The organism is Streptomyces sp. OfavH-34-F (assembly GCF_022347745.1).
Taxonomy (GTDB): domain Bacteria; phylum Actinomycetota; class Actinomycetes; order Streptomycetales; family Streptomycetaceae; genus Streptomyces.
Genome location: NZ_JAKRGC010000018.1, coordinates 1 through 47,167 on the forward strand (window position 1 = coordinate 1; position 47,167 = coordinate 47,167).

The 47,167-nt window shown below is 70.4% G+C and carries 44 protein-coding genes, 2 pseudogenes and 1 CRISPR repeat array; of the genes and pseudogenes, 33 read left to right on the forward strand and 13 right to left on the reverse strand.

Annotation, left to right across the window (positions count from 1 at the left end; translation table 11 throughout):
- Positions 1–219: 219 nt before the first annotated feature.
- Positions 220–917: a CRISPR direct-repeat array (repeat unit 37 nt; unit sequence CCAACACTCCGGATCCCGTCCGGAGCACCACTGCGGC).
- 2,486 nt (positions 918–3,403) lie between these two features.
- Both MHW47_RS05815 and MHW47_RS05820 read left to right on the forward strand, forming a co-directional pair.
- Positions 3,404–3,511, forward strand: coding sequence for a DUF6233 domain-containing protein (locus MHW47_RS05815; protein ID WP_239221540.1), 108 nt, complete (start codon positions 3,404–3,406; stop codon positions 3,509–3,511).
- Between the two features lie 523 nt (positions 3,512–4,034).
- Positions 4,035–4,247: a cold-shock protein gene (locus tag MHW47_RS05820; protein WP_239221541.1), complete on the forward strand. Its 213-nt coding sequence runs from the start codon at positions 4,035–4,037 to the stop codon at positions 4,245–4,247.
- A gap of 132 nt (positions 4,248–4,379) precedes the next feature.
- Here MHW47_RS05820 and MHW47_RS05825 read toward each other — a convergent pair whose 3' ends face one another.
- Together MHW47_RS05825 and MHW47_RS05830 are read right to left on the reverse strand one after the other, a co-directional pair.
- The gene (locus tag MHW47_RS05825) at positions 4,380–5,507 is read right to left on the reverse strand and encodes a hypothetical protein (RefSeq protein WP_239221542.1); all 1,128 of its coding nucleotides are present in this window, start codon (positions 5,505–5,507) and stop codon (positions 4,380–4,382) included.
- Positions 5,504–5,953, reverse strand: coding sequence for a hypothetical protein (locus MHW47_RS05830; RefSeq protein WP_239221543.1), 450 nt, complete (start codon positions 5,951–5,953; stop codon positions 5,504–5,506). Before MHW47_RS05830 ends, MHW47_RS05825 begins: the two co-directional genes overlap by 4 nt.
- A gap of 533 nt (positions 5,954–6,486) precedes the next feature.
- Here MHW47_RS05830 and MHW47_RS05835 point away from each other — a divergent pair.
- From MHW47_RS05835 to MHW47_RS05860, 6 genes and pseudogenes are all read left to right on the forward strand, one after another.
- Complete coding sequence (locus MHW47_RS05835) at positions 6,487–6,918, forward strand: DUF4262 domain-containing protein (RefSeq protein ID WP_239221544.1); 432 nt, start codon at positions 6,487–6,489, stop codon at positions 6,916–6,918.
- A gap of 197 nt (positions 6,919–7,115) precedes the next feature.
- The gene (locus MHW47_RS05840; RefSeq protein WP_239221545.1) at positions 7,116–7,439 is read left to right on the forward strand and encodes a hypothetical protein; all 324 of its coding nucleotides are present in this window, start codon (positions 7,116–7,118) and stop codon (positions 7,437–7,439) included.
- 611 nt (positions 7,440–8,050) lie between these two features.
- On the forward strand, positions 8,051–8,623 hold the full coding sequence (locus tag MHW47_RS05845; protein WP_239221546.1) for a hypothetical protein: 573 nt from the start codon (positions 8,051–8,053) through the stop codon (positions 8,621–8,623).
- A gap of 105 nt (positions 8,624–8,728) precedes the next feature.
- Positions 8,729–8,968 (forward strand): annotated as a pseudogene (locus MHW47_RS05850) (hypothetical protein); the annotation flags it as partial.
- Positions 8,969–9,108: 140 nt separating this feature from the next.
- Complete coding sequence (locus MHW47_RS05855; protein ID WP_239221547.1) at positions 9,109–9,996, forward strand: hypothetical protein; 888 nt, start codon at positions 9,109–9,111, stop codon at positions 9,994–9,996.
- A gap of 105 nt (positions 9,997–10,101) precedes the next feature.
- The gene (locus MHW47_RS05860) at positions 10,102–10,602 is read left to right on the forward strand and encodes a hypothetical protein (protein ID WP_239221548.1); all 501 of its coding nucleotides are present in this window, start codon (positions 10,102–10,104) and stop codon (positions 10,600–10,602) included.
- A 12-nt stretch (positions 10,603–10,614) separates the two neighbouring features.
- Here the strand turns inward: MHW47_RS05860 and MHW47_RS05865 are convergent, their stop codons facing one another.
- Complete coding sequence (locus MHW47_RS05865; RefSeq protein ID WP_239221549.1) at positions 10,615–11,073, reverse strand: hypothetical protein; 459 nt, start codon at positions 11,071–11,073, stop codon at positions 10,615–10,617.
- Positions 11,074–11,661: 588 nt separating this feature from the next.
- Between MHW47_RS05865 and MHW47_RS05870 the strand changes: the two genes are divergently transcribed.
- The 13 genes and pseudogenes from MHW47_RS05870 (at position 11,662) to MHW47_RS05925 (ending at position 22,197) form a co-directional block, all read left to right on the forward strand.
- Complete coding sequence (locus MHW47_RS05870; RefSeq protein WP_239221550.1) at positions 11,662–12,000, forward strand: hypothetical protein; 339 nt, start codon at positions 11,662–11,664, stop codon at positions 11,998–12,000.
- A 200-nt stretch (positions 12,001–12,200) separates the two neighbouring features.
- The gene (locus tag MHW47_RS05875; protein WP_239221551.1) at positions 12,201–12,794 is read left to right on the forward strand and encodes a hypothetical protein; all 594 of its coding nucleotides are present in this window, start codon (positions 12,201–12,203) and stop codon (positions 12,792–12,794) included.
- A 90-nt stretch (positions 12,795–12,884) separates the two neighbouring features.
- Positions 12,885–13,091, forward strand: a complete 207-nt coding sequence (locus tag MHW47_RS05880; protein WP_239221552.1) for a hypothetical protein — start codon at positions 12,885–12,887, stop codon at positions 13,089–13,091.
- Positions 13,092–13,509: 418 nt separating this feature from the next.
- The gene (locus MHW47_RS05885) at positions 13,510–14,730 is read left to right on the forward strand and encodes a recombinase family protein (protein ID WP_239221553.1); all 1,221 of its coding nucleotides are present in this window, start codon (positions 13,510–13,512) and stop codon (positions 14,728–14,730) included.
- Positions 14,731–14,852: 122 nt separating this feature from the next.
- Positions 14,853–15,596, forward strand: a complete 744-nt coding sequence (locus MHW47_RS05890) for a hypothetical protein (RefSeq protein ID WP_239221554.1) — start codon at positions 14,853–14,855, stop codon at positions 15,594–15,596.
- Positions 15,597–15,738: 142 nt separating this feature from the next.
- Positions 15,739–17,565 (forward strand): hypothetical protein, encoded by a 1,827-nt coding sequence (locus MHW47_RS05895; RefSeq protein ID WP_239221555.1) that lies wholly within the window; start codon positions 15,739–15,741, stop codon positions 17,563–17,565.
- Between the two features lies 1 nt (position 17,566).
- Positions 17,567–17,749: pseudogene (locus tag MHW47_RS36065) on the forward strand (DUF6354 family protein); the annotation flags it as partial.
- Positions 17,750–17,810: 61 nt separating this feature from the next.
- The gene (locus tag MHW47_RS36070) at positions 17,811–17,945 is read left to right on the forward strand and encodes a DUF6354 family protein (RefSeq protein ID WP_374230056.1); all 135 of its coding nucleotides are present in this window, start codon (positions 17,811–17,813) and stop codon (positions 17,943–17,945) included.
- A 185-nt stretch (positions 17,946–18,130) separates the two neighbouring features.
- The gene (locus tag MHW47_RS05905) at positions 18,131–18,673 is read left to right on the forward strand and encodes a hypothetical protein (RefSeq protein ID WP_239221557.1); all 543 of its coding nucleotides are present in this window, start codon (positions 18,131–18,133) and stop codon (positions 18,671–18,673) included.
- Positions 18,674–18,939: 266 nt separating this feature from the next.
- A complete protein-coding gene (dndC, locus tag MHW47_RS05910; protein ID WP_239221558.1) occupies positions 18,940–20,487 on the forward strand; it encodes a DNA phosphorothioation system sulfurtransferase DndC in 1,548 nt (515 codons plus the stop codon).
- On the forward strand, positions 20,484–20,876 hold the full coding sequence (locus MHW47_RS05915; protein WP_239221559.1) for a hypothetical protein: 393 nt from the start codon (positions 20,484–20,486) through the stop codon (positions 20,874–20,876). Before dndC ends, MHW47_RS05915 begins: the two co-directional genes overlap by 4 nt.
- Before the next feature lie 44 nt (positions 20,877–20,920).
- Positions 20,921–21,532: a hypothetical protein gene (locus tag MHW47_RS05920; protein ID WP_239221560.1), complete on the forward strand. Its 612-nt coding sequence runs from the start codon at positions 20,921–20,923 to the stop codon at positions 21,530–21,532.
- A 38-nt stretch (positions 21,533–21,570) separates the two neighbouring features.
- Positions 21,571–22,197, forward strand: a complete 627-nt coding sequence (locus MHW47_RS05925; protein ID WP_239221561.1) for a hypothetical protein — start codon at positions 21,571–21,573, stop codon at positions 22,195–22,197.
- Positions 22,198–22,287: 90 nt separating this feature from the next.
- On the opposite strand, the gene MHW47_RS05930 is transcribed toward MHW47_RS05925, so the two are convergent.
- The 8 genes from MHW47_RS05930 to MHW47_RS05965 form a co-directional block, all read right to left on the reverse strand.
- A complete protein-coding gene (locus MHW47_RS05930; RefSeq protein WP_239221562.1) occupies positions 22,288–23,607 on the reverse strand; it encodes a hypothetical protein in 1,320 nt (439 codons plus the stop codon).
- 109 nt (positions 23,608–23,716) lie between these two features.
- Complete coding sequence (locus MHW47_RS05935; protein ID WP_239221563.1) at positions 23,717–24,070, reverse strand: hypothetical protein; 354 nt, start codon at positions 24,068–24,070, stop codon at positions 23,717–23,719.
- A 443-nt stretch (positions 24,071–24,513) separates the two neighbouring features.
- The gene (locus MHW47_RS05940; protein ID WP_239221564.1) at positions 24,514–24,897 is read right to left on the reverse strand and encodes a hypothetical protein; all 384 of its coding nucleotides are present in this window, start codon (positions 24,895–24,897) and stop codon (positions 24,514–24,516) included.
- Between the two features lie 69 nt (positions 24,898–24,966).
- Positions 24,967–26,325: a hypothetical protein gene (locus MHW47_RS05945; protein WP_239221583.1), complete on the reverse strand. Its 1,359-nt coding sequence runs from the start codon at positions 26,323–26,325 to the stop codon at positions 24,967–24,969.
- A gap of 35 nt (positions 26,326–26,360) precedes the next feature.
- Positions 26,361–26,864: a hypothetical protein gene (locus tag MHW47_RS05950; protein ID WP_239221565.1), complete on the reverse strand. Its 504-nt coding sequence runs from the start codon at positions 26,862–26,864 to the stop codon at positions 26,361–26,363.
- Positions 26,865–26,974: 110 nt separating this feature from the next.
- Positions 26,975–27,781, reverse strand: a complete 807-nt coding sequence (locus MHW47_RS05955) for a GNAT family N-acetyltransferase (protein ID WP_239221566.1) — start codon at positions 27,779–27,781, stop codon at positions 26,975–26,977.
- A 257-nt stretch (positions 27,782–28,038) separates the two neighbouring features.
- Entirely contained in the window at positions 28,039–28,509 is a 471-nt protein-coding gene (locus MHW47_RS05960) for a hypothetical protein (RefSeq protein ID WP_239221567.1), read from the reverse strand.
- A gap of 243 nt (positions 28,510–28,752) precedes the next feature.
- On the reverse strand, positions 28,753–30,063 hold the full coding sequence (locus MHW47_RS05965; RefSeq protein WP_239221568.1) for a helix-turn-helix transcriptional regulator: 1,311 nt from the start codon (positions 30,061–30,063) through the stop codon (positions 28,753–28,755).
- A 173-nt stretch (positions 30,064–30,236) separates the two neighbouring features.
- Between MHW47_RS05965 and MHW47_RS05970 the strand changes: the two genes are divergently transcribed.
- The 9 genes from MHW47_RS05970 to MHW47_RS06010 all read left to right on the forward strand — a co-directional run bounded on the left by MHW47_RS05970 (position 30,237) and on the right by MHW47_RS06010 (position 41,233).
- Positions 30,237–31,361 (forward strand): hypothetical protein, encoded by a 1,125-nt coding sequence (locus tag MHW47_RS05970; RefSeq protein ID WP_239221569.1) that lies wholly within the window; start codon positions 30,237–30,239, stop codon positions 31,359–31,361.
- Entirely contained in the window at positions 31,358–32,257 is a 900-nt protein-coding gene (locus MHW47_RS05975; RefSeq protein WP_239221570.1) for a hypothetical protein, read from the forward strand. The genes MHW47_RS05970 and MHW47_RS05975 overlap by 4 nt, the downstream gene beginning before the upstream one ends.
- On the forward strand, positions 32,257–33,150 hold the full coding sequence (locus tag MHW47_RS05980) for a hypothetical protein (RefSeq protein WP_239221571.1): 894 nt from the start codon (positions 32,257–32,259) through the stop codon (positions 33,148–33,150). Before MHW47_RS05975 ends, MHW47_RS05980 begins: the two co-directional genes overlap by 1 nt.
- Entirely contained in the window at positions 33,147–33,950 is an 804-nt protein-coding gene (locus MHW47_RS05985; RefSeq protein WP_239221572.1) for an AP endonuclease, read from the forward strand. The genes MHW47_RS05980 and MHW47_RS05985 overlap by 4 nt, the downstream gene beginning before the upstream one ends.
- A gap of 37 nt (positions 33,951–33,987) precedes the next feature.
- Positions 33,988–35,028: a phosphotransferase gene (locus tag MHW47_RS05990; RefSeq protein WP_239221573.1), complete on the forward strand. Its 1,041-nt coding sequence runs from the start codon at positions 33,988–33,990 to the stop codon at positions 35,026–35,028.
- Between the two features lie 43 nt (positions 35,029–35,071).
- A complete protein-coding gene (locus MHW47_RS05995) occupies positions 35,072–37,783 on the forward strand; it encodes a Gfo/Idh/MocA family oxidoreductase (protein ID WP_239221574.1) in 2,712 nt (903 codons plus the stop codon).
- Between the two features lie 54 nt (positions 37,784–37,837).
- Positions 37,838–39,049 carry a hypothetical protein gene (locus tag MHW47_RS06000; protein ID WP_239221575.1) on the forward strand — a complete coding sequence of 404 codons (1,212 nt, stop codon included), beginning with the start codon at positions 37,838–37,840 and terminating at the stop codon, positions 39,047–39,049.
- A 303-nt stretch (positions 39,050–39,352) separates the two neighbouring features.
- Positions 39,353–40,648, forward strand: coding sequence for a M14 family zinc carboxypeptidase (locus tag MHW47_RS06005; RefSeq protein WP_239221576.1), 1,296 nt, complete (start codon positions 39,353–39,355; stop codon positions 40,646–40,648).
- Positions 40,649–40,933: 285 nt separating this feature from the next.
- The gene (locus MHW47_RS06010) at positions 40,934–41,233 is read left to right on the forward strand and encodes a hypothetical protein (protein WP_239221577.1); all 300 of its coding nucleotides are present in this window, start codon (positions 40,934–40,936) and stop codon (positions 41,231–41,233) included.
- A gap of 306 nt (positions 41,234–41,539) precedes the next feature.
- Here the strand turns inward: MHW47_RS06010 and MHW47_RS06015 are convergent, their stop codons facing one another.
- The gene (locus MHW47_RS06015) at positions 41,540–42,046 is read right to left on the reverse strand and encodes a DUF6233 domain-containing protein (protein ID WP_239221578.1); all 507 of its coding nucleotides are present in this window, start codon (positions 42,044–42,046) and stop codon (positions 41,540–41,542) included.
- Positions 42,047–42,382: 336 nt separating this feature from the next.
- Here MHW47_RS06015 and MHW47_RS06020 point away from each other — a divergent pair, with 336 nt between their 5' ends.
- Positions 42,383–43,816: a 3'-5' exonuclease gene (locus MHW47_RS06020; protein WP_239221582.1), complete on the forward strand. Its 1,434-nt coding sequence runs from the start codon at positions 42,383–42,385 to the stop codon at positions 43,814–43,816.
- A gap of 277 nt (positions 43,817–44,093) precedes the next feature.
- On the opposite strand, the gene MHW47_RS06025 is transcribed toward MHW47_RS06020, so the two are convergent.
- Positions 44,094–45,119 carry a hypothetical protein gene (locus MHW47_RS06025; protein WP_239221579.1) on the reverse strand — a complete coding sequence of 342 codons (1,026 nt, stop codon included), beginning with the start codon at positions 45,117–45,119 and terminating at the stop codon, positions 44,094–44,096.
- Between the two features lie 303 nt (positions 45,120–45,422).
- Between MHW47_RS06025 and MHW47_RS06030 the strand changes: the two genes are divergently transcribed.
- Both MHW47_RS06030 and MHW47_RS06035 read left to right on the forward strand, forming a co-directional pair.
- Positions 45,423–46,121, forward strand: a complete 699-nt coding sequence (locus tag MHW47_RS06030) for a hypothetical protein (RefSeq protein WP_239221580.1) — start codon at positions 45,423–45,425, stop codon at positions 46,119–46,121.
- A gap of 199 nt (positions 46,122–46,320) precedes the next feature.
- Positions 46,321–47,167, forward strand: an 847-nt coding sequence (locus tag MHW47_RS06035; RefSeq protein WP_239221581.1) for a serine/threonine-protein kinase, incomplete at its 3' end; no start/stop codon positions are given.

The following is a 47,167-nucleotide window of genomic DNA, read 5'->3' on the forward strand; positions in this document are numbered from 1 at the left end:
GAGCACTCCCGATGCTGGCCTGGCAAGTACCCCGGTGGCGTCGAAACTCGTGAACATCACCCGTCCGTGGTTCGGGGTGACTCCCAAACTCGTGAACAACTGACGTCAGGACTCGTGATTAAAGCCACACCGAAGAAAAATGACCAAAATGCCCGTACTACGCCAGCGTGAACACCGGTCAACCAGGTCACGCTCCGGAAACGTCGCAGGCTACGCGGGCCAACACTCCGGATCCCGTCCGGAGCACCACTGCGGCCTGTCGGGACAGCCCCGACACTGCGCCCCACCCCGTCCAACACTCCGGATCCCGTCCGGAGCACCACTGCGGCCGCTGGACGTACCGGCCGGCGACGTCGCGCAGATGCCAACACTCCGGATCCCGTCCGGAGCACCACTGCGGCCTGATCGGAAAGGGAGGTGTCGGCAGCGCGGGTCACCCAACACTCCGGATCCCGTCCGGAGCACCACTGCGGCGCCTTCGCTGGTCTCGCTCTGTGCGGCCGGTGAGTCTGGGCCAACACTCCGGATCCCGTCCGGAGCACCACTACGGCGCCATGGCCGACTGCATGAGGCAGTCGTACTCCACCCCAACACTCCGGATCCCGTCCGGAGCACCACTGCGGCGTCGCCGTTATCCTCGCGATGTACGGAAGCACGCTCCCAACACTCCGGATCCCGTCCGGAGCACCACTGCGGCGCTGGCGTGTGCCTGACCTACACGCCGGGATTCGGCACCAACACTCCGGATCCCGTCCGGAGCACCACTGCGGCCGTACGTCCGGGATGCCGCCGGGCGCAAGTTCGGTCCCAACACTCCGGATCCCGGCCGAAACACCACTGCGGCCCCTTCGCGGCAGCGATCTGGGACGCGGCCCCCGTCCCAGCACTCCGGATCTCGTCCGGAGCACCACTACGGCGGCGCGATCGTCGGAGTCCTCGGAACGAAATCCGCAGCCGACAGACCCGGGGGCCATCCGGATCGCCAGTGCGGCCAGCCCGCATACACCGCACCGGCCGCCGAGTACCTGTCAACATTCCCGATTTCGCCGGGGCCACCACTGTGGCGGGTTCAAAGCCGCCGGCGGGGGCACGGACGGCCCCCTACACTCCGGTATTCTGTCCGGAGCACCACTACGGCGACGGAAAGATCGGCGGCGAACTCCGGGATCAGTACCAGCACTCCGGATCCCGTCCGGAGCACCACTGCGGCGCCCTCTCATACGGAGCACTGCGGGCTGCGGCGGCTCTGCACTCCGGATCCCGTCCGGAACACCACTGCGGCGAGGTGGCGCCTTCGCGCGTTGTCGGCACGATCCGGGCCAGACACTCCGGATCCCGGCCGGAGCACCACTGCGGCAACTTCAGGGAGTCCTCGGTGGTCAGACCGACGGACCAACACTCCGGATTCTGTCCGGAGCACCACTACGGATTGAGGCCGACGACCGTTCCGAGCGCCTCGGTGGTCCAGCACTCCGGATCCCATCCGAAGCACCACCGCGGCTTACCGGAAGCGACGGACCGCTCTCCCCCGGTCAACGGGGCACCCACAGACCTCGGAACCACAAGCACGCCCCTAACCACCCCATCACACCGAAGAAAAATGACCAAAATGCCCGTACTACGCCAGCGTGAACACCGGTCAACCAGGTCACGCTCCGGAAACGTCGCAGGCTACGCGGGCCAACACTCCGGATCCCGTCCGGAGCACCACTGCGGCCTGAACCCTGCGCAGCTCCTGAGCCAACTCGGTCAGGACCAACACTCCGGATCCCGTCCGGAGCACCACTGCGGCGCCGCTGCCGACACGGCCACCAGGACGCAGGCCGTGCCAACACTCCGGATCCCGTCCGGAGCACCACTGCGGCTGTGTGCTGGGGTGCACCAGCGACCTGGTGAACGCCCAACACTCCGGATCCCGTCCGGAGCACCACTGCGGCACCTCACGCTCTACGACGCTTTGTGCCTCTTCCGCCAACGAGCATCCGGATCCCGGCCGGAACACCACTGCGGCGAGGTGGCGCCTTCGCGCGTTGTCGGCACGATCCGGGCCAGCCACTCCGGATCCCGTCCGGAGCACCACTGCGGCCACACCACCGCCGTCAGCCCCGTACCGCCCACGGCCCAACACTCCGGATCCCGTCCGGAGCACCACTGCGGCGCCCTGGAGTCCCTCGCCCAGGCGGCCGACCCGGGCCCAACACTCCGGATCCCCTCCGGAGCACCACTGCGGCTCGATGTCCACCGCGGATACGGGCTCGATCCACCCGCCAACACTCCGGATCTCGTCCGGAGCACCACTACGGCTTCGACCAGCCGCCCGGTGCGCGCAGCTTCTCCGGCCAACACTCCGGATCCCGGCCGGAGCACCACTGCGGCAACTTCAGGGAGTCCTCGGTGGTCAGACCGACGGACCAACACTCCGGATTCTGTCCGGAGCACCACTGCGGCTCCCAGATGGTCTGGTAGGCGAACTTGCCCTACCGCCAGCACTCCGGATCCCGCCCGGAGCACCACTGCGGCCGCATGACGGCGAACTGCCGCCGTGCGGGCGGGATGCCAACACTCCGGATCCCGTCCGGAGCACCACTGCGGGCAGCGCGTCCTGATCTCGGAGAAGACCCGCGAGGACCTAACACTCCGGACTGTTCCGGAGCACTGCTGCGGCAAGCGGCTTGACGCGGTCGAGGAACGGCTGCGGCGGGCCAACACTCCGGATCCGGCCGGAGCACGACTGCGGCTATCGCATGGATGCGCTCAGAAACACGGGCGACAACCCGCCACTCCGGATCCCGTCCGGAGCACCACCACGGCGGAACAATCGTCGGATCCCTGGCAACGGAATCTGCGGCCACCACTCCGGCCAGAGTCCGGAGCACCACTGTGGTGGGCTTCTGACGCTGGTCAATGTGCGAACGGGGTACCCCGATACTCCCGATCCCGTCCGGAGCGCCACCGCAGCATCCCACGCAGAACCTCGGTGATCCTCTCGTCCCTTGCACTCGGGATTCTGTCCGACGCATCACTGCAGCGGTTCAGGTGCGCGGGCGCCTTCACGCGTTCGATGTGGCCGCGTTCGTGTCCCGATGGTGCCAACACCACAAACCCCCACAGCCCGAAGGGCTGCAGGGGCAGCCGATGAAGTTGACTACCGCCCGGATCGGGAGCGCAGCTCGAACACTGCTCGGTTGAAAAGCGAGCAGGCCCCGCCGCCTCGGCCTCCCCGCCGTCGCCTACTTCGCCTACTTCCTCATCTGCAGCGACCCCAGGCCGCCCCTGCCGCCCACTGGGCGGTGCACATCGCTTCAACGCACATGGCATCCCGGCGAAATCGTGCCCTAGAGCGGCATATACGAGTGCGACTGCGGGGCCGGCCACCACTGGAGCACCGACGTCAACCGCGGGAATGCGGCAGCGGGTCATCAACCGGGACCAGGCCCGTGCGTTGCTGGCCGGTGGTGTCCGGGCGTGCACGCACTGCCGCCCGGACACCCGCCTCCGGATGATGGAGTAGCGGGCGGACCGCGGGACCGCCCGTGAAGTAACCCTCGGTCTCAGTCAGCCTGTCCGGGTGGGCGTCCGTGTTCAGTGCCCGCGTAGCAGTCACCGGTGTGGACCTCCGACGGAGGCTGACCGACACCGATCCCGAGCTCGACAATCCAGTCCGGCACCAGCGGCCGCCGATCCTCGCCCTGCCGCCGCTCGGCTTCCCGCTGCTCGGCTCGGCTGCGGCGATGGCGGAGCGGATATGGCCAAGCCAGATGCTGACCTGCTGCTCTAGCGTGCGGAGCCGGGGCAAATCGGACGGGAGATCATACATCCGTTCTAATATATGCCGGTACCGGCCCCTCCAGCGTCGAGGCAGGTGGTGGTGACCTCTGACAGTTGAGCTTGACCGTTTGCCGAGCGAGTCTGACCGGTTGGCTCCGGTCGCTGCCAGTGGCGGTGCCTGTCCCGGGTTCTCGCCCTCCTGTCGGTGATGATCGGTCCAGCGGGGCGCCTTGCGCGTCCGGCTACAGGCGATTCAAGGAGTGGACATGGCGGAGCGGCTGAACGGCGTCGTGAAGTGGTTCAACGAGGAAAAGGGGTACGGCTTCATCAGTCCGGAATCCGGTCCGGACCTGTTCGTGCACTTCAGGGCGATCCAGGGGAACGGTTTCAAGAGCCTCAAGGAAGGCCAGAAGGTGACCTTCGTTGCCGTGCAGGGCCAGAAGGGCATGCAGGCGGACGAGGTCCAGGCGGAGGGCTGAGTACCGGCCGGACGTCCACTTACGTCGATGCGAATCCAGCGGGCCCGAACCCTGCCCCGGAAGAACCGGTGCCTGAAACGCCTGCGGCCCGAGTACCACAGACCTCGGACTGCGGCGCCTCGACGGTCTTGGTCATTCGGTGTCGTTCCCGGGCTGGGGCCGAGCTCCGACAGCCCGAACCCGCTGTGAGCGGTCGTACAGCGGCGCGCCCTCGGGGCCGCGGGTGTAGCCCTTCACCTCGCGGTGCTGGCAACCGGGGCCGTGCTCGGCTCGGTTGGGGCAGCGGGTGTACTTCTTCACCGGGACGCGCACCTCGAGTGGTCCGCGCGCCACCACCTCGCGGTCCGGACGCCGCTGGACCGGGCCGGGCAGCGGGGCGTCCTCGTGGATCACTGACACCCGGCGTGGCCCGGTGATGCCAGCCCGCCGCTCCGCCCGCTGCCGGGCAGCGCTCTCCTCAACGTGCTCGACGCGCTGGGAGACCTCGCCGACGGTCCGTTCGCGGGGCAATTCGCGCAGCAGGCGCAGGGCAGCCAGCACCGGCCGGGCGTAGTGCCACGGGGTGGCGTCCCCTTCAAGCCGGTCCCTGGCTGGCAGTTCCCAGCCGTCCGGCAGGACGAGTTCGGCCAGCGGCAGCAGCGGGCCGATGTTGCCGCGCGGGCGCCCGTCCGGCCGGGCGGACAGCGCGTAGAAGGTGAGCCACCAGCCGCCGTCCCACGTGCCGCCGTCCCGTGTGGCATCGCGCAGCAGTTCGGTCTGAGCGGTGTCCCGGCCGTGCTGATCCCAGGACAGCCACCTGGATTCCCAGTCCCGGTCGCCGGGGGTCCAGCGCGACCACGAGGCAGCAACCAGTTTCCCGCCGTCGCCGGTCACCGCGTACGCCTCGGCGAACAGCGCGAAGCCGGCCTGGTTCTGCGGGGCGTCCTTCTCGTCGCCGGGCGGGACGGGGAAGCCATGGTCGATGCACACGTGGCTGAGGTCGGCCAGCGCGTACTCGCGGGCGGTGGCAGTCAGCCCTGGTCCGATCCAGCGCAGTTCGGCGGACGACAGCCGGGTGGTCTCTTCGGCGACCATGACCTCGGCGGCCTGCCGGCGTTCAGCGAGGGACTCCCAGGACGGCTCGATCCCGACCATCCGCTGCTCCAGCTTGCCCATCTCGATCAGCGCCCGGGCAGTGTCGGTGCGGTAAAAGCGCAGCGTCTTGCGCTGCCAGTCCGGAAGCCGGATCGGAGACGGCGCGGGGTAGGCATACCGGTTCACGCCGTCAGCACCCCCAACGCCTCGGCGTAGCTGCGGCCGCGCGCGGACCAGGCCATGGCGTGCAGCACTCTGCGGGTGTCGTGCTCGTTCAGGCCGGGCAGCCGGTGCGCCAGAACTGCCGGGCAGCCGTCAAAGTCGAGCGCCCCGGCGATCCGGAGGACCATCAGCTGCGAGGTGGTGGTGCCCGCACGCAGCGGGTCCGGCTCGTCGGCGTCCGGCATCTCGTCCAGAACCTCCCAGACCGCTGGCCAGTCCACGGATGCCATGGCGTGGTCGTCTCCGATCCACTTCACGAAGTCGCCGGCTTCCAGGCGTGGCAGCCACATCCCGTCGTCGCCGGTCAGCAGCCACACCGCGGCCTCCTGCGACCACGCTCCTCGCGCCCTGGCCGCCAGCGCGGCCTCCAGGCCCGTCGGCAGCTGGCCCGGGTCGCTCGCCTCGATCACTGTCCAGCACTCCTTTCCGGCTTGGTTCGGCCGCCATTGTCCCGGCGTGCACTGACAGTCACAGAGCGTCTTTGCCCGCCTCGTCTCGCGGCACCTGGCAGCGCGCCAGCCGGATGCCGACGGGGGCCGGAACAGGTTCCTGGCTGGGCGACGATGTTCATGGAGCGTCCTTTCGGCTCGGCTTCAACGTGGCGCGTCATCGGGTTGGCGAGGTGGGCGGGCGGTGCGGTCGCCATTCCCACGTGGGGGCTCGCGGCCCGGAGATATGCGGGCGTGCCGCAGCCCACCCGCCTCGTCGCCGAGTGGCCTTCGCCCCTGCCGCCCGATAGGAGGTCAGGCGGAGTGAACACCACAGGGCATGTTGCTTAATTCTACGAGTTCGCATATTGTTGTGGCAACTCGGCGCCCCTCCCTCAGCCGGAGAGGCCCCGAATCCAACCCATCCGCCGGCCCAGGGCGCGACCCCGGAGGACCCGGCACTCCCGAACGGATGATCAGTGCACCTCCCGATCCCCGCGGACACCCGCGCACGGATGGACGCCTACGTCAAGCGACTGCTGGCCCGCATCGACGAGGAGGGGTTCGCCATCCCCTTCATCCTGGCCGACCCCCACACCGGCGAGCCCTCGCTCGCATACACGGTCGGACTGCATGTCAGCCAGGGCTACGAACTGGCAATCAGCGGGCTCCCCTACGAGGCAGCCTGCTCCGTACTGAACTCGCTGGCGGCACGGCTGCTTGAGCAGCAAGCTCCTCCGACCCAGGCCATGGAGGTCAAGGGCGCAGCCGGGGGCGGCTATTCACTGCTATTGAGGCGGGCGGAGAGCGCGGCGCCGTTCATCCTGGTGCGCACCGTCTATCGCCTCAACCCGCCCGTCTGGCAGGCGGTATGGCCGGATCGGGAGGGCCGATTCCCCGGCGATGCGGCGTGCACACTCTCAGGCGGGGCACAGCTGCTCCTCTGATTTCTTAATTCTATGATTCCACGTATGGTCTAGACATTGGTTGCGGCACAACGCGCCGGTCCTCACGACGTCGGTCCCCTCGCGGCACAGCGATGCGAGTGTCGGAACTTCTCAACCGTCTTGAGGAGCACCAGCGGGGGGCGATGCCGAGGTCGGTTCGTTCCTGTCCGGCGAGTGGGAAGGCGCCGAAGGACCCGTTGTGGGAGCCAAGTCCGACCGGGGCCACCAGCGGCACCGGCCCCGTCAGGGTGCTGCTCGAAGGGCACGACGAGGACCAGGACGCCCCGCAGTCGCCCTCCCAGCCCTCGCTGACGGTCCGCGACCTCATCGCGCGGCTCACCAACGTACAGACGAACACCGGAGATGTGCACGTCCAGCTCCTGATCACCGGGGAGGACCCCGACGGCGGCGAGCTCGGACCGATCACCGAGGTCAGCGCGATGCGCTGGGCCAGCACGACCCTCGACGGGGCCACGACGGCTTCGACCGCCATCACCATCTCGGGGCCGATCGGGAGGTGACCGGCCCGCGACGGACCTCCACCGCCCCGGGGCCGCCCCACCTCCGGTCCCACATCACCTACAGGAGTAGCCATGTCCTTGCCCCAGCCCAGCATCAGCGGAACGCAGCGTCGACCGTTCCTGCCCCAAGAACTCGACGAGCCGTGCGAGGGCTGCTTCGCTCCGGCCGGCTCGTACTGCCATCCAGGATGCGACTGCGGCTACACCGCTGAAGACGCCCGGGCCGACGCCGCTCACGGGTGATCAGCCACGCCCGACCCGGCCATGCACCGGTCCCCAGCGCTTCGCCGCCCGCGCTACCACCACCCCCATCCCGCACGGAGGCCCAGTGCGCATGCTGCTCCCCGCCACCCGCCCGGGAAACCGGGGCGGGTGTGTCCGGGCCCGCCAAGGATGCACCTGCTTCTACTACACCTTCGCCCGGGGACGGGCGAAGGCGGCAGAGCGACGGATCGCCCGCCGGATCGAGTCACGCCGCTGGCGGCGGGACGAAGCCGAGCAGGACACCTGACCGCTGCGCCGACCAGCCAGCCCTGCCCCGGGGCTCTCCTCCTCGTGCCGGGACTGCCCTGGCACGCACCGAGATCGGACTTCTCATGACGCATGCCCCAATGCCCGCAAGCCCCCTCCTCCAGTCCCCCGTCACGGGCTCCGCCGCACTGCGTGACGCGGCCGCCGAGATGGCACGCCGCCTGGAACTGACCGCCGACGACCCGAGGGTGACCAAGTCCTCTGTCCTGAACTTCCTCGACCGTCGCGCCGATGACCTGGACAAGGGCCTGCCCTCGGGGTGGGCAACGGTTGACCTGGGCGTTCTCGATGCAGTGCTGGTCGAGTTCCTGGGCCCCCACGGACGCGACGAGATCTTCGGCGCCTGGGCCAGGGCAGCCGAGCCTCCGACGCCGACGCGGCCCCAGACCGACGGGCCGCCCGTCGGCCGCCGGATCGACGTGGTGGTGGACCGCGACCCCGACGACGGCACCGCGGTTCACGTCTACATGGACGGCGCCCCCACCCGGGCCGTCGTGCACACGATCGACCCGGGCCGCAGCGGGGCCGACCACGAGTGGTGGAGCTCGGTGGCGGCGCTCGGGCCCGAGGTGCCGCAGGCGGTACGCGACAAGGTCGCCGAGTACGCGGACAGCTACCACACCCCCGAGAAGTGCGGGCGGTCATGCGGGTGAGGTTCCGCCGTTCCGGCGGGTGCGGGGCGTACCCCGCACCCGCCGGGACTGTCCCGATGTTCCCCTCGTTCCTACCGGCCGCGCCGGGCGCAGCCCGGCCGGGCCGTCCCTGCTGGAGAGGTGTCCGTTGAACAGCAGTCAGCACGCCGAGTTGTCGTCCACCTGCGGCGTGACGTGCTGCCGTTCGTCCCCGACGCGTGGATCGACCACACCAAGACGAAGGTCGGATACGAGATCCCGTTCACTCGCCACTCTTACGTCTACAAGCCGCCGCAGCCGCTGGAAGTGATCGACGCGGAGCTAAAGGCGGTGCAGGCCAAGATTCACGCACTGATGGACTGGTGACGCAGACACCCCGAAGGCGCGTCTTACTTAATTCTATGAGTTCGCGTATTGCCCTCCATTGCTTCCGCGTCGTCCCGTCCCGCCCCGACGGAACTGTGCGGGCCTCCTCTCCTGTTCCTGAACCTCTCCTGGAGAACGACATGACTCTGTACGGCATCCCGCCGGCCGGCCTGCGCCGCTTCATGGCCCCGGAGTCCGGGCGGGAGCACGGCCACGCCATCGTCGACGCGGCACACACCTGGTGGCTGGAGAACCGGGGTGGCACGGGCGATCTGGCCATCGCCGTCGGCGCGCTCGCCGGGCTGGCACTGTGCTCCCCCAGCAGGGCGGACGGGCCGGACTACGGGCCCTTGCTGATCCCCCTGGACGACGAGGAGTTGACCGATGCCCTCCGGGCCAGCTGGAACAGCATGTGGGCCTACAACCCCGCTCTGGCCGCTGCCGCCGGCCCGCTGCACCACTGGCTCGCCGATCCCGGGGAGAGCGAGATCCGCGGCCTGGGCGACTACGCCCGCATCCTCGTGCGGGCAGGTCTGCTGGAGTACTGCAGCGACGTCACCCGGTGCGAATCGGAAGACCTGCTCGGGCTGCTGGTCCAGCGGATGCGCGGATACCGCCAGAAGCAGGCGACGGGAGAATTCTTCACCCCCTCGATGGCCTCCGACCACGTCGGCGGGATCACGCTGACCGGGCGCCTGGAGCCCGGTGCGCTCCTGCTCGAACCGTGCGCAGGGACGGGCACCATGGTCCGGGCCGCCGCCGCGACACTGCGGTTCCAGGGCCTCGACCCGGGCCACTACCGCTGGTGGCTGAACGATCTCGATCCGCTGAACTCGGCCTGCTGCGCAGCCAATGCGCAGCTGTGGCAGCTGGGCCGAGGCGTGACGGTGTCCTGCGGCAACTCCTTGCTCGACCCGCGCGACCTCGAAGAGCCCACGCGGCAGCGCGCCGAGCGGGCGATCGTCGAGCAGCAGCACCGGCCGTTGCTGTATCCCACCCGAACCCGGTCACCGCGCTGGCCGTTCTGACCGAGCCACCGTCCATGGGCGCCCCGCCGCCGCCCTCGGGCTCCCGCCGGCTCGGCTCGCAGGGAGCGTCCGCTTCCCCATCCGCATCTCCTGGAAAGACCTGCCATGCCCAACCGACTCGCCGTGATCAAGACCCTCCAGCAGGACGTGCTGGGGAACCACCGCTGGGACGACCGCACCCGCAGCTACACCACCGTCCCCGCCGAAGCCGTCTGGGCGGTCGAGGACGCCATGGCGGCGATCCTGGAGCGGGTGGCGCGCGCCGTCGATTGGCCGCGCCTGCTCCTGGAGGCGACCCAGCGCCACGAGGTGCTGCACCCCGAAACGCCCGACTCGCCCCGGGACTGGACGCCCGAGCTCGGCCTGTGCCGGGAGTGCCTGGTCGAGGCACTGCTGAGCGACCAGATCGGCGCGACGAACTGGATCACGCACCCGGCCACCCCGAAGGAGCACGACCGGACGGACTGGCCGAGCATCGTCGCAGCCCACCTCCCCCACCGCGCCTCGGCTGCCTGGCATCCGTACAAGGAGGCCCCCGAAGACCGGCACGACGGCCGGCAGGGCGGCAAGAGCACCGACGGGGGCGAGAACGCCCAGCCCTGGTGACGGACGGTGCGCTCAGCCCTCGGAGCCGCCGCCACCGCTCCGCTGGAGCGCGTACGTGCGCTGCGCGGCCAGGTGGGTCACGACGTACCGATCCTGGGCGCAGCGGAGGGCAGCGGCCTGGACGGCGGGCAGCAGCTGGGGCTCCGCCTGCACGGCGACTCCGTCCTCCGCATACCAGCGGACGTTCCGGCCGACGAGACGGGCGGACACGAGCCGGGCCGTGCGACAGCGCCATCCAGTCGCGCTGAAGGCACGGAAGGGGGCGGCGACTTCTGCGGGCGAGTGCTGCGCTGCCCTGGCGTCGTACCCTTCGCGCAGGCCGAGACCGACGAGTACGCCGCCCGGCGCCGGGCCGGCGACCACCGCCCATCCCGTCACCGAGACCAGCGTGCCGACGGCCGTGTCGCACGCCGAGGGGTCCGGCGTGCCGTACGTGCGGCTCGGGTCACGGTAGAGCAGCGCTTCCTTCACCGGATCGTCGGCCTCGCCCGGCAGGAAGGCCGCGACCGGGCTCTATCGCGCCGCTTCGGTGAGCGCGTGGCGGACCTGCTCGAACGAGGCCGCGGTCGGCAGGCGAAGCGCCTGCGTCCAGGCCCCGTCTGCGGCCGCGACCTCGTCGTAGGACGGCGTCATAGGGACGACTGTGCCGCACCAGGTCGCTCGTCGACAGCAGTCCGGGACAACGCTCCCTCTGCGGAAGGCCCGGCATCTCCGACCGAGCATCGCGTGTTGTCTAACTCTATGAGTTTGTGTAATGTTGTTGCTGCGGGGAGGGCGCAGCCCGATCCTGCTCCTGTAGCTCAGAGGGAGAGCGGCCGTAAAACGGAACGGCGTCATGACGAGACGGTTGCGGATGCACCGGGACCGGGCCCTGGCCAGCCAAAAGCCCCAGGGTTGGGGAACCTCAACGAGGGGCTGACACCCCCGAACCCCCGGCAGGGAAGCGCGTTTTCCAAGCTCGTCTACCCGGCGCGGGTTCGAATCCCGCCAGGAGCACGACCATCCGGCCGTCGGCGCAGCGCGCCACGACCGCACCACCCACACGGACAAGGAGCGCTCATGCGCGCAGAGGTCGGATTCAACCTGGGCATCAACGACGGCGAGATCGAGTACGAGGCGGGCTTCACCTGGGAGACCGGCAGCCTGCCGCTGCCCCGCAAGGGTGACCGGATCGCCCTCGGCGAACTGATCACGATCGTCGAGTCGGTGACGTTCTCGTGCCTGGACACGGACTACGTCGCCACCGGCGACCGTGAACTTGACGACGTGGAAGTGCACCTGTGGCTTCGACTCGGCAAGAGGGAGCGCCGGGGCGGGTACCGGCCGGCGGAGTTCCACACGATCCTCTCGCAGCTGCCCAGCGTCTCCGGTCTGCACGTGACCGGCGCCGACGAGTAGCCCCCGCTGGGCCAGCTCCGTGTCCGCGTGGCACCGGCCCTGCCTTCTACAACCCCGACCGGCCTCATGATCGATCCCCACGAACGCGGCGAGATCGTCCTGGACCCCTACGGCCGCTTCCCCGGCGTACCCGCCACCTGACCGACCGCCCTCCGCCATCCCCGCGCCGCCACGGCGCGCTCGCCCACGTGAGGAATCCCATGACCAGCGCAGCCTTGACCAGTTTCCCCGGCGACGCCGACTCGACCACTGTCGCCGCGGCCCTCGCTGAACTCACTGCGGCATCCGCCCTGCCCTTCGACCAGTGGGACCGGCCCCTCAGCGACCGGGTCCAGGACCTGGCCGGCTGGCTGCAGTGCGCGGCGATGCTGCGCGGCCACGAGCTGGCGGAGGCGCCGGGCCCGGCCGGGAGCTCGTCCCACGGCGTAGTGCACAGCCTCATCAGCACTCACGCCTCCATGCTCGCCCGCCACCGGGCCGAGCTCGCCCCGTTCAAGGGGCCCGACGGCGCGCTGCTGGGCAACGACTACGACGACCACGACGAGGCCGCCGACCGGCACACCGACGAGTGCGTCCAGATGCTCGGCACGGTCATGGCCGTCCTCGCCGGGGAGTTCGGCCGGCCGGCCGACACCACGGCGCCGGGGCCCGATGTCACGGCGGGCATGACCGCCGTCCTGGCCGCGATGACCGACCCCGACCTTGAGGGCGGTGACATCGTGGAGGCCATCAAGTGGCGCCTCCGCACCCTCGGGTTCGACCTCACCATCCCCGAGGACCCCGACGACGCCTGAAGGGCGCCCTCCCGTACGCCGGCGGCCCCGGCACCGCGCCCGGGGCCGCGTCACCTCCCCTGTCCCAACGACTCGACGAAGGTTCTACCGATGTCCGATCCCCATGTGTGGCAGGCCCACCGCGCCGCCGACAACCTGAGCAACACCCTGGCCAGTTCCTACGAGGAGGCCATGGCCACTGGCCAGCCCGTCTCCGCTGACGACCAACAGCTGCTCGTCCAGCAGCTCACCGAGCAGTTCGCCACACTGCGGGCCATGCTCGCCAAGCTGGGCGTGGTGACGACCCCTCCGGCCTAGCCGCCTCAGCAGTCGGCTGCCGCAGGGCTGGACGCCAGCGCGCCGCCGGACGGGCGCGCGGTGCCGGCCCCGTACGCCGACGCGGCACTCGCCCCGGTCGTCGCTGGCGGCCGGCTGGCGGGCCGGTTCCGCGACGGGTGCACCGAGGAGGGGGTGAACACCGTCTTCGCCGTCCTGGGCGCGTCCACCGGACTGCGCCTGGGAGTACCACGACCGCCTCGGGCGCGGCGGGAACTCACAGTGGTTTCGCCGAGGACCCGTCCGGCAGGCTCTGGGACCTTGCCGGGGACCTGTACGCCTGGCTCACCGGCGAGGAATCCCGGCCCGAACCGGCGTGCACCCCGCGACGGCGCGCCCACGGCCGCCGATGCCCCGATGTTCGGCGCAACTCCACGTTCACGAGCGTCAAGGAAATTTGATGATCTCTTCTTTCGGACCTCCCATCGACCTCTCCGACCTGCCCGGCTATAAGCTGACGGACCTGCGCCCGCGCATTCCGGTATTCGTCGGGCGCGTTTCCACCAAGGACGGAACACAGAATCCCGCTTCCTCCATTCCACGACAGGTGGCCCATGCTTCCGCCCGGCTAAAAGAGGGCGAGGAATTCGCTGCGTATTTTTGGGACGTCGAGTCCGGGATGCTACCCCCGGAATTGCGGGGTCTGGGGCCTCATGCCATGTACGATGCGTTGGCCGTGCCGACGCCTCGCGACGGTGGGCTCCAAGACCTCGTGGAGCGAGCCGAACTGCTCGGCTACACCCATGTTCTGGCTGAGCGCTCCGACCGGCTCGCGCGCGCCATGCTCACGAGCCTCACCGTGGAACACGAACTCGAAAAGATCGGGGTCGAGGTCGTCTACGCCAATGAGCCGGTGGGCGGCACCGAATCGGGTCGACTGCGCATGCGCCGCCAGAGCCAGGTCGATGCCGAGGTCTACCGGTCGGTCATGATCGAGATGTCCATGGGCGGGCAGGCCCAGCACGCCATCGGCGGATGGAATCACGGCTACCCCCCCTACCCGTACATCGCAGTCATTGATGAGAACGCGCCGAGGCCGGAAAAGGCGCGATTCGGTATCACACGCCCCAAACGAAAACTCGCAGCGCACCCCGACTCGCGCCGGTTCGACGCAGCATCGGAGCTGTGCCGACTACGACGAGAAGAACATCTCAAGGCAGCAGACATCATTGCGATCCTGTCTTCCGACCCCGACCGATATCCCATCGACGGAAAGTGGACGCACACCCTGGTGGAGGGACTTATCGCGAATCCCAAATTGACTGGCCACCAAGTCTACAATCGTAAAGCGACCCGCACGGGCAGGCCCGGGTTCTCCCGGTTGAACCCAGTCTCGGAGTGGGTCTGGTCGCCGCAGATCGTGCACGAGCCGGTCGTAAGTCTCCAGGAGTGGAAGGAAGCGCAAAAGGTCACAGCGGCACTGCGCGCAGGTGACCAGCGCAGCACCTCACTGGCTCGCCTTCGCGCAACGGCAGCTCGTCGGGGTCTCACCGTCAGCCAGGTCAGCAGCAACGCCACGCACACGTTGTACCGGATCGGCGCACGGCAGGTGGCCGTGCCCTCGTCGCTGCCGGACGTCATCGTGCAGCAGATCATCGACGATTTGGAGGGCACGTCGTGACGCAGTTGATTGAATGCCAGGCGGTCCGGCGTGGCCGGAACTGGTTGGTGAGCGTCCCCCGTTACGGAGTGTTCGGACACGGACGGACTCTGAAAGCCGCGCGCGAGAGCACCAAGCAGGGGTTGGCGCTCGTTGGCGAAGCAGCGGAGGTCACGCTCATCCCAACGACACCGGAGCTGGAGAAGCTGCGGTCCATCGAAGCTGCCCACGAGGCAGCCCTGGGCGAAGCAGTGGCTGCACTGGCTCTGCGGCGCGCGACGTTGCGCGACATCGCCACGGCGACCGGAGCGTCGACCGCCCGGGTACGACTTCTGCTTGCCGAGCATGCGGAGATCGTCAAGCCGGCCAGGCCGTGCGTCGTCGCCGATGACTCCAGCGCGGGTTCCACTGCGTCGGCCCTCGCCGACGTCGTCCAGGAGGCCACCCCGCCCGCACACCTTTCACCGTTGACCACGAGACATCCCGCTCCGGAGGACTCCGTGACCGCCACCCGAGACAACTCCAACCCGAGCGACCGGTGGGGGCACGAGCCGGAACCGACCGGCGCCCTGGGCCCGGCGGAGGAGGCACAGGGCGCCGCAGCGCTGGTCCGTCTGGCCGGCGAGCTGGGGCTAGCCGAGACCGACGTCGACGAGCTGGTGTACGACATGGAGCACCGCGGCGCGTCGGACGCCTACAACAGCGGCTCCCGGCCCGAACTGGGCGACCTCGACGCCTTCGACGCGGTGCACGACGACGCCGACGAACGGGCCAGCGCGATCAACAACACCGGTCTGGCGGGCCAAGTAGCCGCGCTGGTGGCGGCGTTCGGGGAGCAGGAGACGGAGCGGATGCTGCGGAAGGTGGCCGACTCCGCGTCCGGCTGACCGCCCACACTCCCAACATTTCTTAACGCTACGAGTTTGTGTGTGGTTTCCCTGGTGGCCGGGCACTGTCGTCCGGCCACCCGCAACCCGGTCTTCCCGCCTTCCTGTTCCAGGACGGCCGAGAGTTCAGAGGCACATGACGGTGAACGCGCGATCCTCCAGCTCCGCGTCGGTGCACGACACGATCAGCGACCCGGGCGGCCCGCCGGCCATGGACGGCGAAGGGGGCGCTGCGGTTGCCCCGCCGTGCCCTCTCGCTGAGGCAGAGCGGCTCCACGAGCGGGCGGCCGCCGCGCGCGCCACCGCGCTGGGGCTGGCCGAGACCCACTCCGACGCGGTGACGGCTGCGTACGAGGCCATCGGCCAGGCCCGTCGTTGGCGTCTGCCCCAGTGGATCCAGGACGAGGGCTGGAACTGTCGGCTGGAGCTGGAGGAGGAAAGCACCGCGATCTGGGCCCGGGCGCATATGGCGTACTGGGTCCGCGAACAGGCTGCGGTGACGGTGGCGAAGGTGCGCGCCGCACTGGGCCTGCCGGTGGAGGACATCGACCTCCTGGACGATGCCGGGCGTGACGCCTACATCGCGGCGCTGAGTGACGAGGAACGGGCCGCGCTCGCGGGGCCGTGGCCGGTCGAGTGGCTCTACAGCCCGAAGCCCGGCGATCCGATCAGGATCGTGAACCTGTTCGCAGGGCCGGGCGGCTGGTGTGAGGGGATCACCACCGTGCTCGGCGAGCAGGTCGACATGGTCGGGGTGGATCTGTCCGAGGGCGCGTGCGCCACCGCGCGGGCCGCCGGGCACCGCCGGATCTGCGCCTCCGTCACCGATCTGGATCCGGGGCACCGCGCGCTGCGCTACGTGGTGGCGGTCATCCTCTCCCCGCCCTGCCAGACGCTTTCCCCGGGCGGGAAGCGGGCGGGCTTGGAAGCGTCGGCGATGCAGATCCTGGAGGACGTCATCTCCGACGCCGGGGCTGCGGCCGGGTTCATCATGGTCGACGACGCCGGGGACGGCCTGGAGGGCTACGCACCGCCTACCGGCGCCAGTTGGGCGGAGGTCCGCGCTCCCCTGGCCGCCCTGGACGACCCGCGCACCGGCCTGATGGCCGAGGTGGTGATCTGGCCGCTCGCCCTCCAGGCGAAGTTCGGGAACATCCGGTGGGTGGCCATGGAGCAGTCGAGCAACCTGCTGAAATCCCCGGCCGCGCAGTACGTCGTCGAGGCCATCAGCAGCGAGTTCTACGCGGCCGGCTGGGAGTACGCGCAGTTCAGCCTCCTGGACGCTGCGGACTACGGGGCCGCTTCGAAGCGGCGCCGGAGTTTCCTGGTGTCGATGCGCTATACCCGCCCTTTCGTCGACTACCGCCCCAGCGCGCCGTTCCCCGTGACCACCTGGGCGCACTGCATGGGCTGGGAGAAGGGCCACAAGGTATCCACCCGGGGCGTGCGCGGCATCGACCCGAACACCGGCCGGCCCAAGGGCGGCGGGACGTTCGACGCCGACCGGCCCGGCACGACGGTGACCGGCACGGCGTACGGGTGGAAGCGCGAGGCGGACGGCCTCACGCACAGCCACGCCGACCTGGGACGCGCGGTGGGTTTCCTCCCCGGCTACCCCTGGAAGCACATCGGGCGCGGCGAGGGAATCCGCAACAAGACCCAGCTGATCGCCGACACGGTCTGCCCGATGGTGTCGGCCGCCTGGATCGCCCACATCCTCGGCCGGACCTGGGAACCGCAGACCCGCGCCTACGTGCACAACCTCTACCTCCGCACCCTGCGGAGCAGTACCGTCACGACACTGCAGGGCGGTCTACTGCCCGGCACGGCCCGCAACGGCCTCGCACACCGTCAGCACCAAGCACCCCCGCGCCGACGCTCCGGCCGAGCCGTCCGGCAGGATACGAGGAACAGCGCGCGCCAAGGAGGGACAAGCCGCCGCAACCCCCCGGCACCGCGCGGCGTTTGAGGTGCCGTCCCGACAGCCCGGCCTCACCAGGGCGAGACGGAGAAGAGAAGATCATGCCGAGTGCCGCCGTCACGAAGGGCCGGTTCTGCCGCGACTTCGCCCCCGACAGAAGCGCCGCGACCGGCGCCTGCGCGTCGTCGCGGTCGGCGAGTCCCGGGCCGACCTCGTCGTCGAGCACGACCTCGGCGGCCAGGAGAAGAAGACCCGCGCCAGCCTCGCCCGGCTGCGCTCGGCTGCCTTCGAGGATCGAGGACGCGGCCGACACCGACCCGCAGTACCTGGCCGTACTGGCGGCCGTCGCGGACGTCCACCGGCCGGAAGCCACCCCCGCCGACTACGCCCGCGCCGCCCCGCGCGCGCTGCGAACCTCCGAGCAGTAGACGCCACCGAACAGCCCGTACGGCCCGAGCCCCGGGGGCAGGGGCCACCAACCCCGCAAATTGCTTAACTCTATGAGTACGTATATTATTCTTCCTGTCGGGCCGGTCGTCGTCCGGCCACCACCTATCCCATCTCGCGCGGGCGTGCACGCAGCCGGCCGCGCCCCCTGGAGAACACTGTGGACATGCTCAAGCCCGCTCCGAACAGCGTCGCCGCCCCCAGGGATGCGGCCCATCTGTCCGCAGCACCGGCCCCGCCCCTCGGCGTTGACCGCCTCGACGCCGAGATCTTCACCGCCGCCGCCATGGAACTGGCGACGGCCCACTGGTCCCTGGAGCAGCTCACCTCCGCCGCCAGCACCCTCACGGCCGAGTGCGCACGGCGCCGCGAGACCATGCTCGCGGACGTCCTGCGCGCCCTGTTCCACGTCCCCCAGGCCGATGGCGGCCCCGTGACCCGCGTCGAGTTCGTGACCGACTCCCCGTACGAGAACGGCACGTTCTGGGATGAGTCGCAGGTCTACCTCCACTACAAAGACGGGACGGTGACCGAGTTCGAGGACTTCACCGAGAACGGCGACGCGGACACGGGCTACAAGCTCCTGGACGACGCGTTCCGGGAGCTGCTGACGGACATCGCCGCTGACACCCCGCCGCAGCCCGGGGACCACCTGATCGTGGACCTTGCGACCGGCGAGTTCGAGCGGTCCGGGAAGTGGGCCATGTGATCTGGCCCCGGTGAAGCACCGAACCCCGCGACCCTCACGCCACCATGGTCGTCCCCGGCACGGCGCACCAGGCCGGCCCGGCAGACCGTCACGGCGGGTGCGCGACCCGGCCGGCCAGGAACCGTAGTCCGGGGAAAAGCCGGACTCCTGCGGCCGGTCCGGATGTTCACCGCCAGGCCGGGGAGCGGGGGTGCTCCGCGCACACCCCCGCTCCCCAGCCGGACATTCGATCGCCTCATACCCGCCGATCGTCGGAAGGCCCCGCCATGTCCCCGCCCACCCTGGTCCCCGGTCTCGGCCCGACCCGCCGCACGCCCTTCGGTGAGATCACCCCGGACCGCTACCTCAGACTGCTGCTGGAGGAGATCCGCGAGCTGTACCGAGCCGACCAGGTGCCGTGGGTGATCGGCTACAGCGGCGGCAAGGACAGCACCCTGGTCACCGCGCTGGTGTGGTGGGCCCTGGCCGCACTGCCCCCGGACGAGCGGACCAAGACCGTCCACGTGATCTCCACCGACACCCTGGTGGAAAACCCCCTGGTGGCCGCCTGGGTGGGCCGGTCACTGGACTCAATGCGCGAGGCCGCCGCCGCCCAGCACCTTCCCATCGAAGTGCACCGGCTCACCCCGGCCGTGGAGGACTCCTTCTGGACATGCCTGATCGGGCGCGGCTACGCCGCGCCGAGGCCAAAATTCAGGTGGTGCACCGAGCGGCTCAAGATCAAACCGTCGAACCGGTTCATCCGCACCGTCGTCGGCGCCCACGGCGAGGCGATCCTCGTCCTGGGCATCCGCAAGGCCGAGAGCGCCGTACGCGCCAAGGCCATGGCCCGCCACGAGAAGGGCCGCGTGCGCGACCGGCTCTCGCCCAACGGCGAACTGCCCAACTCGCTGGTCTACAGCCCGATCGAGGCGCTGACCAACGACGAGGTATGGATCTTGCTGATGCAGTACGACAACCCCTGGGGCCACAGCCACAAGGACCTGCTGGGCCTCTACCAGGGAGCGAGCCCGGACTCCGAGTGCCCGCTGGTGGTGGACACCACCACCCCGTCGTGCGGCGACAGCCGGTTCGGATGCTGGACGTGCACGATGGTCAGCCAGGACAAGTCCCTCAAGGCCATGATCGCCAACGACGACGACAACGACTGGCTGCGTCCGCTGCTCGAGCTGCGCAACGCCCTCGACATCGACGACGACCGTCACCTGCGGGACTACCGCAGGTCGAACGGCTCGCTCATGCTCTTCCACGGACGGCTCGTCCACGGCCCCTATACGCAGACGGCACGAGAGGACTGGCTGCGCCGGCTGCTGCGCGCCCAGCGCCAGATCCGCACCCACGGCCCGGAGTACGTACGGGACCTGTCCCTGATCAGCATGGAGGAGCTGCACGCGATCCGCCACGAATGGGTCGTGGTCAAACACGAGATCGAAGACACCCTTCCCGGCATCTACCAGGAGGAGACCGGCGCCCCCTTCCCCGGCCCGGACCTCCTGAACAGCGGCTTCGGCTTCGGCGCCGACGACATGGCCGTACTGAGCGAGGTCTGCGACGGCGACGAGAGCCAGTACCAGGGGATCCGCGCGCTGCTCGGGGTGGAGCGCCGCTTCCGCACCGCCGAACGCCGCGCCCGCTACTTCGAAGCACTGGAGAAGACCGTCACCAAGCACATGTTCACCGGCGAGGACGACGCCCTCCAGTACGCGATCAACCGCGACCAGATCCGCGCCGGCTTCTACGATCAGAGCGACCCCGCACCCCAGGGCTCGGACGAGACCGACCCCAACGAAATTGCCGCCGAGGAGAGTTCGTGACCGAGCAGCCCCCGACCCCGCCGCGCCCCGACCACCAGGGCCTGCCGGGGCTGCACATGGCCGAACTGGCCGTCTGGAAGGAGCGCTGGCAGATGATCGTCGTCGCGCCCGGTCCGGAAGTCGTCGTCGACACCGTCGACCTCGGCCCGGCCGACACCCTCACCGTCGCTGCCCCGGACGGCCCCGGACACCACATGATCGCGCCCAGCCCGGACCCCCAGCCCGTCCCGCCCCTCGCGGACGCGATCAACCGCCTGCCCCAGCTGGGCTACACCATCGACCCCATCGCCTGGGCCGACCCGGCCAAACTCACCGGCTGGACCGAGGTCACGTACACCATCTGGACCACCCCCTGCCACCCGGTCGCCACGCCGACGCAGCGACCGTAGCGACCGGCGCCCAGAACACCTTCGACGAGCAGGAGAACGACGGCATGACGGCCAACGAGCCGAACCCGGACTGCCCGGAATGCGCCGAGCAACTGGATTACGACACCGCCAACGCTGTCTTCGCCTGCGGCAACGAGCAGTGCGCGTGCTACGGGATCGAGCGGCCGGTGTGGAGCGCCCTGGAGAAGGCAGGGATACTACTCGCTCCGGTCACCGGACTGCCCCGGCCGACGCGTCAGGGCTTCCCGGTTCCGTGGGTGACCCCATGGACAGCGGGGCGGGTGTGGTGGCGCGCGATGGACTCCCGGCTGTTGGCCCGTGCCCACAACGAGTGGCGCTGCCAGGTGTGCGGAGCCCCTCTCGCCGAGCAGGCGTGGGTGCTGGCCACGCCCGCCGGCGTGGTGCTGCAGGCCGCACTGCACCAGGAGTGCAGGGATCTGGCGCGGGTGGCCTGCCCGCACCTGTCCGGCCAGGCGACGCGCAGCAGCGCCCACCTCGTCACCCGCGCACAGTTGGCCTCCGACGGCCGGCCGCTGCTCCAGGCGCAGCCGTCCGACCCGTACTTCCTCCAGCAGTGGGAACTGGCCGCCCTTCCGGGCCAGTCCGAACACCCCCACGACGACCCTTCCGGCCCGGCTGCTCCGGCACCGGCCTGACGCCCGTTTCGGACAATCCGACCTTGCAGGAGAACACGATGAACGAACGGTCGCCCGTTGCGGCCGACCGGCCCCGGCCCGGCCGCGCCCCGGCCGTCGGCGGCCTCCTGACCCCCGCCGAGGCCGCCCTGATCCACTGCCTCCGACAGTACGCCGCAGAGGTCGACCCGACCTCCGAGCCGGTCCTCGAAGGGTGGGCGTACCCCTCCCCCTTCCATCTGCTCCTCGATGTTGGCCGGCTCTTCACCCCGGCCCCGCTTCCGCCCGCAGTCGCCCCGCTCTTGGTGACCTTCTGCTACACCAACGCCGTTCAGACGATCGCGGACCAGGAGGACCCCGCCCTGGTGTACGTTGAGGGGTTCGCCAGCTGCACCGTCGACAGCGCCGTCCACCACGCCCCCCACGCCTGGGCCACTGATGGCACCCACGCCATCGACCCGACCTGGCCCGCCGATTCGGGCTGTACCTACCTCGGCATCCCCTTCGCGGACCCCGAGATGTGGCCGGACCCTCAGTACGGCGACGGAATCCTCCAGCAGTACGCCAGCCTCCTCCCGATCCTGCGCGAGGGTCTGCCCGCGGACGCAGTCGCCGACATCGGCCGGGCACTTCCGCACTGGGTGCGCCGCCTCCGTTCCAATGTCGTGAACCTTGCCTCTGGTTGACTACCGACTGCTTGACATGGACCTGCCGCCACCCCCTGCTGCGGAGACAGCCGGGGGTGGCGGCAGTGACTGATCGTTGCTCAGTCCCGCTCAGCGTGTCCGAGCCCCATCAATCAGGGTCTGAGCGATCAGTCGTATCGGTTCCCAAGACTCGTCGAGCGGATCGCCGGCCTCGGCCGCAGTCAGGAGAGCGTCGATCCTGGTTTGGACGTACTGCTTGTTGGCAAGTTCCCCTTGGTAATCCTGGACCGAATCTTTATATGCCTTCCACTGAACTGGGACAGAGACACCCTTCGGGTCTCGCAGACTGTTCAGGCCGAAGTAGAACTCGAGGGAGCATGCCCGGCCGTTGATGTTGTCATTGATCTCTCCTGACGGCCCGAAAGTGGGATAGGACTTCGTGTATTCAAGATCAGGAAGTAGACATGCACTGTAATGATTCGGGAGCGTGATGCTCGCGATCTGCTTGATCGCCTCCCGGCCAGCGGTGTCGTTGTCGAGGAGTCCGATCACCCGGTTCATTACTCCGGCCGCAGCGAAGCTCTTGAGGTTTGCGACGACTTTGTCGGTTCCGCCCGGCGCCCTTGTAGTGTCAAAGTCCAGGAACTTGAAGTATCCAGCGATGTCTGGCCTGACCAGTTTCAGCGCCCGCGGAAGAACACGGGAATCAAATTTCCCTTCCGTGAGCACGATGATGGGGCCGGTGCTGGCTGTCTCCTCCCGGAGGTCCTCAAGGGCCTGCGTTGAGACCTGATCAGTACTCTTGAACGCACCACCCGACAGTAGGTCGCTGAGATCGAGACGGAGGATCGCCTGCGGGTCCTGACGATCCAGAAGCCCGGCGATGAGCAAGCGATGATCGAGGTCGCCGTCGAAGAAGATCTCGAGCTTGCGTAGGCAGAACTGCTCCAACCTAGTTAGGTTCTCCTCCATCCACGCCGGGCCGCGCTTCAGGTATCCCTGGAGACCGATCTCAGCAATTTCTTCGTCGGTGACTTTTTGCGCCAGGTCCGAGCCAGGTCCAACTGCGTGCTCATAGACCGGCCATTGCCTCAGACCCCGGAAGAAGTTCGCCATCTCCCGGCGGCATCGCTCTGCAGTAAAACCCATCAACTCCAGCCGGGCGGCAGCCGTCCCAACAGTCGTCTTGTAACCGAAACGCTGGTCTACATCAACGGAGTCGTATTCAGAAGAATCGGAGTCAGCGTCGGGGTAGTTGCGAAACTCCTCAGGGTCATCAATCTCAAAAGGTTCGAACAGATCAGCATTCTCCCTGTCAATCATCGCGACCCAACCTCGGTGCATGTATTTGTCCTCTTCTTGGAAGACAGTCATGAGCCTGGTCGGCGCCTCCCACATTCCTTCAAGTATCTTTAGGTCCTCCAGGAACAGGTGCCATCTATGACTCACGCACTTCTCCGATCAGGTAACGCTTTTTCCGCTGCTCGTGGGCATCCTGGCTTCACGCTCTGACTCTGACGGCGGCTGCGACCAAGCACAAGATCTTTTCGTCCCGGGTTCAACGACGAGATGGTCGGATGTTAATGCTCGTGACGTTCGATGCCGACTTCACGACTTCCTCAAGCCCTTCGATGCGGAGGGCAAGGTGCTGGATCTGGGCTATGGCGAGGGCCAGCTCATCGGCCAGCCCATGGTTGCGTCGGCGGAGCTTCGCGTTTCGGGCGATGAGCCTGTCGGGTTCGCTGGGCCCGTCGGTGGTGCTGGCTGCGGCCGAGCGGAGGGTGCCGAGTTCCTGAGCGATGTCGGGGAAGCGTCGGCGGAACGTGGTGTTGCTGAGGCCGAGCTGCCGGGCCAGCGCCAGGACGCTGGGGCGGGTGTTGGTCTGGCAGCAGATCTTGAGCATGTCGGTCATGCGAACTGGAAGACGTGCGAGGTGACCTTGAAGTACCCGGCCAAGGCCATCGCCCGGTTCCGTTGACTGTTCAGCGGCCCCTCAAGGTAGTCCCCCCCGATGGAGGTACGAGTTCAAGTTGACGTCGCAGACGAACCGGGGCGACAGCAGGTACGGCGTCCCGTCAGGAATGCCCTGGTCATCGAGCCAGAGTTCGCACTCCTCGGGGCGAAGCTGCAGGTACCAAGCCCCTTCACGCGGCTGCGGCAAATCCCGCCACGTGAAGTGGACCGACCAGGCATTTCGACTCAACACCCGCGGACCATACAGGAGCAAGGTCAGTGACCGGTCGTGCACAAGCCAGCTCCTGGAGCGACGATCACCGGCAGGCCCTGCCTACCGGCGTCAACGACGGGAACTGACCAGAGCAGTGAGCGCTCCCGTCGGCCCCGTGCCGTCGGGAGTCAGGACACCGGGGCGACGGACCGCGCAATCCCGTCCGGCTGAGGAATCGCCGTCCGTGCGAACCGTCCGCGCGCCTGCTGCTCTTTCTCCACGGCTGCGCGCAGGTGCCACAGAGAGACGGCGGGCAGCAGGCCGCCGAGCCGGGACACCGCCCCCAGTGCTGCGGCAACCTTGGCCATTTCCCTGGCGGCGCTGAGAGACCGCTCGTCGAGCTGGTCGGCGCGCAGACGGCCGACCAACTCCTGCACGAGCTCGGCAAGCTCGCCCGCTCCGGGATCTTCCGGAACGTCGCAGCCCCACCATCGAGCTGCCTCCTCGAGAGCGGCTAACGCGTCATCGCGGCGGAGCAGCGGCCTGGGGATACCCGTGTCACTGTTCGTCATGATCACATCGTCTCCTGCGGGCCTGCCGCGCGGGGGCGGAACGGGAGAAGTCGCGCTCCGCCGGGCCGGTCAGCGTCGGCGCCAGCGCGCGAGAAAGCCCGGCCGCCGATTGCGTCGCTCCGCCGGCGGAGCGACAGGCTGTGGAGGAGCAGCAGGCGGGACGACCGGGGGCTCCACTGGTGCGGGCGGAAGCGGCGTCACCGGCGGAGGCGGCACCGCCGGCGGAGCAGGAGCGGCTTCCGAAGCGGGGATGACTTCCGGAGCCGGGGCAGCCGGCTGGGGCGGTCCCGGAGCCGCAGCGGGCAGGGGCGGCGCGGTCGTGGGCGGTGCGGGCGTGGGGCGGTGCGAGGAGGTAGGGGGGTGGGCCGGAGCCGCAGGCCGGGCCGACGACGGGCGCCGGCGGGTCCGCGGGCCCACCGGTTCGCTCAATGGGCTGGGCGAGCGGGGCGCGGTAGGGATCCCGGCGCCGTCGACGTTCCAGTGGGCGATCTGCCAGTGAGCCCTGGGCCACAGCACCACCTGGTGACCGAGCCCCTCCCTGTCCGGCTTCCACAGCTTGAACGCGACGTCCGGGGCGGCGAGGGCCAGCACGCGGGCGCCTTCGGCGAGGGGTTCCAGGAGCGGACGGTGGTCGGAGCCGACGCGTAGGTAGACCTCGGCGTGGGCGAGGGGGGTGGGCAGGCCGGTGGGGATGTTCGTCGCGATCCGGCAGGAGGTGGTGGTGTCGGTGGTTCTGATCTGGGTGACCTGGCCGAGGACGGCGACGGGGTGGCGGACCGTGCCGGAGGCCACCTGCTGGTAGAGGCGAGCCAGATGGCCGGGCTCGGGCCCGAAGCAGAAGTCGGTCCAGGGCACCGGGGTGCGCAGCCCGGGATGCTTGACGGTGAAGCGCTCGACGTTCTCCGGATCGTCGCCGTACAGGGCCAGGAGCTGGGCGATGCGGGCGGCGCTCGTGACGGCCGGCGGGAGCGCCGGGTCGACGGAGTGGATTTTGAGGTTGACCGGGTCGGCGGGTGGCGCGAGGAGCGGCGATCCGGCCGGCGGCAGAAGCGGGGCCTTGGTGTCGGAGGTGGGGGCGAGCACAAGGCGCAACTGGAGCCCGCCGGACCGCAGTTCGGCCAGGCCCTGCGACGCGCGGGCGATGGCGTGCACGGTGTGGTCGGTGCGCAGCGGGCACGGGGCCAGGTGCTCGGCGGCGCGGCCCTTCTCCTTCTCCTTGGCCAGGGCGAAGTGCGCGCCGCGGGTGAAGGGCTTGCCCTTCTTGGAGATGCGGGGCTGTTCGGGCTGGGCGATGACCTCGTGCTCGCAGTACGGGCAGCGCAGCGGGCGGGTGAACGGCTCGGGCACCTGACCGATCTGCCGCGCCGAGATCACCAGGCCGTTCTTGTCCCGGGCCTGCTGCAACTTGAACGACTGCCGGTCCGCCACCTGATCCTCCCGTCTTCGCCCGGTCTCTGAAGACCCTATCCGGCGGTACGCGGCGCTGGATCTTTCGGCGGCCCGTCGGCGGACGGGTCCACGTACTGGATGCCGAAGCTGGCGGCCATGCGTATGGCGTGCGAGCGGGGCGCGGCCTTCGGGTGCTCGGCGATCCAGGCGCACACCGACGGGGGCAGGTCGTACGCATTGCCCGGCAGGGTGGAGTGGCACACCGTATGGCCCTCGCCGTAGGTGCCGTCGTTGCGGCGGCCCAGCAGTGCCTCGCGCCGCCGGTCGGTGAGCCCTGCGGCGTTCCCGGCCCGGCCGATGCACGTGCCGCAGCGGCTGCTCATAACCCGCACGGCTCCGGTGACGTCGTCGAAGACCGATGGCGCCTCATCGTCGCTCGTGCCGGCGGCCTGGTCGGCACCGTCCCTCGTACGGGAGGCCGCGGCGGCGTCCCCGCCGGAGCGGGGTCGGTGGTTCGCCGGGTCCGCGAGGTAGTCGGCCAGGCTGACGAAGTCGCCTTCGGGCTGAACGCGTCGCACGGCAGGGCCCTTTCGGGAACGGAGGGAGGCTGACGACGTCACCCTACGGGCGGTCCGGCCGCGCAGTCCGGGCGGAGGCCGCTGCCGCTGCGGCCGGCGTCCGCCCGGTGTCACGGGACCGGGGCCGGCGCGGCGGTGGCCAGCCATGCGATCCAGGCCCCGTCCGCGGACCTTCCGAGGTGTAGATCTGCGGCGTGGCCGATCTCCCGCGCGCAGATACGACCGTAGGCGCCGTGCCGTGCCGGGCACAGCTCTTGCATCTGCTCTGGGGTGAGGGCGGAGAGGTTTTCCGGCAGTGCGCGGCCAGCTGCGGTCGCCCGCTCTTCGGCTCCGCGCCGGCGTTCCACTTCGTCGGTGCGCGCCTGGAGCAGGCGGGCCCACCGCAGGGCGGTCTCCTCGCTGCCCGGGGTGTAGAGGCACTGCTGTTCGCCGTACTCGAGGAGGGTGTCGAGCACAGTCATGCCCACCGCCTCCAGCAGGCGCCGCGAGGCGGTGTTGCGCTCCTGGGTGACGACGATGAGCGGCCCGCCGTTCGGCACCTCGGCGGCCCACCAGTCAACGACCGCTCCGACAGCCTCGCGGCCCAGCCCTTGGCCCCAGGCTGAGGAGAGCAGCTGGTACGAGATCTCGGCCCTCCCCGCGAAGCGGCTGTCCGCGGTGATGCTGACCAGGCCGATCACTTCGCCGCCAGCAGCGGGGGCGACCGCCCACATGCCGGGGGTGGTCGGGTAGTCGCGCTGCCGGGCCTCGATGCCGGCCTCGCTCACCGGGCCGCCCAGGAAGGCCCGGACTTCGGGGTCGCTCAGCACGGCCCGGACAGCCGGAGCGTCCTGAGGGGTGACCGGGCGCAGCGTGACACGCTCGGCCTGAAGGACGACGGGCCAAAGGCGGGCCAGGACTGCTTCGCCGGATTTCATCGCCCCAGGTTGGCAGTGCTGGGCGGCCGCTCGGGACGAGATCGCGAAACCGCCGGGTTCCGGCCCGGAGAACCTGGGGCCGGCCCCCGGTAGTCGATCCCATAGCGGCCGTGCCAGCGGTGCGCTTCTTCATCGGCGGAGAGGCGCGCCATGCCATGTGCGGCAAGGAGCGTGGCCATGGCTGTCTGCCGGAGCCAATGAGTCCGATGAGCCCGGCGGCGAGTGACTTGGTCACGGTGGTCGATTTCTCCGTGCCTTTACGGTTTACGGTCAGGCCGGGAACGGCGCCATCGCGGCCAGCACCGGCCTCGCCGCTTCAGTTTCTGGACCGTCACCACATCAGGCTCCGGTGGGCCAGCGGTGTGCAGGCCGGCCTGCGTAACGATGTCCAAGACGGTGAGCAACTGGTCGTTGGCTTTCGCGATGTCGATAACCTCGGGGTCTGCCAAGCACCACACCTCGCGCTCGGAAGGGTGCTGCTTGATCGCTTCGGACGCGAACAGAGCGAAGATCGCTCCGTTGACCATCCCGTCCGTGAGGTGGGTCCGCTCCCGTAGCCATCGGCGGGACGGAGCGACGATTTCTCGTGGACCGAGGTCCTCGCGCAGCGGCATTTCCGCGGTCCACACCCTCACGGCGTCCAGGACGGTCCGGGTGTTGGCGTAGGCCGCCATGAAGGCTTCGAACTGGCCTTCTTTCTCCGGAGGCACCCCCGCATACATCGACATGAGGCCCAGGGTATCGAGCGGACTTCGCTCGACCTGGGGGAACGGGCTGCTTCACCTGCGCAGGGCGGTGGTGACGGCAGCCAGGGATGCCGGTCCGGAAGCGATGGTCTCCGTTGCCGTGGCGGTGTCCACGTGGTCGGCGAGGAGGTAGACAGCGACACCCTCACTGCCTTGTGAGCGGGCGCCCTTCACGTGCCAGGCGCAGGCAACAGTCGACCGCCCAGATCGGCCACTGTGCTGGGCTCAGTACGCCAGGGCAACGTCATGCAGCAGGCGTTCGACACTGTGGTCGGAACTCAGCGGGTCAAAGGTGGCGGACAGGGTGCGGATCTGCTGAACGCAGCGGGATGCGCCGATCTGCTGGGCGAGGCTCAGAGAGTCGCGGGCAAGCTCGGCGGCCTGGGTGACGTCTCCCTGGGCAAGCAGGCTTTCCGCCTCGTACGCGAGGAACACCGCCTTGGTTTTGTCCCGTGCCGAGGGCAGAAGGGCGAGTCCTTGACTGATCTGCTCGTGGGCGCGCTGGGGCTGCCTCAAGTCGATCAGGCACCTGCCGGTGTCCACCGCCAGGTCGGCGTGACTCATCCAGGCGCACCAGCGCGGCGCCGCATCGGTTGCCGAGTTCAGGAACTTTTCGGCCTGGGCGAGGTCTCGGTAGCAGGCCCTGGACTCCTGAAGCATGGCGTGGGCTCGTGCTTTGCGCAGGAACAGCAGGGACCGGGCGGTCGGGTTGGTGGTGCGGGAGAGAGCGTGCTCGAGGCCCTCGGCGGCGGCTCGGGGCTGGCCGAGCCAGATGTTCTGGTAGGCGATGTCCGAAAGTGCGCCGGCTCCCATATCGGTGGCGCCGGCCTGGTGGGCGGCGTGGACGGCGGCGTGCCAGTGCCGGTTGGCCGCGGCGTGGTGTTCGTGGTCGAAGCGGTGCCAGCCGATGGTCTGGCTGAGGCCGGCGGCGAGTGTGTGCAGCCGGGTCTCCAGGTTGCTGCTGTAGCTGCCGTGTTCGAGGAGATCGATGACGGTCGTCAGGTGCCCGTCCAGCAGGGCGCCGGTGTGCTGGCGGTGTGCGGTCGGCAGGCTGTTGAGATCGCGGGCGGTCTTCTCCAGCCAGTCGACGAACGCGGGATCCACCGGTCGCCCGTTGGTGGCGCCGGCGGCGAGGGCTGGGTCGATCGTGGCCCACTGGAGTGCGAGTGCGCTGAGGGCGGCCGGTGTGTAGGTGAGGAAGGTGCGACGGTCGACGGCCATCTGCGCGGCCTTTCTCAGGACGGTGGTGGTGAGCCCGGAGCCGAGGGGAGCGGGCGTTTCCTGGCCAGGCAGCCAGTGTGGCCAGCCCAGGGCGATCACGCGGTCATGGGGGACGCCGAAGACGTCTGCCAGAAGGTCTTGGGAGAACTCGTCCGGTGTGACGCTCGTCTCCCACAGGGAAACGCGTTGGCGGCTGGTGCCTGCCCGGCGGTCGCGGCGGCGCGCTGCTTCCTTCACGCGCCGGGCGAGCTCGGTCTGGGACCAGCCGTGTAGCCACCGCGCGTACGCCAGAGGGTGCCGGATGAGTTCGTCCACCGCCTCATCGAAGCATCTATGCCTGGTCCGCCGTGCCGTTTTGCCCTTGGCGGGATGACAGGGGGGTGACATGCGAACGCTGGTGCGAACAGGGCTCGTTGGCCTGTAATCGGCTCGGTGGCACGGCCGCGCGGATGGTCCGCGACGGTGTTCCGGCGGGGAGGTCAGGGCTGATGGTTGCTGACGTTGTGCGCGGCGATCGCGCGGCAGGGGCCACTGGGCGGGATGGCCACGGTGCTCTTCAGCTGGACGGCATCTCCTTACGCGTCCTGACGCCGAACGCCGAGGTAATCGAGTCCGTCATGGGCATGCTCGTCCCAGCCTGTTCCGTTGCCGAGCCGACCGCGGTGGTGCAGTGGGCACTGAGGGTGGAAGAGCACCGCGCGGAAGTCCGTGATGAGGGTGATCTGTTCGAGGGCCGACTGCTGCTCGAACTTCCCTACGGAGGTCGCCGCCTGGCCGTGGTGGGCATGGACGGCGGTGTGATGCGTCTGGTGGCGGTCTACCGCCGGGGCGCGCTGCCGGTGGTGATGGAGGTCGACGCGCGGCAGCGGGTGACGCGGTTGCTGGTGTCGCCGGGCGACGAGGTCGGGCTGCGGTGGGCGGACTACCTGGCGAGGGTGTTCTTCGCGTCCCGTCTGCTGGGATCGGGGTGGCGGATGCTGCATGCCTCGGCGGTCGCGGTCGACGGCAGGGCGCTGGTGTTCCTGGCGGGCCGGCACGGCGGCAAGTCGACGCTCGCTCACCGGGCGGTGCGGAACCTGGGAGCGCATTTCCTCGCGGACGACCTGGTGCTGATCGGCCCGGACGGGACGGTGGTCGGGTGGCCGACCCGCGTTGCGGTCCCCGCGCAACTCGCCGGTGATGCCGAGGGTCGGTGCGAGCGCCGGGTCGTGGCCGGTCTGGTGCGTGAACGGGTGCTGTTCACCCCGGCGCAGCACCGTGCGGCGCTCGGCGTCGAGTACTCGCCGCCCGTTCCCCTGGGTGCCGTGGTGATCGTGGACGGCAGTGGAGCGGTCGAGGCGGGTGTCCGGGCGCAGACCGCGGACGCACAGACGCTGGATCGGGCAGTGGCCGGGGCGGCGGACGTGCCGCAGCAGCTGCTGTACGTGAGTGATCCGCTGGGGCTGATGGGCGGGCCGCGGCTGGCGGACCAGGCCGCCGGGACAGCGCCGCCCGCGGCTCTGTTGGCGGGGGCGCCCGCTGCGGTCCTGCGCGTGGCCGTGGAGCAGTTGCCGCAGGCGCCCGTCTGGCAGGCCCTGGAGGGTGTCGTCTCTGGGCTGGGGCGACGCCGGTGAACACGATCGGCCGTGGCGTCTACGAGGTCGTGAGCGCGGGTCGGAGCCTGGTGGTGGGCGCCGATGTGACGCTGGAGCGGCGGTGGGAGCGGATCGCGCCGCATCTGCCCGGCGTGCTGCCGGACGGTCTGCGGGCCGGCGCCGGTCCGCAGACGGTTCGACTGCCGGCCGGAGTAGCGGATGGGGACGCGCGCCGGGTACTGAACGCCCATCTGCATCTGCTGCACCTCTCCCGCGGCACGCTGTGCGTACATGCCGTCGCAGTCCAGCATGCGGGCGACGGCCGGGTCGCGGTGCTGCTCGGCGGGCACGGCGCGGGTAAGACGCTTGCCGCGCTGGCCCTGGTGCGCCGGGGCTGGCGGGTGCTGGCCGCTGACGTGGCGCTGGTGGAGTGTTCCTCGCCCGGCGGGCAGCCCCGGGTGCTGGGCGGCACGGCCGCGTTCCTCGCCCGGCGCGGACCGACGCGCCGCTGGTTCCCCGACCTCGAACTGGCGGCAGGCGGCCCCGGCCGGGAGGACTTGAGCCTGCTGCCGGGTCTGCTGGAGCCGCTGCCGCTCGGCCTGGACGCTGGAGGGGTCTCGGTTGCGGCAGTGGTGGACGTGGACGGGGATCCGGCTGCCGGTGCGGGGGTGGTCGAGGTGCTCGACGCGCACACGGCGGCGACCGTGTGGTGGCGGTCGAGCGGTCACCTGCTGGAGCGGCTGCTCGACGACCGTGCCGTCGTGCTGCGTCAGTGGGAAGACGCCGCGGCCGCTTCGCACCGCCTGGAGCGGGTGCGGGAACTGGCCGGTGTGATCCGGCTGCACGCGGTGTGGGGCGCCCCGGAGAGGATCGCCGACCGGATCGAGGGCCTGGCCCGCACCGGCGCACCAGCACAGACCACGGAGGTCAACTGATGTTGAGGGAGAAGTCCGCGCCGCGCCGGTACGCCGGAGCCCGGGTGCGGATCGGCAACGGACGAGCACGCCTCCTGCCCGCAGCTGCGCCCGGGGCGGGCCTGGTAGCGGGTCAGTTCAGCGTGATCAGCCCCGGAACCGAGCGCCGGCACCTTGCCGGTGCGGACCGCGAGGCCGGCTACATGACCCTCGGCCGGACCGACGACACCGCGGGCTGGGTCGTGGCCCCGGTGCCGCACGGCGCAGCCTTCGACCCGGCCTGCCCCGGGGCGGTGACGGCCCCACCGGGGATGGAGCCGCGCCTGGTGGCGCTGGCACGGTTCCAGCAGATGGCGAGCCTGGGCCTTGACCGGGCGCCCGCCGAGGACCTGGATGACGCGGTGGTCGTCGGGTCCGGCCCGGTCGCGGTGGGCTGCGTGCTGGAGCTGTGCCGCCGCGGCGCCACCCGGATCACGGTGGTGACCTCACGCAGGCGCGCCCCGATCGGCCGCGCCCCCGGGGTACGGTGCACGCCGCCAGACGGCGCTGGGCGCGGGCATCTGGTCATCGACGCGGCCGGCACTCCGGCGCGCGCGGCGGGACTGACCGCGCCCGGAGGCGTCCTTGGACTGCTCGGCACCCCCGGGCCCGGCGACGTTCTCCCAGCGCTTCAGGTGCACCGGGGCGGCCGGACGGTGGTGGGCATGCACGAGCTGGCCCCGGCGGCAGACGACGCGTACCAGGACGCCTTCACGACGGTGGCGCTCTGGCTCGCCGGGAACCTCGATCCCGACCTCGCGCACGTGTGGTGCCGTACGGTGCCCGGGGCGCTCGCGCCGGAGGTCTTCGCGCTGCTCGATGCGCCCGGCCGGCCGGCCGAGCCGGTCCTGCTGCTCGACTGGAGGACGCCGTGACCGCGCGCGGCGGGGTGGGGCTGTACAGCATCGGCGTGCGAGGCATGGACGTGCCTCAGCTGCTGGAGTGGGCTGCCGGGCAGGGAGTTCCCTTCGTGCATCTGCGGGGCGGTCCGCGCGGCTTCGACCTGGCCCGGCAGAGCTCTGACGTGCTCGCACACTGGCGGGGGGCGGCGCAGCGGTGGGTGCCGGTCACCGGGGTGACGGCCGACCTGGACCTGACCGACCTGTTCGCCCTCGCCGTACCCGAGCGGGCGGGGGCCCGCGCCGAGCTGGAGCGCCTGGCGGCCGCGGCCGGCGCGCTCGGCGCGGGATGGGTAAGGCTCCTGGGCCGCACTGTGCCGAAGGGCCCGCTGCTGAAGGCGATGCTCGGCTCCCGGCTGCCCCGCGCCCGGCTTCCGCTGCTGGTCGAGCTCCACCACCCCGGCTGGCTCGCCCCCGAAGCGCTGGACGCCCTGGAGGAGATGCTGGGGCGGTGGCCGCAGCTGCGGCTGCTCGCCGACACCACCCAGCTCGCCGCCGCCCGGCCGTCGGCGAACGGCGATGCGGACGACGCGCTGGAACGGGTCCTCCACTTCACCCGGGTGCTGCACCTGTCGGACGACGGCACCGGCCTGGACGCCGCGGGCCGCAACCTGGTCGCCGCGCGGGCCCGCGGGCGGATCGCCGACGGCCAGCACATGGAGGTCGCCGTGGAGTGGACCGGCCAACCCCGCACGCCCCAGGCGTGCTTGAGCCGCTTCCGGGAGGCCTGCCGCGAGTGGCCGCAGCGCGTCGGGCCACCCCCGTGCAGGCCATAGAGTGTCCACCCGATCACAACAAGTCACAGGAGGGGTCGTGTTGGACCCGCAAGCGCAGCCCGAACTCACCGCGGTCCTGGCCAGCGCCTACGGCCTGCCCGGCATCGAGCTGGAGCGGCTGCCGGTCGGCCAGGTCACCGTCAACTACCGCGCCCGCACCGGCGACCAGGTGCTCTTCGTCAAGCACTACCAGGGCAGCGACACCGACCTGGCCGCCGAGCAGGCCGCAGTCGACCAGACGCAGCTGGCCGGCCTGCACCAGGTGCCGGTCGCCACCGTGCGGCCCTCTGCCGACGGCGACACCGTCGTACGGCGAGACGGGATCGCCGTCTCGGTGTGGGAGTGGGTTCCTGGCGTGGTCGTCGAGGACGGTCTGAACCCCGCCCAGCAGCACGCCGCCGGACATGCCCTGGGCCGCATCCACACCGCGTTCGCCGACCACCCGGCCGGATCCGGCCCGTCGGCCCGTCTGAAGAAGTGGATGAACCCGGACCTCGACAAGCTCGACGCCACCACCGGCAAGCTGCTGGACATCGCGGGCGAGCGGGCCCAGCGTGACGCGTTCGACGAGCAGGCGCTGCGGACCCTGGCCGAGCGGCGCGCGGTGCTGCCCCGGATCCCCGAGCTCCTGGCCGACCTTCCGCCGCTGACCACCCAGGTCCTGCACGGTGACTACTCCGCCGTCAACCTGCTCTTCCAGGGCGACGACCTCACCGCCGTCCTGGACTTCCTGCCCCCCGACCCGTTCCTTGCCTCTTACGAGCTGGGCCGGATCGCATTCGACCCGCGCACGGTCGTCCTGGACCAGGACTGGATCACCGCCGGGGTGAACCTGGTCCGCGCCTACCTTCAGACCAACCCGAACCTGCCGGCCGACGACGTGACCGCCTGCGCCCGGGTGGCGCTGCTCCAGCTGCTGACCAGCCTCTACGGCGTCAAGCAGCACTACCTCAAGCCCGGCCTGATCCAGGAGGACCTGGACCAGTTCTGGCTCCTGCGGCACGCCGCGGCCAAACGCCTGCTGGATCACCTCGGCGACGTCGAGAGCGCCCTGACACAGGCGGCGCACCACCGTTGACCGTGTCCGCCCCGCCGGGCGGACGACGAAGAGAGGAAATGGGATGACCACGACGGCCATATCCGGGGACCAGTGGACGGTCCTGCGCGGACCGATCAGCGGCGAGGCGGTCACCGCCACCGCGAGGGTGCTGGCCGCGCGCCACCAGCTGGACTGCGAACACCAGGATGCCGGCACGCTCCGGCTCACCGCCCCGGAGACCTCGCGCACCCTGGTCACCGTGCGCTTCAGGCGTGTGCCGCCGCAGGCGCCACGCACCCTGGGCTTCCAGGTTCCGCCGCCGGCCGCCGTGGACATCCTGATCGACCCGCACCCCGGCGGGAGCCAGCTCGCCGCCGAGCTCCACGACGCGATCGCCGCCCGCGTGCTGCCCTACACCCGCAGCGAACTGGACGGCATCCGGGCCGCCATGCCGCTGCTGGAGCACTACAGCCGCCCGAACCCGGCGTTCGAGGACTGGGCGCTGCTCTTCCGTGATCACTACCTGGAGCACAGCACCGGCTTCGTCCTCGCGATGGAGCGCGCCGGTATCCCCGCCGAGTGGATCTTCACCCTGGACAAGGGCGACCGGACCTGGAACCGGGACCGGGTCCACGCCACCTTCCTGGCACGCGGCTATCGCAGCGACGTCCTGGACAACACGGCCATCAACGACCCCGAAGCCCACCAGGACCAGCTCGCACGGGTCGGCGCCGACATCGACACCTTCCTCGACGCCGCGCACGCGGCCGGCCGGCGGGTCCTGGTCGTCGACGACGGCGGACTGCTGGCCTGCGGCTACGGCGCCCTCGGCGCGCCCCGCACCGTGGACGCCGCGCTGGAGCTGACCGTCAGCGGCATCAAGCGCATCGCCGCCGGCCAGCTCGCGATCCCCGTGCTGAACCTGGCCCGCTCCCAGGTCAAGTCCCGCCTGGGCTACCGCGAGATCGCCGACTCCTGCCTGCGCAGGCTGCGCGCACTGCTGCCCGACCGCAAGATCATCGGCCGTCAGATCCTGCTCCTGGGCCACGGCACCCTCGGCTCCCGCCTCGCCGCCCAGTTACGCGACCTGGGCTGCCGTGTCGACGTCGTCGACACCGACCTGATCGCCCTCATCGACGCCGCCGAGAACGGCTTCACCACCTACCGCACCGCCGGCCAGGCCCTGGCCGCCTCCCACCCCTTCCTCGTCATCGGCACCACCGGCGAACTCGCCCTGACCGACACCGACCTGGCCGCCCTGCCCGACGGCGTGCTCCTCGCCCCGTTCGCCACCCGTGACTTCTCCGCCCTGACCGAAGGCCCCCACCGCCAGGCCGCCACCGAAATCCCCGGCGTGGGCCTGCGCTTCACCCTCCCCGGCGGCCGGACGGCCACCGTGCTCGGCAACGGCCGCTCCATGAACCTCTTCGAAGCCGACTCCATCCCCAGCCAGGGATACGACGCCTACCGCGCCGGCACCCTCATCGCCGCCACCGCCCTGTGCGCCGACCCCGGCCGCGTACCGGCCGGGCTCCACACCGCCCCGGCCGACGCCGCCATCACCGGCGCCGGACTGTGGGACGCCTACTACGACCTGTACGCGGCCCCGGGCGCCACCGGGCAGCCGGCCGCGAAGCCCGCCGGCCCGACGGGCGGGGGCGCTCAGGCTGTCCTTCGGCGGGCAGCGATCGTGGGATACGGCGTCGCCGGACGCCTGCACACCGACATCCTCACCACCCTCGGTGCCACCCCGGCCGTCATCGACCCCAAGCACCAGGACCTGCCCGCCTCGCTGCGCAGTTTCCCCCACCAGGTCAGCGACCTGCCCAAGGCAGTGGCCGCGGACATCGACCTGTGGTCGATCTGCTGTCCCACCGCCGAGCACCTGCCCGTTCTGCGTGCGGTGCTCGCCCACAACCCGGCCGCCCGCGTCCTGATGGAAAAGCCGGCCTGCCGCGGGCACGAGATCGACGCCTTCACGCGCCTGCTGGCCGACCACCCCGCAGCCCGGATCGTCGTCAACGACCAGTACCGGTACTCCACCACACTGCCCGCGTTCACCGAGCTCATCCACGCGCTCGAACCCGGCGCCCCCCTCGACAAGGTCTCGGTCCTCTTCACCAAGGACCGGCGACCCGACAGTGCCTCCGGCCGTTTCATCGACCGCGACTACGGCGTTCTGGGCTACGAATGGCTCCACATGCTCGCCGTCACCCGTGGCATCCTGCCCGCACCGGCATGGGAGCACTACCTGGCCTCCGACCCGGCCACCACCGAGACCGAGGCGGTCTACGACCCGCGCCTGTTCGTCGCCGCCCTGACCGAGCGCACCGACCTGCCCCACCCCGGACCCCAGAGCGGGCTGCGGCTGGAACTGACCTCTTCGATCCTCGGCCCAGGCCAGGCCGAGGACATCGCCCCCGCCCCCCGCCCGCCCTGGCGCCAGGGTTTGCGTGCGGCCGACGACCGCTACCGCCACGTCACCGTCCACGCCGGCCGTACCCGCTTCACCCTCCACCTCGAACCCGTCACCGCCCCGGGCGGCTGGCAGCTCGAACGCAACCACCACCGGATCACCGCGGTGCGCGACGGAACCGTCCTGCACGACGAGGTCCTCGCCGACTCACCGCTCCAGACCTCGGTACGCGACGCAGTCACGCTCCTGTTCGCCGACACGCCGCCACCCGCACCCGACCTCGTACCGCTGCGCCGCATCGCGCGGCTTGCCGAGATCCTGCGCGAGAGGGCACCGCACGATCTCACGGTCTCGAACGCGTCCAGGCCCAGCGCATAGCCGCCCCTGCCCGCCCCCGGCCGCCTGCCGGGCCGACCGGAAGGCCCCGCCGTGATGCACACCCTCTCCCTGACCGCCGGCCAGCAGACCGTCGTCATCCGCTCCAACACACCCGGCGTCACCGACTGGGCGACCACCTACTTCGGCCGCTACTGGAACGCCTCGCCGACCCGTGACACCATCGCCGGCCGCGGCCCGGTGGTCACCGTCATCGACGGTGACCACCGGGCCCCCGCCACCGTGGCCCATAGCCGCCACACTGTCTTCGCCCGAGAACCCATCGGCTACACGCGCCACCCCGACAACACCGTCACCGCGCACACCCTGACCGACCCCGTCATCGCCTTCCGGTTCACCCCCGACGCACAGCACCTGCAGATCAGCAGCCGACAAGCCCTCCAGCCGACCGCTCACCCGGGCCGGCCGACACGGCTGGCGACCGCGACAACGCGCTTCGCCCGCGAGATGATGCGAGCCCGACTCATCAAGGCAGGGTGGGTCCTGCTTCACGCCTCCGCCGCGGTACTTCCCGGCGGACGCACCCTGCTCACCCTCGGCGACTCCGGCGCAGGCAAGACGACGACCGCGCTCACCCTGGCCTCCACCGGCGCCGGACTACTCGCCAACGACTGCTGCTTCGCCCGTCCCAACACCTCCGGCAGCCTCGACCTCCTGCCATGGCCCGCCGCAGCCGCAGTAGGCCTCGGACTACTCCACGCGCTCCACCTCACCGACTCCGCCTGCGCCCACTTACAGGCCGGCGAGCCACCTCACCCCACCCAGGACCAGCGCGTCACCGACGCTCTCATCACCGGCCGCACCGGCACCTTGACGTCCGCCTCCGGCCGGGAGCTGAAGGCACACATCTGGCCCGAGCAGCTCACCCGCTGGTTCGGGCTGCCCCTCGCCACCACCGGCACCGCAGCCGGCGTTCTCCTCCCCCGCATCGCGTCCTCCCCCAGTGCCCCGACCCGCGTGAACGACGAGCACAGCGCAGAAGTCACCAGCAGCGTCTTCGTGACCTCGGGCGAGGAGCGATACCCCGACCTCTTCGGCTTCACCGACGGCGACAATGCGGGAACGCCCCAGGCCCGTCTCGAGGTCCTTCAGCGCCTGAACGGCATGCCACGATGGGCCGTCGACCTGAGTTATGACCAGACAGCCAATACACGACTGCTCCTCTCACTCACAGCGTCGCTACAGGCTGCCGGCATATCCCGATCGGGGGCGTCCTTCTTCCCGGCGAACTGGGCGGGGCTGGGGTAGGAGAGGCTGGAGACCCCGCCCCAGGACCGGTATCCCGATCCGTATTCCCATCGGCAGCAGCAGCGACTGCCCACGGGCTTGCGCTGCCCGAGCACGGTGACCACCGGGTCGGGTCATGCACGCCCAGGGGTATCACCGGCACGACCGACTCGCCCGATCCCCCGCAAACTCCAGCAGCTTCGTGCTCTCCAAACAGAATCGTGCGCAAGTTTCTGCAATCCCCTCGCGCCTTCGGCCGTAGCCCGTCGAGACTGCACAGATCAACCTGCGTCCACCACCGACTCCCCCGGAGGCCCCTTCAGCATGAGTTCGTTCCCGGACACCACGTCGGACAGCGCCACGAGCGCGCAGACCGTGCCCACTACGCCATCGCGCCCGCCGACATGGCTCGAACTTCACGAGCGCGTACGGTCGTTCGCCACCAGCTACCCGGATCTGTGCCAGGTGTCCTCGGTGGGCACGTCGCGCGGAGGCGAGGACCTGCCGCTCCTCGTCATCGGCGACGGCCCGCTCAAGATGGTCGTTGCCGCGGGCAGCCATCCCAACGAGCCGATCGGCGGGCAGACAATCATCACGCTCGCCAAGTACCTGTTCGCTCACCCCGCCGAGCGCAAGCGGGCCACCTGGTACCTGGTGCCGTCGAGCGACCCGGACGGTCTGCGGTTGAACGAGAAGTGGCTCACCGGGACCTGGCCCCCGACGATGGAGGCGTATCACCGCGGCTTCTACCGACCTGAGGCCCCGGCCCAGCCGGACTGGACGTTCCCTTTCGACGACGGAACCGCCGCCCAGCTCCCCGAGACCCGGGCCCTCATGAAGGTCATCGACACCGCCGAAGCGGACGCCGTCCTGAGCCTGCACTCGTCGGACTCGGGCGGCAGCTTCTACATGGTCACCCGCGGTGAGGCCGAGCTCGTCAGCATTCTCGCGCAGGCCGCAGCCCGCAACGGGCTGCCGCTCGAAGCCATCCCGAGCGACTGCATCGGCCTGGAGAGCCCCGGAGACGGCGTGTTCGTCCTGTCCACGCCCGCGCCTCCCCTCGCCGGTGACCTCGGCAGTGACGCGGAGTGGCGGCCGGCCGGGGTGAGCAGTGTGGCCTACGCCGCCCGCCGTAACGGGGCGCTGGGTGTCGTCCCCGAGGTTCCGATGTGGCGTACGACGCCCATCACCCTCTCCGCGGAGGACGGTGCCCGGCTTCAAGAAGCCGCCGGGGAGCTCTGCACCGGCGTGCTCGACCGCATCGCAGCAGCTTCCACGTGCGCTACTCCGTACCTTCCGGCAGTGCAGGACGTGGTGAAGATCCTGCGGTTCATGGCCCGCGTCTCCCGCGAACAACCCGACCAAAGCGCCGACCAGGACCTGAACCTTCTGGTCCCGCTCCGCGCCTCCGGGATGCTGTTGAGCCACCTCGACGCCCAGCTCGCCGCCGACCCGCAGCACCCGGTGCTGCTCCGAGAGCGCGACCTCGTAGAGAAGCAGTTCAGCGCCTGGCTCCGCGCGGCGGAGCACGCTCTGCAGCCCGAGCCGATCTCCCTGTCACAGGTCGTCGGATATCAGCTCGACACGATCCTGGGGGTGGCCCGGATGCTCACGAGGTGAGCGCGGCCCGGCCCCGATCCAGCAGGCCCGTGGCAGGTTGCCGGGCGAGGACAGCGTGCTCGTGGCACTCTCACTTCAGCACCTGAGCGCGCCCTCGTTCGGGCGGCCGCGAGATCAGTGTCCTGTGCAGGTGAACCTTGCGGATTCCAGCTCCACTTTGCATACGAGGTTGCGGGACGCCGAGTGGATTTTGTGACGAGCTGGTGCCGGAGGCCGTTAGACCATGCGGGCGACGGTTCGGCTGGGTCTTCTGCTTGGGTCAAGCCGAGAGCGCAAACTGAGGCCGTGGACAACTTCCGTGGCGAAGCCACAGTCCTGGCGGACGGTGCCGAGTACCCGTGCCGCGCCACGCTGTGGCGTCGAACGGAGCATGTCCGATCTCGATCCTTCGGCGGTCTCAGCTCTTCTCAAGGCCTCACGATCTGGGGCGGCACTATCAAGGTGGAGGGTGACGTCTTCGCGGTCCAACAGGCAGAAGACCCGCAGTTGAGTATCGTCCGCGTGAGCTCCTTCAGCATCGCGGACGGGGATCTGAGCGAGGGAGTACTGAGGATCAACGGCAGTGGCGACGCGCCCTTCGACTGACTCCCAGCCTCTCCCACGCCCGATGCTTGTCGGAAGTCGCTGCCCGATCGGCACAGCCGTCGGACATGCAGGCTTGACTTGATCAAGACGACGTCGACCGCGCAGGCGCACGCTGCACCCCGCAGGTCGCCAGCCCCAGCGCATGCAGGGTTCGACTGCGCCGGACAATCAGGCCCTGAGCGGCCCCTTCTCAGCAGGTGGTGAGACCGGCCAACGTCTCGTGAGAATCCCCAGCGAAGCGAAGCGACACTCAGCAAGAGGTTGCCGGACCTGTGGCGCGGGACGCTCGCGGCCGCCCGAGAACGGCTAGCTGAGTGACTGGTCAGTGCCGCACAGGATGCATCCCCGTGCCTGGGGTCGGCGCATGGCGTCGCGGGCGGCGGCCTCGGTGTCGAGCACCTGTCCGCCCTCGGCCGCCCAGCAGTCGGCCCGGTGGACGCTGGTGCGGCGGATGTCCGAGCCGTAAGCGTGCCGGTCCTCGACGACGCGCCATTCGGTGGCGGGTTCGATGCGCACGGGGCGGGGGGACGGGGCCGGGACGTCCAGCGGCGTGAGGTAGGTGGTGGGTACGGCGCTGTAGTCGGTGCCGGGCAGGGGGGCGAGCTTGTCCGCCGGCATCCACGCGCAGTACTCGCCGGGCTCGGGGCGGTCGGGGTCCAGGGACCGCCAGAGCACGATGCCGATCCAGTAGACCCAGCCCGTCGCGGTCTGGCGGCGCTCGTAGAGAGTGCCGCGGTGTTCCTGGCCGTCGGGCATGGTGACCCACACCTGCGGCATCCCCGCTGGTAGGCCCTCTGGCCGGATTGTGCTCATGCGTCCACGGTACGGTTGCGGGCGCGGGCGCCATGTGCGCGGTTGGGGCGGGACAGCGCCCTCGCCCAGCGCCGCCGTCGCCTTGATCGCGGCGTGGCTGATCCGGCCGCGCGGCACCGCCTCGACCGAGCTGGTCGTCCTGATCGCGCCCGGCGCCCTCGGGGTGTTCGTCGCGACGATGCCGCGTCGGCAACCGATCGCGGTTGAAGGCCGGGCCGAGCTCCGGCTGACCGCCCCGCTCCGCCCGGTGTTGTCAGTGGAGCTTGGCATGCTGATCAGGACCGGAAAGGGGGAAGTGCCGTGCACGGTGAGACGAGGACGCTACGGGTGCCGCGGATGGGCCTGCCCGCCCGCCATGCCGCCGCATGCCTCACCGCCGCCCTCGGCAGCGGCACGCCTGTGCTGCCGGACGACGTTGCCCGACTGGCGGACGAGGGACTTCTCGGCCACGCCGGGGAGGTCTGCGACCACCCGCTCTACGACGCGGCGGTCTGCCGGGAACCGGGCCCGGAGCTGGTGGGCCGGCTGTGGGCGGTGGTGCACGAGCGAACGGTGTGGACGGCGAACTCCTGGACCGCCCAGGAAGCCGCGAAGCGGTGCGAGCTAACCGTGTCGGAGTTCACGGCCGCCGCCGGGGACGCCGGGCTGCGCCCGGGGCGGCTGGGGCGGTGGGAGCGTACCGCGGTGGAGGCCTTCGCCGCCCGGACGGCACCGACGGTTCGGGCTTCCCGGACGCTGGGGCCCGAACAGAGCGCCCGTCGGCTCGGTGTCCGTCGCCGGGAGTTGGACTACCTGGTGGAAGCCGGGGTGCTCGTCCCGGCCGGGCGCAACGCCAAGGGCACCGTGCAGTTCACCCTCGCATCCCTGGACAGCGCCGCCGCACAACCGCTGGACTGGCACCGCGCCGCGACCGCACCGCCCCGTCACCCGTCACCGTGGGCGGAACTGGCGGGCCCGCTCCAGGCCCGGGCTGAACTCGTGCGGGCGCTGGTGGAGCAGCTGCGAGAAGTCGGCGTCTCGGCCTGGGCTCGCTACAGCCGCACCGCTGACTGTTGGACGGTGGACTGGGCGCCGCTGCCGCAGGGTGGCCCCGACCGCGAGGAGGTCGTGGCAGTACTCCCGGTGCGGCTCGCCCGTGCCGTCGATGCGCGCCGCCTGGTCCTGCTGGGCCCGGTCGGGGAGACCATGCACTGGGCCCAGGCGATGACGCAGCCAGGCGTCGCGTGCGTAATCGACTGCGAGTCGACCGGGCTGCGCGGCGACACGCGGGTGGTGGAAGTCGCCGCGGTTGACGCCTTCGACGGCCGCACCCTGTTCGAGTCCCTCGTGCAGCCCGGCATCGCGATCCCCGCGCCCGCGACCGCCATTCACAAGATCACGGACGCCATGGTGGCAGGCTCCCCCACCTGGGACCAGGTGGCGCCGGACCTGGTCGCCGCAGTCGGCTCCCGCATCCCGCTGGCCTACAACTCCGCCTTCGATGCCGGGCTGATCGCCCATCACACCCGGATGACGGCGGCCGACGCCGGGCACCTGGCCTCGCCCGCCTCGTGGCAGTGCCTGATGAAGCGGCGCTCCACCTGGCTGAGCACCACCGGTTGGCGTCGGCTCGGCGCCGATCACCGGGCGCTGGGAGACGCCGTCGCCGCGCTGGACGTCCTCCGCTCGCTCGCACAGCCGCCGCCCGGAGCCACGGAGAGCGCTGTCGACGCCGATCCCTCGACGGCGGACTGGGGGGCAGCAGCCCACGGCGGTGCGCCTCACCGGTGAGCAGCTCCACCTCGGTCCGGGCCGCCGTGTAGACGCGGGCGCGCGCAGGCGAGGCGCTGCTCTGCGGCGGCCAGAGCGGCGACGGCCTCCTCGTCGGTCGGCTCCCGGTCGGGCGGCGCCACAGTCCGATGCGCTGCGGGCTGCTCCGCAGACTCGCACCGGGTTGCACCGCCGTCCCGTTCGGCAGGAATGAGAAATCGCGTCCGGGCCGCTGGAGCATCGTCCGTCGGGCCTGCCGCGCGGCGGCATCACGGAGCCGGCCAGTGGAGCTCGCGGGTCAGGGGCTCGTCCGCAGGGCGAGAGGCCGGTCCCAGGTTCCGTGGGCGGCGAAAGCACGCAGTACGGGCTCGATCACTCCGGCCGCGTCGCGGGTGATGCCGTCGGGGGCGAGGGTCGCCCGGTGGCAGATCGGGCGACCCGCTTCGGTGCCGTAGTCGGCGTACCTCCCGTCGTCGTACCGGCCGGCGGCGACTTCGACGTCGATGAGGCCGAAGGCTTCGAGCTGGCGGTGGGTCTCGTAGGCGTCGCGGCTGAGCCCGAAGTGGCCGGCGCGTTCGGCGCCGGTGACGTACGGCTCGTCGTGGACGGGGTTCTGGTTGATGTCGAGCCACATCAGGTAGGAGACGATCTCGCTGGGGGTCAGCAGGTTGACCCAGCCGCGGGTGAAGAACTCGGTCGGCATGTTGACGCCGGGCAGCGCGGCGCGGGGCACCTTGTAGGGGATGGGTGCGGCCTTGGTACTGGCGCCGCTGTCGCACAGGAGCTGGAAGTCGCGGAAGGGCCGCGAGGTCCCGGCGTTGGGGAGCTCGAGCAGCTGGTGCCCGTGCAGCTTCTTGATGGCTTCGGTGATCTGCCGGGCCTTGTTGACGCGAGCGCTGGCGACCCGCGGACCACCGGGAGTGTGGCGGGCGTGCGCGCCGAGCAGCCCCATCCAGGAGAACGGCCGGATGCTGTCGGGCTCGATGGGGATGCGGTTGTGCCACTGGTGGCCGGGGGCGGCCTGACAGTGGGCGGCGAACAGCAGCAGGAGGTGGAACCGGCCGGCGACACCGCGCGGCGCGATCAGGCGGGCGGCGGGGGGCTGCTCGGCGCGGGGCAGGCCGTTGCGCTCCCGGTCGACGTGACGGATTTCGTCGTGGCGGAGGTACGTGCGGCGTATCCGGACTGCTGCCGGCGCGCGGCCGCAGGAGGCGAGCTCCTCGGCGGCGTCGGTGACGGCGGCCAGGGCGCCGCTGGTGCGCAGCGTGGTCAGCGCGTCCAGGCGGGCGCGGACCTTGGCGGTAGCAGCGGCCGAGCGGTTCACCAACGAATTCTCACCTTTTGATCGCCACGTTTTGATCCGTATGTTGTGCTCACCGTTGCCTATTCATCTCGCTAACTGTCGCACATGCGGATCAATCCGTGATCCCAGTGTAGCGGGAGGGCCGTCCCGGAGGGGTCTCATGGTGTGTACGGGCTTCGGCGGGGACCGTACGTGCCTTGGCGGCGGGCGGTGGCCTGCACCGGGCCCGGAAAAAGTCTTAGCCCCGGCGACATGACCACAAGGGTCAGCGGTCCACCGGGGCTTCTCAGCGAGAACTATACCCGAATCCGAAGGAGGAACAACGTGACGCACGCTTCCCCGGCCCCCGGCGCGGGCCCGTGGGTGGAGGCCTGGCTGAGCCCGGCCCGCTTCGGGGTGTACCTGAACGAGACCGGCGGTGACCGTGCCCGGGCGCTGGAGCTCTACCGGTGGAACAGCGAGTTGTCGTGCGCGGTGCTGCACGACCTCGGTGCTTTTGAGGTGGCGCTGCGCAACGCCTACGCCGCGGCGCTGGACGCGACCTGGTCCGGGGCCGGCCACTGGCTCGACGACCCGGCGAGCCCGCTGCGGGCCCCGCTGCTGCGCACCAAGCGCGGTGGCCCGCGCGGTCCGCGGCAGGTCGACATCAACGACAAGCCCCGCCGGGCCATCGACGCCGCGCGCAGCCGGTACGGCGTCCAGGCGCCGCCGGGGAAGATCATCGCGGATCTGTCGCTGGGCCTGTGGCGGTACCTGTCCTCGTCGGCTCACGAGAAGACGTTGTGGGTGCCGCACCTCCACCGGGCCTTCCCGGCGGGGACCAACCGCAGGACAGTCGACCGGAAGATCGGTGATCTGCACGGGCTGCGCAACCGGGCCGCGCACTGGGAGCCGCTGCTGGCGGCGCCGCTGACCCGCCGCATGGGGGACCTGGTGTGGGTGACCAGGCTGCTCAGTCCGGAGCTGGCCGGCTACGTCCAGCATCACAGCGAGGTCGCCGTACTGCTGGCGAAGCGCCCGTGACGCTGCTGGAGACCGCTGCCCGGCACGATCCGCCCGGCAGCGGTCCCCTTCGGCGTCGCCGCCCCGCGTGCCGGTTCCGTCCCGGGGTCAGCGGCGTGCCGGGGATGTTTTCGTAGGCTGCGCTCCAGCGCCGGCCCGCTCGAGGTGCCGGCGCGTCGAGCGGACCGCCCCCGCAGGGGCCGGCCGGAAGGAGGACGTCATGCACGGCACCACGCTCGCGGGCCGTTACCGGCTGGTCGGCCTCCTGGGCGCCGGCGGGATGGGCCAGGTCTGGCGGGCGGTCGACGAGCGGCTCGGCCGCCCGGTGGCTGTGAAGGTGCTGACCCGCCCCGAGGACGAGGACCTGGTGCGGCGGCTGGACAGTGAAGCGCGGGCCGCGGCCGCCCTGAGCGATCCGCACGTGGTGACCGTTCACGACGTCGGCGAGGCGCCGGTGGACGGCAGCCGGGTCGTCTACCTGGTGATGGAGCTGGTCGAGGGGCGCTCGCTGGACGAGGTCCTGGCCGGTGGCCTTCCGGAGGTCGGCGACGTGGTGGCGTGGGGCGAGCAGATCTGCCGCGGCCTGCACGCCGCCCACGGTGCCGGGGTGGTTCACCGCGACATCAAGCCCGCGAACATCCTGCTCACCGCAGAAGGGCGACTGAAGGTCTGCGACTTCGGGATCGCGCGGCGCGCTGATGCGCTGGGGCACCCGCTCACCGGAACCGGCGCGGTGATCGGCACCCCCTCGTACATGTCTCCGGAGCAGGCCCGCGGCGACGCGGTGATCGGCGCGGGCAGCGACCTGTACTCGCTGGGGTGCCTGCTGTACGAACTGCTGACCGGCGAGCCGCCGTTCCCGGGCGGCGGGTGGCCGGTGCTGGCGCAGCACCTGAATCAGGTCCCGGCCCCCGTCCGCTCCCGCCGGCCTGACGTACCCGCCGGGCTCGACCTGCTGGTGGCAGAGCTGCTGCGCAAGGACCCGCGGCACCGGCCCGCGGACGCGGCCGAGGTCGCCCGGCGCCTTCACGCCCTGCGGACGCCGGCCGCCGCACCCACCGTGCCGG

Excerpts from the sequence above, each read along its gene's own strand:
- MHW47_RS06005 (WP_239221576.1), top strand. The coding sequence starts at position 39,353 with ATGAGTTCGTTCCCGGACACCACGTCGGACAGCGCCACGAGCGCGCAG.
- MHW47_RS05870 (WP_239221550.1), top strand. The coding sequence starts at position 11,662 with ATGCGCGCAGAGGTCGGATTCAACCTGGGCATCAACGACGGCGAGATC.
- MHW47_RS05860 (WP_239221548.1), top strand. The coding sequence starts at position 10,102 with ATGCCCAACCGACTCGCCGTGATCAAGACCCTCCAGCAGGACGTGCTG.
- MHW47_RS05880 (WP_239221552.1), top strand. The coding sequence starts at position 12,885 with ATGTCCGATCCCCATGTGTGGCAGGCCCACCGCGCCGCCGACAACCTG.
- MHW47_RS05925 (WP_239221561.1), top strand. The coding sequence starts at position 21,571 with ATGAACGAACGGTCGCCCGTTGCGGCCGACCGGCCCCGGCCCGGCCGC.
- MHW47_RS05905 (WP_239221557.1), top strand. The coding sequence starts at position 18,131 with ATGCTCAAGCCCGCTCCGAACAGCGTCGCCGCCCCCAGGGATGCGGCC.
- MHW47_RS05815 (WP_239221540.1), top strand. The coding sequence starts at position 3,404 with ATGCGGCAGCGGGTCATCAACCGGGACCAGGCCCGTGCGTTGCTGGCC.
- MHW47_RS05995 (WP_239221574.1), top strand. The coding sequence starts at position 35,072 with ATGACCACGACGGCCATATCCGGGGACCAGTGGACGGTCCTGCGCGGA.
- MHW47_RS05940 (WP_239221564.1), bottom strand. The coding sequence starts at position 24,897 with ATGACGAACAGTGACACGGGTATCCCCAGGCCGCTGCTCCGCCGCGAT.
- MHW47_RS05835 (WP_239221544.1), top strand. The coding sequence starts at position 6,487 with ATGGACGCCTACGTCAAGCGACTGCTGGCCCGCATCGACGAGGAGGGG.
- MHW47_RS05845 (WP_239221546.1), top strand. The coding sequence starts at position 8,051 with ATGCCCGCAAGCCCCCTCCTCCAGTCCCCCGTCACGGGCTCCGCCGCA.
- MHW47_RS06015 (WP_239221578.1), bottom strand. The coding sequence starts at position 42,046 with ATGAGCACAATCCGGCCAGAGGGCCTACCAGCGGGGATGCCGCAGGTG.
- MHW47_RS05960 (WP_239221567.1), bottom strand. The coding sequence starts at position 28,509 with ATGTCGATGTATGCGGGGGTGCCTCCGGAGAAAGAAGGCCAGTTCGAA.
- dndC (WP_239221558.1), top strand. The coding sequence starts at position 18,940 with ATGTCCCCGCCCACCCTGGTCCCCGGTCTCGGCCCGACCCGCCGCACG.
- MHW47_RS05935 (WP_239221563.1), bottom strand. The coding sequence starts at position 24,070 with ATGACCGACATGCTCAAGATCTGCTGCCAGACCAACACCCGCCCCAGC.
- MHW47_RS05855 (WP_239221547.1), top strand. The coding sequence starts at position 9,109 with ATGACTCTGTACGGCATCCCGCCGGCCGGCCTGCGCCGCTTCATGGCC.
- MHW47_RS06000 (WP_239221575.1), top strand. The coding sequence starts at position 37,838 with ATGCACACCCTCTCCCTGACCGCCGGCCAGCAGACCGTCGTCATCCGC.
- MHW47_RS05875 (WP_239221551.1), top strand. The coding sequence starts at position 12,201 with ATGACCAGCGCAGCCTTGACCAGTTTCCCCGGCGACGCCGACTCGACC.
- MHW47_RS05970 (WP_239221569.1), top strand. The coding sequence starts at position 30,237 with ATGGTTGCTGACGTTGTGCGCGGCGATCGCGCGGCAGGGGCCACTGGG.
- MHW47_RS05955 (WP_239221566.1), bottom strand. The coding sequence starts at position 27,781 with ATGAAATCCGGCGAAGCAGTCCTGGCCCGCCTTTGGCCCGTCGTCCTT.
- MHW47_RS05980 (WP_239221571.1), top strand. The coding sequence starts at position 32,257 with ATGTTGAGGGAGAAGTCCGCGCCGCGCCGGTACGCCGGAGCCCGGGTG.
- MHW47_RS05885 (WP_239221553.1), top strand. The coding sequence starts at position 13,510 with ATGATCTCTTCTTTCGGACCTCCCATCGACCTCTCCGACCTGCCCGGC.
- MHW47_RS05820 (WP_239221541.1), top strand. The coding sequence starts at position 4,035 with ATGGCGGAGCGGCTGAACGGCGTCGTGAAGTGGTTCAACGAGGAAAAG.
- MHW47_RS06020 (WP_239221582.1), top strand. The coding sequence starts at position 42,383 with ATGGGCCTGCCCGCCCGCCATGCCGCCGCATGCCTCACCGCCGCCCTC.
- MHW47_RS05920 (WP_239221560.1), top strand. The coding sequence starts at position 20,921 with ATGACGGCCAACGAGCCGAACCCGGACTGCCCGGAATGCGCCGAGCAA.